Source organism: Thermus hydrothermalis, assembly GCF_022760925.1.
In the GTDB taxonomy this organism is placed as follows: domain Bacteria; phylum Deinococcota; class Deinococci; order Deinococcales; family Thermaceae; genus Thermus; species Thermus hydrothermalis.
In genome coordinates this window covers 1-41,282 of the sequence record NZ_JAKTNT010000020.1, presented here as the reverse complement: position 1 = coordinate 41,282, position 41,282 = coordinate 1, and the positions used below count along the sequence as shown (strand labels likewise).

The following is a 41,282-nucleotide window of genomic DNA, read 5'->3' as shown; positions in this document are numbered from 1 at the left end:
TTAGGCACGCCGCCAGCGTTCACCCTGAGCCAGGATCAAACTCTCCACAAAAAAACGCCACTAGGGCGTTGGATGCATTTGGCTTACGCCTGTTCCCGCGCTTTCAAGATCCCCCGCCGGTTCCACCGGCGCAAGCTCTACGTTAACAAGAAGCCCCTTCTCTGTCAAGGGGTTGCTCCCCTGAGCTCTCATCACTTTCCCCACCCCTGCACCCATTGCCGGGTAAAGACCCCCAAGCACCCGCACCGCCACGCCCCGCAGGGAAGGAGGAGCCTCCGCCAGAAGGAGGCGAGCCAAGCGAAAAAGGCTCTGCCCCTCAGGATGCGCCACCACCCTCTGCCCCGCAAAGCAGCCCCCAAAAGGACCAAAACCACCATCCCCAGAAACAAAAGCCAAAGCCATCCCCTAAGGCTCCCCTCCGTCCTCAGCCCGTGCCGGTCCAACCCAAAACCCCGCCCCTTCAGGTCCCGAAAAGCCTCCTCTATCCCCATCCGCAACCGGTACCCCCCAGGCTCCCATCCCTCAGGCGCCCAAAAGGCCGGATACCCGGGCTCCCGCTTCCCCTGGGCCAGGAAGAGCCCCACCTCCACCCCCCTCCCGTCGTGCCCAAAGGGACGAATCCGCTTGCCCTCGGCTCTAGGCACCTCCGGGTAGCGCTCCCCCTCCCCCGTCTCCACCTCCCGGTGGCGCAGGGGCCGGATGAGGAAACCCATGCCCCACTCCTGGAGCCGCCGCATCAGGGAAACCCGGTCAAAGCCCCGGTCCAGGAGGAAGAGGGGGACATACCCCAGGGCCTGGACCCCTAACTCGGTTCGGGCAAGGAAAGGGGGAATAGGCTTCCTTGGGCGAGGTGGGGAGCGGAGAGGAAGAGGGCCAGGTTGGTGCGCGCGGGTTTTCTGAGGGGCCGGAAGACCGTGGGGGCCCAGGTGGTGGTCTAAAGGAGGGGGGCATTCGCATACCTTACCCAACCCCCTCTTTAGTTTTCCCTTGGTCAAGCCCCTACAGGACTAAGTGATGGAAGCTCAGGATCGCCAGGGTGGGGGCCTGCTTAGATTGAGACCACAGCACGTATACCCCCTATGGGGCCACGAAAAAACCTGCACAGGTGCCCCGAAGCAATGCTTTGGAGTCCCTCCCTTGGCCCAGGTGTCGGTAATGCTCACCCAAGCATTTCCTGCACCATGAGGCCAAGATTGTGAGCCAGGACAAAGGAGCACACCGCCATGACGAAGCCCTCCTGGGTCAGGGCACGAATCCGCCTGGGAAAGGAGGCGTGGAGGGCGCTCCCCACCGCTTCCACCACCCGCCGCCCCACCATGGCCAGGTAGGCACATCGCACCCACTCTTCCCCCTTCGGATCCCCATGGGAATTATCCCCTGGAACTTCCCTGCAGGGGTCCTCATGGAGACGGCGCTCGTACCCCCGGTCCAGGTAGAGCCCAACCCCCTCGGGAAGGTCCAGGGGAAAGGGTTAAGTCATGAAGGCTTTCCGGGGTCAGGTTCACCTCGTGGATGGACTTCCCGTGGTCCACCAGGAGGTAGAGCTTCAGGCCGTGGAAGGGGATCCGCTCCCTGGGGATGAAGCCCCGGTGGTCAGGTCTCGGGCGAGGCCCAGGGCTTGGTTCTGCTTGCCTCCCCGTTCCATGGCGGCCAGGGTGAGGTGGCGGATGGAGGCGTCTTGGCTTGGGGGCATCGTCTAGAGTGCAGGAGGCCGTTTTGGTGCACGAAAGCATATCCGCCGCTATGGTTTCCAATCCGGGGATAGGTGGTAACTTAGATTTATGCTAACATGAAGGCGGGGGTTGGGACCTGGGCGTCTCTTTTTACGGGGAGTTATAGTGCCTCCCGGGTTCCCAATCCGTCCCCCTAAGATCCTACCGCCTTCGGACAAAGAAGGCTCTAGAGAAGCCTGCTTACAAAGCAAATCGGTGTTTCGCACCACCTGGCACATAGGGTCTTCTGCCCAACCAAAGCACCCCCCGGCCACGCTACCGGGGGGTGAAGCTTTGCGTCCTGGACTTGGTGGAGCGGAGGGGATTTGAACCCCTGACCTCCCGCTTGCAAGGCGGGTGCTCTCCCTCTGAGCTACCGCCCCGCGCCCTAGGGAGTATAGCCCAAAGGGGGGGCTTACGCAAAGGGGAAAGGCCCCCTATAATCGGAGAGGTGTGCCGGACCAGCCCGCCAGGCAGGGGAAGGTCCTGCGGGAACGAGGCCGGCGCACGGGAAACGCCAAGCCCAACCTTCCCCGAACGGGAGGAATATGCCTGTAAACATCAGCGTGAAGGAACTCTTGGAAGCCGGGGTGCACTTCGGCCACGAGCGCAAGCGTTGGAACCCCAAGTTCGCCCGCTACATCTATGCGGAGCGCAACGGCATCCACATCATTGACCTGCAAAAGACCATGGTGGAGCTGGAGCGCACCTTCCGCTTCCTCGAGGACCTGGCCATGCGGGGCGGCACGGTGCTCTTCGTGGGCACCAAGAAGCAGGCCCAGGACATCGTGCGCATGGAGGCGGACCGGGCGGGGATGCCCTACGTGAACCAGCGCTGGCTGGGCGGGATGCTCACCAACTTCAGGACCATCGCCCAGCGGGTGAACCGCCTGGAAGAGCTGGAAGCCCTCTTCGCCTCCGAGGCCATTCAGGACCGCCCCAAGAAGGAGCAGGTGCGCCTCAAGCACGAACTGGAACGCCTCCAGAAGTACCTCTCGGGCTTCCGCCGGCTCAAGCGCCTGCCCGACGCCATCTTCGTGGTGGACCCCACCAAGGAAGCCATCGCCGTGCGGGAGGCCAGGAAGCTCTTCATCCCCGTCATCGCCCTAGCGGACACGGACTCCGACCCCGACCTGGTGGACTACATCATCCCCGGCAACGACGACGCCATCCGCTCCATCCAGCTCATCCTCTCCCGGGCGGCGGACCTGATCATTGAGGCCCGGGGCGGGGTGGTGGAGCCCTCCCCCTCCTACGCCCTGGTGGAGGAGGCGGAGCGCCAGGCCCAGATGGCCACCGAGGACTTCGGCGGCGAGGACGAGGTGGAAGCATGAGCCAGATGGAACTCATCAAGAAGCTACGCGAGGCCACGGGGGCCGGGATGATGGACGTGAAGAAGGCCCTCGAGGACGCCGGCTGGAACGAGGAAAAGGCGGTGCAGCTCCTCCGGGAACGGGGGGCTATGAAGGCCGCCAAGAAGGCGGAACGGGAGGCCCGCGAGGGGATCATCGGCCACTACATCCACCACAACCAGCGGGTGGGGGTGTTGGTGGAGCTCAACTGCGAAACCGACTTCGTGGCCCGCAACGAGCTCTTCCAGGCCTTGGCCAAGGATTTGGCCATGCACATCGCCATGATGAACCCCCGCTACATCTCCGCCGCGGAGATCCCCGCCGAGGAGCTGGAGAAGGAGCGGCAGATCTACATCCAAGCCGCCCTGAACGAGGGCAAGCCCCAGCAGATCGCCGAGAAGATCGCCGAAGGCCGCCTGAAAAAGTACCTGGAGGAAGTGGTCCTCCTGGAGCAGCCCTTCGTCAAGGACGAAAAGGTCAAGGTGAAGGAGCTCATCCAAGAGGCCATCGCCAAGACCGGGGAGAACATCGTGGTGCGGCGCTTCTGCCGCCTGGAACTGGGGGCGTAAGCCATGCGGCCAAACCGGGGCCCCGCCTAGAAGGGCCCCGGTTTTTCCTAAAGCCATGAAGTACAAGCGCGTCCTCCTCAAGCTTTCCGGCGAGTTCTTAACCTCCAACGGCTTCGGTATAGAACCCGAGGCCACCAAGGCCTTAGCCCGGGAGATCAAGGCCGCCTACGAAACCGGGGTGCAGCTCGCCATCGTGATTGGGGCGGGAAACCTCTGGCGCGGGGCGCGCCAGGGGGTGGGGATGGACCGGGCCACCGCCGACTACATCGGCATGCTGGCCACCATCATGAACGCCTTGGCCCTCCAGGACGCCCTGGAGGCCTTGGGCATCCCCACCCGGGTCCAGACCGCCCTCACCATCACCCAGGTGGCGGAGCCCTATATCCGCCGCCGCGCCCTAAGGCACCTGGAGAAAGAGCGCATCGTCATCTTCGGGGGCGGCACGGGGAACCCCTTCTTCTCCACCGACACCGCTGCCGCCCTAAGGGCCTTGGAGGTGGGGGCCGAGGTGGTCCTCATGGCCAAAAACAAGGTGGACGGGGTCTACTCCGATGACCCCCGCAAGAACCCGAACGCCGTGCGCTTTGACGAGCTCACCTACCTAGAGGTCCTAAACCGCGGCCTCCAGGTGATGGACACCACCGCCATCACCCTGTGCATGGAGGCGGGGCTTCCCATCGTGGTTTTTGACATCTTCAAGCCAGGCGCCCTGGTGGGTATTATCCAAGGGGAAAAGGTGGGCACCCTCATCCACGCCTAGAAAGGAGGCGCCATGACCCTGAAGGAGCTGTACGCAGAAACCCGAAGCCACATGCAAAAGAGCCTCGAGGCCCTGGAGCACAACCTGGCGGGCCTGCGCTCGGGGCGGGCCAACCCCGCCCTGCTCCTCCACCTCAAGGTGGAGTACTACGGCACCCACGTTCCCCTCAACCAGATCGCCACCGTCAGCGCCCCAGATGCCCGGACCCTGGTGGTCCAGTCCTGGGACCAGAACGCCCTAAAGGCCATTGAGAAGGCCATCCGCGACTCCGACCTGGGCCTGAACCCCGCCAACAAGGGGGATGCCCTCTACATCAACATCCCTCCCCTCACGGAGGAAAGGCGCAAGGAGCTGGTCAAGGCGGCCCGCCACTACGCCGAGGAGGGCCGGATAGCCATCCGCAACATCCGCCGGGAGGCCCTGGAGAAGCTCAAGAAGCTGGCCAAGGACCTCCACCTCTCCGAGGACGACACCAAGCGGGCCGAGGCGGAGATCCAGAAGATCACGGACGAGTTCATCGCCAAGGCGGACGAGCTTTTGGAAAAGAAGGAGCAGGAGATCCTGGGCTAGGCCCAGGGCAAGGGGCGGCGTGCGGGCGCTAAAGGCGGCGGAACCGCCCTCCCTTGCCGGGGGTGGGGGATGACGGGACGGGAGGACCTTCCCACCCGGGTGGTTTCCGCCCTGGTGGGGGCGGCGCTCCTCCTTTTCGTCCTCTGGGCCGGGGTGGTCCTGATCCTGCCCACCCTGGTCCTGGTCCTCCTTTTGGGGGCGCTGGAGCTCAAGGAGATGCTGGCCCGGCGGGGCATCCGCCTCAACCTCCCCCTTCTCCTCGTGGGGGGCGTGGGGGTCTACCTCTTTTCCCTGCCCACCCTCTACTGGCACTTCCCCCAGGTGCCCTGGCGGGAGGTAGCCCTGGGGCTTTTCCTCATGGCGAGCTTCAGCTACGAGCTCCTCAAGGGGGCGGACATCCCCCGCTTCGCCTTTACCCTCTTCGCCTTCCTCTACCTGCCTTGGAGCCTGGGCTACGTCCTCCTCCTGCGGGAAACCCCCGACGGCACGCTGGGGCTTTGGACCCTAAGCCTGCCCATCGTGGCCAGCTTCGCCACGGACATCGGGGCCTACTTCGCAGGCCGGGCCTTTGGCCGCCGGAAGCTCGCCCCCGAGATCAGCCCCGGGAAGACCCTCGAGGGCTCCCTAGGGGGCATATTGGTGAGCTTTCTGGCCCTGGTGGCCTACACCGGATGGGTGCGGGAGGTCTTCCCCTTCGGCCTTTTGGAGCTTTGGCTCTTTAGCCTCCTCCTCTCCCTGGCGGCGCAACTCGGCGACCTGGCGGAGTCCATGCTCAAGCGCTTCGCCGGGGTGAAGGACTCCGGGCGCTTCCTGCCGGGGCACGGGGGGCTTTTGGACCGCATAGATAGCCTCCTTTTCACCTTCCCCCTCACCTACTTTCTGGTGGTGCTCTTCACATGAAACGGGTAGTCATCCTGGGTTCCACGGGCTCCATCGGGCGGCAGGCCCTGGAGGTCTGCCGCTGGCGGGGCTATAGGGTGGTGGGCCTCGCCGCCGGGAAAAACCTGGAAACGCTCTCCCAACAGATCGCCGAGTGGAAGCCCCTCCTGGTGGCGGCGGACGAAAGCCTCCACCCCGAGCTTAGGGCGCACTTCCCCGGCCTAAAGCTCGCCACCCCCGAGGAGGTGGCCGCCCTGGAGGCGGAGGTGGCGGTGGCGGCCATCCCGGGCCTGGCGGGTCTTGCCCCCACCCGGGTGGCGGCCCAAACGGGCAAGCGCATCGCCCTCGCCAACAAGGAGGCCATGGTGGCGGCGGGCCCCCTCCTTTGGCAGGAGGTGGAGGCCGCTCGGGCGGAGATCCTCCCCGTGGATTCCGAGCACTCGGTCCTTTTCCAAGCCCTCCTCGGGGAAAGGCGGGAGGATGTGGCCGAACTCATCCTCACCGCAAGCGGGGGGCCTTTCCTAAGGGCCCCCGAGGATCTCTCCCAGGTGACCCCGGAGATGGCCCTGAACCACCCCCGCTGGCGGATGGGGCCCAAGGTCACCGTGGACTCCGCCACCCTCTTTAACAAGGGCCTCGAGGTCCTCGAGGCCAAGGAGCTCTTCCGCTTTCCCCTGGAGAAGATCAAGGTCCTCGTCCACCCCCAGGCCTACGTCCACGGCTTGGTGCGCTTCGTGGACGGGAACCTCAAAGCGGCCCTGGGCCCCACGGACATGCGGCTTTTCATCCAGTACGCCCTCACCTACCCCGAGCGGGCGGAAACCCCCTTAAAGGACCTCCCCCTCCCCGGGGTCCTGGAGTTCTTGGAGCCTGACCTGAACCGCTTCCCCGCCCTGAAGGTGGCCTACGAGGCGGGCAAGCGGGGCGGGGTCGCCCAGGTGGCGGTTTCCGCCGCCGACGAAGTGGCGGTGGAGGCCTTCTTGGCGGGCCGCATCCCCTTCACCCGCATCCCGGAGATCCTCGCCCGGGTCCTGGAAGCCACCCCCTCCCTTCCCCTAACATGGGAGAACCTCTTCGCCGTGGACGCTTGGGCCCGGGAAGAGGCCAAGAGGTGGGCATGAGCCTTCTTTGGTTTCTCCTCATCATCGGCGTGAGCGTCTTCGTGCACGAGCTTGGGCACTACCTGGCGGCCAAGCTCCAGGGGGTGCGGGTCAAGGCCTTCAGCGTGGGCTTCGGGCCCATCCTCCTGAGGCGGCAAGCCTTCGGCACCGAGTGGCGGCTTTCCGCCATCCCCTTGGGCGGCTACGCCGACATTGAAGGCCTCCTCCCCGAGGAGCGAGGCCGAGGCTACGACGCCCTCCCCTTCCTCGGGAAACTCCTCGTCCTGGTGGCCGGGGTGGCGATGAACGTGCTCTTGGCCTGGGGGCTTCTCGGCTACCTCTTTAGCGCCCAAGGGGTGCCCGAGGCCACGGGCCGGGCGGTGGTCCTGGAGGTGGTGCCGGGGAGTCTGGCGGAAAGGGCGGGGCTAAAGCCCCAAGACGTCCTCCTCGCCGTGGACGGCATCCCCTTCCAAAAGCCCCAGGACATTGAGAAGGTTAAGACGCCAGGCCCCCACACCCTCACCGTGCTCCGCCACGGGGAAGAGGTCCAACTCTCCCTCACCTGGGAGCCGGGGATGGAGCGGCTTGGGCTCGTCTACCAGCCGGAGGTGGCCTACCGCCGGGTGGGCTTTGGGGAGGGGCTTCTCCTGGCGGCAAGCCGCACCCTGGCCTTCGGCCCGGAGATGGTGCGGGCCCTGGTGGGGGGGCTTTTCGGGGTGCTTTCGGGCAACCCCAATAGCGGGGTCATGGGGCCGGTGGGCATCGTGGCGGAAACGGGACGGGCGGCCCAGGAGGGGCTTTTCCGCCTGGTGGAACTCATGGCGGCCATCAACCTCTCCCTGGCCCTCTTCAACCTCCTCCCCATCCCCGCCCTGGACGGGGGGCGGATCCTCCTCCTCTTCCTCGGCCGCCTCTTCCGCATCCGCCCCGAACAGGAGGCGGTGGTCCACTACCTGGGCTTCCTCTTCCTCATCCTCCTCGTTCTCTTGGTCACCTTCCAGGACCTGAGGCGGCTTCTGGGGGGCTGATGGCGGCCACGGTCCTCATCCCCGCCTATAACGAGGAGGCCACCATCGCCCAGGTGGTGCGGGTGGCCCAGGAAGCGGGCTTTCCCGTGGTGGTGGCGGACGATGGCTCTAAGGACGGCACGGCCCAAAGGGCCGAGGAGGCGGGGGCGGAGGTGGTGCGCCTCCCCGAGAACCGGGGCAAGGGCGGGGCCATCGCCGAGGGGCTTAAGCGGGTAATGACCCCCCACGTGATCCTCCTGGACGCCGACCTCCTCGGGCTCAAGCCCGAACACCTCCACGCCCTTCTGGACCCCGTGCGCAGGGGAGAGGCGGAGATGGCCGTGGGGGTCTTCCAGGGGGGGCGGCTTTCCACGGACCTGGCCATGCGCCTCACCCCCTTCCTCTCGGGGCAGCGGGCCCTGGCCACCCCAGCCCTCCGGGAGGTGCCGGGCCTGGAAAGGGCCCGCTACGACCTAGAACTCCTCCTCACCCGCCACGCCAAGGCCCGGGGCTGGCGGGTGCGCTACCTGCCCTTGCCGGGGGTGAGCCAGGTGATGAAGGAGGAGAAGCGGGGCCTTCTCCCGGGGTTTCTCCACCGGATGCGCATGTACCGGGAGATCCTCCGCTACTACCTCAGGGCGCACCTGGGGTGAAGCGGAGGAGCTCCACCCAGGCCTCCCCCGCCCGGTAGGCCACCACCCCCAGGCCCGGGACCAGGTAAAGCTCCTTGAGGTCGGTGCCCCCCTTTTCCGTGGTGTAGGCCACCCGCACCCGGTAGGCGTTGAAGGCACCCCCTTGGACCTTCACCCCCTCCACGCCCTCCACCCGGGCGGAAAGGGCCACCCGCTGCCCCCGGAAGCGGGCGTTTCCCCCCCAGGCCACCCCGGGGGAAAGCCGGGCCGGGTAGAGCAGGAGGGGGGGGTCAAAGGGGAAGTACCCCTCGGGGAAGCCCACCCCCAGGAGGTAAACCCCTTCGGGGGCAAGGCGGAGCCGGTCTTCCCGGAAGACCCGCCCCTCCCTCAGGTAGCGCAGGCGGAAGCCCTCCGGGTATGGGAGGAGTTCTTGGAGCGTGCCGTCGGAGTAGGCGTAGCGGCCTCCCCCCGGGGGGAAGGCTTGGGCCAAGGCCAGGAGGAAAAGGGGGAGAAGGGCCAAGAGGCGCACCTACTCCGCCTCCCCGAGCTCGTGCCCCCGCCGGGTGGCCGCCTCCACCGCCTCAAAGAAGGCGGCGCGGAGGGCGCGGGCCTCGAGGGCGTGCAGGCCGTGGATGGTGGTGCCCCCGGGGCTCGCCACCTCGTCCTTTAGCTGGGCGGGATGGCGGGTCTTGAGGAGCTCCCCCGTGGCCGCCAAGGCCTCCGCCGCCAGGCGCAGGGCCAGGGCCCTGGGCATCCCCATCTTCACCCCGGCGTCCGCCAAGGCCTCCGCCACCACCGCCAGGTAGGCGGGGGCGGAAGCGGACATGGCGGTGAAGGGGTCAAAGAGGTGCTCCGGGATCTCGTACACGTCCCCCACGGTGGCAAAAAGGGCCCGGGCGAAGTCTAGGTCCTTCGCCTCCCGGGCCTCGCGCAACGCCGTGAGGGCGGTGGAGCTTTCCCCGATCACCGCCGCCAGGTTGGGCATGGCCCGCACCACCCGCCTCGAGTCCAGCCTACGGGCGAGGACCGCCGTGGACACCCCCGCCATGATGGAGATATACCCCACCTGGGGGAAGGCGATCTCCGGGGCCAGGTGGGGGAAGTCCCTGGGCTGCACCGCCAGGAGGACCCGCTCCGCCTGCGCCAGGTCCTTGAGGCTCAGGGGTTTGATGCCAAAGGCGCGCGCCAACTCCTCCGTGCGCTCCGGGGTGCGCCCCACCACCCCCACCTCCTCGGGGCGCAAAAACCCCCGTTCCAGGGCCCCTTTCAGGATGCTCCGGCCCATCTTCCCCAGGCCCAAGAAGGCAAGCCTCATGCCCTAGAGTCTACCTTCCGCAGGCGCAGGTAATAAAACCCGTCCAAGCCCCCCTCCGGGGCCACGTGTACCCCAAGGCCCTCCCGAAGCACCGGCAAGGGGCAGGAAAAGGGCTCGAGGCGGAACTCGGGGTGCCTGGCCAGAAACGCCCGCGCCACCCCTTCCCCCTCCTCCTCCGTCAAGGAGCAGACGGCGTAGACCAGCACCCCTCCCGCCTCCGTGGCCGAGGCGGCAGTTTCCAAAAGCTTTAGCTGAAGCTCGGCCATGCGGCCTGGGTCCTCCGGGGCGAGGCGGTAGCGGCGCTCGGGGTGGCTGCGGAAGGTGCCCGTGCCGGTGCAGGGGGCATCCAGAAGCACCTTCTTCGCCCGCTCGGGGATAGGGAGGGTGAGGTCCTGGGTGCGGTAGGCCACCTTTAGGCCGAGCTTCTCCGCCGTGCGCTTGCCCGCCTCCTGCCGCTTGGGGTTGAGGTCGTAGGAAACCACCTCCGCCCCGCGGCTTGCCCAATAAAACGCCTTTAGCCCCGCCCCGCCGCAAAGGTCCAAGACCTTCTCCCCCCTTTGCGCCTCTAGGAGCTGGGCGGCGAAGAGCGAGGCGGGGTTTTGCGGCTGGAGGCCAAGGGCGGAGAAATCGGTCTTCGTGCCCTCCCAGACGTAGCTATCGGGGATAGGCCCGGGCCTTAGCCCCTCCACCTGGCGCAAGGCGGTGACGAAAAGGGGAGCGGGCTCGTTGAAGCCTTGGGCGAAGTCCAGGCTCCCGAAAAAGCCCCGCCACCTCTCGCAAAGCCAGTCGGGAAGGGAAAGGCGCACGCACTCCGGGGCCTCCCTGGGCGCCAAGCGGCGCAAGACGGCGTTCACGAGCCCGGCGAGCCGGGGGTAGCGCCCCTTCACCGCCTCCACCCAGGGGCTCACCCGGGCGTGGTCGGGCTTGCCCAAGAGCCACTCCAACGCCCCAAGGCGCAAGGCCCAGCGCACCAAGGGAGGGAGCTTCTCCGGATGCGGCAGGTGGGGGGCGAGGAGGTGGTCCAAAAGCCGAAGGCGCCTAAGGGCCCCGTAGACCAGGTGGGTAACGTAGGCCTTGTCCCTTTCCGGCCAGGCCACCCGGTCCAGGGCCCGGTCCAGAAGTTGCTGGGCCCCTCCCCCCCGCTCCACCTCGAGGAGAAGGGCGAGGGCCAGGGCCCTAGGGTTCGCGGCCCTCAAGACTCCAGGGGATGGGCCTTGATGCTGAACTTCAGGGCGGTCCGCTCCTCGTTCTCCAGCTCCAGCTTGACGAAGGCGGGCTTGACCACCAGGTCCAGGTTATCGGGGGCGATGTACCCCCGGGCGATGGCGATGGCCTTCACCGCCTGGTTCACCGCCTGGGGCCCGATGGCCTGCACCTCCACCTCGCCTTTGGTGCGCAAAAGCGCCGCAATGGCGCCGGCCACGGAGTTGGGGCGGGACTTGGAAGAGACGCGCAACGTTTCCACTTTGACCTCCTGAAAGCTCTTGGGCCACCCCGTTCGGCAAAAACATGGGCGGCTTCAGGACCATGCTAGAGCAAACCGCCCTCTTATGCAACTAGCTGGCCAAAACCCGATCCTCCAGACCCTTGAGTACGGACTGCGCATTTTCCTGCATCAGCTTGTGAATCAATCGGCGCAAGAGGGGACCAAAAATAGGGATGGTTAACTCGTAGGTTATGTTCAAAACAACCCTGGTACCCTCGCCCTCACGAATAAATTCCCATGTCCCCTCATAGCGGTCAAAATCACCTTCGGGTGACCAAAAGCGGTTGCGGAGATGGGCGTCATCCCATTCCTCCTCCTCAATCCAACGGACCTTCTTGCCCATCGCCACCCCTACCCACTCCGTCCGGGTCCGGTTTGCCTCTTGGTGAAGAAGGCGAAGGGTTTGTACGTCTTTCAGAAAAGGCTTTAAGCCCTCCAGATCCTTGGCTAAGGCGTATACCTTCTCAGGAGGAGCCAGGATAAAGCGCTCAACATGGACCTCAGGCATGGGCTCTTTTTACCCCCTTTGCTCCTCCTTGACAAGCCGGTAGGCCTCGAGGGCCACGGAAAGGGGGAAACCCCTTCCTTGCAAGAAGCGCACCGCCTTGGCCTGGTCGTGGCGGCGGGGGTAGCGGCGAAGCGCCTTTAAGGCTGCCTCTAGGACCTCTTCTTCCCCCATTCCCCCAAGCACCTCCGCCACCACCTCCTCCGCCACCCCCTGGGCCCGGAGCAGGTGGCGGAGCTTGGCGGGGCCAAACTTGCGCCGGGCGGCCACGAAGGTTTCCGCAAAGGCCCGGTCATCCAGGTAGCCTAACTCCTCCAGCCGGGCCAAGGCCGCCTCCACCTCCCCTTCGGGGAAGCGGGCGAGGAGCTTTTCTTGGAGGCGCCGCCGGCTCAGGCCCCGGCGGGCCAAGAGCCTGAGGGCATAGGCCAAGGCTTCCGACTCCCCCACCCCTTTAGGGTACGCTATGGCCCATGCGGGTCTATGCCATCGCCGACCCCCACCTTTCCCGCGTCCACCCCAAGCCCATGACCGTCTTCGGTCCCGCTTGGCAGGGGCACCCGGAGGCCTTTTTCCGGGGCTGGCGGGAGGTGGTGGGGGAAGGGGATCTGGTCCTCATCCCGGGGGACATCTCCTGGGCCATGCGCCTCGGCGAGGCCATTCCCGACCTCTTGGACCTCGCCGCTCTGCCGGGCAAAAAGGTGCTCCTCAAGGGCAACCATGACTACTGGTGGCCCTCCATCAGCCGCCTAAGGGCTGTCTTGCCTGAAGGGATGTACGCCCTGCAAAACGATGCCCTGGTCCTGGAGGGGGTGGCGGTGGCCGGGACCCGGGGCTGGCAGTACCCGCCTCCAAGCCCAGAGGACGAGAGGATCTTCGCCCGGGAGGTGGAAAGGCTTAGGCTCTCCCTCAAGGACCTCGAGGGCAAACCCTACCGGCACCTGGTGGTGGCCTTCCACTTTCCCCCTTTTGGTCCCGGGGGGGAGGCCACGCCGCTTCTGGAGCTCGCCGCCCAAGCCAAGCCGGACGCCATCGTCTACGGCCACCTTCATGGGGCGGACCCTAGCAAGCTTCCCTGGGCATACCAGGGGATTCCTCTCCACTTGGTTTCCGCCGACGCCTTAGCGTTCCGCCCCAAGAAGATCCTGGAAGTTTAGCCAAAGCCCATGAGACTTGTCTTTCACTTTATACTAAATACATGCGGAACTGGAAACCCCTAGGCAATGGCGTAGAAAGTCTTTTTTTGGTTACACCTCTTACCTGGTGGATAAACTTTGGCGTGTATATTTACCAATACAAGGGATTCCAAATTGACGCTGGCCCCCTTCGCACCTTGCGTTATAGAAGTCGTGCGGAAGCCCTTTTCATCACCCACACCCATGAGGACCATGCTGGGGGAGCAGCCCGCCTTTCCCTGCCTATTTTCACCGGGAAAGAAGCAGCATACCTTTTACAAAATCCCCCTGCCCTCTCCCTATACCGGCGTCTGGTATGGGGAACGGTGAAACCCGTACGCGCCCAAGCTGCGGAGCGGGTAGGTTCTTTTTTCATCCTCCCCACGCCAGGACATTCGCCCGACCATGTGGTCATATACGACGAAGAGGCAGGGTTGGTCTTTGGGGGCGATCTTTTTCTTTCGGTGAGGGCCAACGTTGCTCCCCCCGGCTTTGATGTAGAAGCCCTCATGCAAAGCCTGCGGAAGGTGATGGAGCTTAAACCACGGCGCTTCTTCTGCGCCCATGCCGGGGATGTGGCAAATCCACTCCAGGCCTTAGCAGCAAAATTGGAGTTTCTAGAAAAAACCCGCGAACAGGCCCTTAAGCTAAAACAGAAGGGTTTTCATGTCACCGAAATCCGCGACCGCCTCTTTGGTGGAGAGAGCCCTTGGGCCCTTTTGTCTGGGGGGACAATGAGCCGCCTACGCTTCGTGCGTGCTCTGCTGAAGGAAGATTAGTCCATGCGAAACCTCGGGCTACTGTTTGCCCTACAAGGTGGGCTTCTTCTCCTCGGAACTTCAGGCATGCTTTTACTGGGACTTCCCTTGAATACACCCCAACCGGAACAGGGCATATGGGTAGCCGTGGCTTTGCTACTTTCGCTATGGTATTTGGAAATACTTTTCCAAAAGGGCTTCCCCGCCTCCTTTTTGGAGGTAGAAAGACTCCACCGCGAACTGGGCGCAGCCCTGCGGCAGGCAGGACTAGGTCCACCTGCTCTTCTCCTGCTAGCCTTTCTTTCTGGGACAGCCGAGGAGATTTTTTTTCGGGGCCTCCTCCAAAGCCTCCTGATCTCTTGGCTGGGACCAGGAGGCCTTTTCCTCCAGGCCTTCCTCTTCGCCCTCCTCCACCCCGCCCCCAAGCGGGCCTTCGCCTACCCCCTGTACACGGGGGCGGCCGGGCTCCTCTTCGGCCTTAGCTACCTCCTCACGGGAAGCCTCCTCCCCGGCATCCTGGCCCACTTCCTCCACAACGCCCGGGGGTTTTACCAGCTTTGGCGGGAAGCCTAATCTGACAGCCTTTGAACCAAGCTAACATTTTGCCGGCTTTCGGGGCTTTTGCCTAGGGCACGCACCACAATTTCCCTCAGGAACGTGGTACAATGAGGTCAAGCTATGACAACTCCCGCCAAGCCCCTATGAAGGAGGGCGCACATGAACGAGCTGGAGCGCATCCGCCGCCGCCAGGACCTCGAGGCCTACCGGGCCCTAAGCTGGGAAGGCTCCTTCGCCGACTACCTGCGCCTCCTCAAGGAGGACCCGAGGCCTCTAAGGACCAGCTTCCAGCGGGTCCACGACATGATCCTGGCCCACGGGGTGGAGGAGTACACCCTCTTCCGGGAAAAGCTTCTCCACTACCGCTTCTTTGATGACCCCTTTGAAGGGGGCAAGGACGCCATCTTCGGCCTGGACAAGCCCCTCATGCGCCTGGTGGCCACCCTGAAGGCAGCGGCCCACCGCCTGGGCCCCGAGCGCCGCATCCTCCTCCTCCACGGCCCCGTGGGCTCGGCCAAAAGCACCATCGCCCGCCTTCTCAAGAAGGGCCTGGAGGCCTACAGCCGCACGGAGGAGGGCAGGCTTTTCACCTTCTACTGGAAGACCCCCGAAGGCCCCCTCCCCTGCCCCATGCACGAGGAGCCCCTCCACCTCCTGCCCGCGGACATCCGGCAGGAGTTCTTGGAGGAGCTCAGGGCGCTTCACCCCGAGTACCCATACCCCCTCGAGGTGGAGGGCGACCTCTGCCCGGTGTGCCGCTTCCAGATGCGGGAAGCCCTGGCCCGCTACCAAGGGGACCTGGCCGCCGTTTTGGAGCGCGAGGTGGTGGTGAAGCGGCTCGTCCTCTCGGAGAAGGACCGCGTGGGCATCGGCACCTTCCAGCCCAAGGACGAGAAGAACCAGGACGCCACGGAGCTCACCGGGGACATCAACTACCGCAAGGTGGCCATCTACGGCTCGGACTCCGACCCCCGGGCCTTCAACTTTGACGGGGAGCTCAACATCGCCAACCGGGGCCTGGTGGAGTTCATTGAGATCCTGAAGCTGGACGTGGCTTTCCTCTACGACCTCCTCACCGCTAGCCAAGAGCACAAGATCAAGTCCAAGAAGTTCGCGCAGACGGACATAGACGAGATTATCCTTGGGCACACAAACGAGCCTGAATATAGGAAACTTCAGGCCAACGAGTACATGGAAGCCCTGCGGGACCGGACCATCAAGATTGACATCCCCTACATCCTGCGGGTTTCCGACGAGGTGAAGATCTACCAGCGGGACTTCGCCAAGGTAAGGGGCAAGCACATCGCCCCCCACACCCTGGAGATGGCCGCCACCTGGGCCGTCCTGACCCGGCTGGAACCCCCGCGGCGGGCCGGGCTCACCCTGATGCAGAAACTTAAGCTCTACGACGGCAAGCTCCTTCCCGGCTGGACGGAGGAGGCGGTGCGGGAACTGATGCAGGAGGCTAAGCGGGAAGGCCTGGAAGGGATTAGCCCCCGCTACATCCAGGACAAGATCTCCAACGTCCTCGTCACCAGCGAGGAACCCTGCATCAACCCCTTCATGGTCATGAACGAGCTAGAGGAGGGGCTCAAGCACCACTCCCTGATCTCCGACGAGAAGACCAAGGAACGCTACAAGGCCCTCCTGCAGGAGGTCAAGGCGGAGTACGCCGAGATTGTGAAAAACGAGGTGCAACGGGCCATCGCCGCCGACGAGGAGGCCCTAAACCGCCTCTTCCACAACTACATTGACCACGTGAAGGCCTACGTGCTGGGGGAAAAGGTGAAAAACCCCTACACCGGGGCCCCCGAGCCCCCCAACGAAAGGCTCATGCGCTCGGTGGAGGAAAGGATTGAAATCCCCGAGTCCCGCAAGGACGATTTCCGCCGGGAGATCATGAACTACATCGGGGCCCTGGCCCTGGAAGGGCGGCAGTTCACCTACAAGGACAACGACCGCCTCCGCCGCGCCTTGGAGCTCAAGCTCTTTGAGGACCAGAAGGACACCATCCGGCTCTCCGCCCTGGTTTCCGGGGTGGTGGACCCGGAGACCCAGGCCAAGATTGACGTGGTAAAGGCCAGGCTCATCCGCGACCACGGCTACTGCGAGCACTGCGCCGCAGGCGTCCTCGAGTTCGCCGCCTCCCTCTTCGCCCGGAGCGAACGATGACCCCTGGGGAAGGCTTCCTGCCCATCGCCCGCGACCTGGAGCGCTTCAAGGAGATCGTCCGGGGCGAGGTGAAGAAGCGGGCCCGGGAGTTCCTGACCCGGGAGGAGCTCTTCGGCCAGGTGGAGGGGCGGCTCGTCTCCATCCCTCTGCCCCAGCTGGAGTTGCCCAAGATCGTCCACGGCGAGCCCGTAGGGGAAGGCCTGGGCCTTGGGGGCCCGGGGGAGGAGGCGTTGGGGCCCGGGGGGCACATCCCCGTGGCCGAGCTGGAGCTGGAGGAGTTTTTGGACCTCATGGGGGAGGCCCTGCGCCTGCCCCGCCTCCTGCCCAAGGGAGAGGGGGAGGTCACGGAGGAGGCCTTCCGCTACACCACCATCGCCCGTAAGGGCCCACGGGGGCTTCGCCACGTGCGCCGCACCCTGAAGGAAAGCCTCCGGCGGGCCCTCCTCACCGGGGAGTACCGCCCGGAAAACCCCCTTCTGGTGCCCGAGAAGGAGGACCTCCGCTACAAGGCCCCCAAGAACCAACCCAAGCCCCACGCCCAGGCGGTGGTCCTCTTCGCCTTGGACGTCTCGGGGAGCATGCGGGAGGAGGAGTTAAGGCTGGTGAAGACCCTCTCCTTCTGGATCACCCTCTGGATCAAGCGCCACTTCCCCCGCCTGGAAAGGCGCTACCTCCTCCACGATGCCGAGGCGTGGGAGGTTTCCGAGGAGGAGTTCTTCCGCGCCCGGGAGGGCGGGGGCACGCGGCTTTCCAGCGCCCTCCTCCTGGCGGAGGAGATCCTCAAGGCCTACCCCCCGGCCTTCTACAACCGCTACCTCTACCACTTCTCCGACGGGGAGAACTGGCAGGGGGATACCCCCATCGCCCTCGAGGCCCTAAAGCGCCTCCTCCCCTCCCTCGCCCTCTACGGCTACGCCCAGGTGGAGGGCCCCTACGGCCAGGGCCGCTTCCTCGAGGAGGTGCGGGAGGCCTTGGCGGGCCAGGAAGGCCTCGCCACCGCCGAGGTGCGGGGCCGGGAAGACCTCCCCCAAGCCCTCAGGCGCCTATTGGGAGGGTAGCGTGGAGAAGGAGCTTCGCTACTGGGCCGAGCGCCTCCGGGAAAGGGCGGAAGCCCTAGGGCTTTCCTTCCCTCCTGTCCTCTTTGAGGAGGTCACCCCCGAGGAGATGGCCATGCTGGCCGCCTACGGGGGCTTTCCCCGCCGCTACCCTCACTGGCGGTGGGGGAGCGAGTACCTCCGCTACCGGGAAACCTACCGCTACGGCCTTGGGCGGATTTACGAGCTCGTGGTGAACACCCATCCCGTGCAGGCCTACCTCCTGAAGGGAAACACCCTCCTCGCCCAGAAGCTGGTCATGGCCCACGTCTACGCCCACGCCGACTTCTTCCACCACAACCTGGCCTTCAAGCCCATCCCCAAGGACATGCTGGACGAGATGGCCCACCACGCCGCCTACGTGGAAAGGGCCATGGAACGGCACGGGGCCAGGGCGGTGGAGGAGTTCTTGGACCTGGCCCTCTCCCTGGAGAACCTGATAGACCCCCACACCCCCTACATCCAAAGGCCGGAAGGGACCGAGGAGGAAAAGCCCCAAGAGCGGCTTAGGGTGCGCCCCTACCTGGACCCTTTCGTCAACCCGCCCCCCGGGTTCCCCAAGGAGGCGGAGGAAGGCGCGAACCCCAAGCCCCTCCCCTCAAGGCCCACCCGGGACATCCTGGGCTTCCTGGCCCAGCACGCCCCCCTGGCCCCGTGGCAGAAGAGCATCCTGGAAATCATCCGGGAAGAAAGCCTCTACTACGCCCCCCAGGCCGCCACGAAAATCCTCAACGAGGGCTGGGCCACCTACTGGCACACCCAGATCCTCCTCCCCCTCCTCACCCCCGAGGAGGCCTTGGAGTTCGCTGAGCTTCAGGCGGGCCTCCTCGCCCCCCACGGGCTCAACCCCTACCGCCTGGGCTACCACCTCCTCCAGGAGGTGGAGGAGCGCTGGGACAAGGGGCGGTTTGGCCCGGAGTACGAGGCCCTGCCCCTAGGGGAAAAGCTCCGCTACGAGAGGCCCACCGGGGAAGGGAGAAAGAAGCTCTTCCAGGTGCGCACCATCTACACCGACCTCCCCTTCCTGGAAGAGTTCCTCACCCCCGAGTTCGCCCTGCGCCAGGGCCTTTTGGAACCCCAGGACCTGGAAGGGTTCCTCCAGGCCAAAAAGGCCCTCCTCTTCCGCCTCACCAACGCCGGCTACCCCATCGTGGAGCTATGGGACGCCAACTACCAGAACCGGGGCGAGCTCCTTTTGGTCCACGCCTACGAAGGGGTGGAGCTGGACCTGAAAAAGACGCAGGCGGTGCTAGAGAACCTGCACCGCCTCTGGGGCCGGCCCGTGCACCTCAAGACCGTGGTGGGGGGAAAGGAACGGCTCCTCTCCGCCGGGGCCTAGCGCAGGACCCGCAGGTAACCCAAAAGCACCGCCTCGGAAAGCTCCCCCAGGTGCCGGGCCACGAGCCGCCCCTCCCGGTCAAAGAAGAAGGTGGTGGGTAGGCCCTGCACCCCCAGGGCCTGGGAGAGCCGGGTTTCCGGGTCCAGCAAGACCCAGTCCGCCGTCAGGCCCTCTTCCTCCAAAAACGAGCGCACCACCGCCGGGCCCTCCCCTTGGCTCACGAAGGCGAAGCGCACCTCCGGGTTTTCCTGGGCCAGGCGCATCATCATGGGAAGCTCGCGGCGGCAAGGGGGGCACCAGGTGGCCCAGGCGTTCAGGACCAGGGGTTTTCCCCGAAAGTCCTGGAGGTTCACCGGGGTGCCCCCCAAGGTGGTGAGGGGAAGGGAAGGGAGCGTGGCCTCCTGCCTTGTCCCTCCCCGGGTGAGGAAAAGGCCCACCACGAGGCCTGCCGCCAAGGCGGGCACGAGGGCGTAGCGCCAAAGGTGCTTGGGCAAGACCATGAGCGTGTACCCTCCCGAACCCAGGATACCCCAAAGGGGGTCAAACCCCCCTTGCCAGACGTAGAGGACGGAAAGGGGGTCGCGGGCGTAAACCGAAACGTTCTCCAGGACAAACCCAAGCCGCGCCCCCAAAAGCCCTACCAGGATGGCGTTGTACGCCCAAGGGGCAAGCCGCTTGTCCACCCCGCGGGCCAGGACCTCCGCCGCCACCACCCCCGCCAAGAGGGCCAGGGCCACCTGGACCCGGGCCCAGGGGATGGCGAAAGGGCCAAGCTGCAGGGCGTCCATCAGCGGACCAGGGGGTAGCCGGCGCGCTCTATGGCCAACACGCCCCCCTCCACGTTGTAGAGGTTGGTGTAGCCCTTCCCCTTCAGGTACGCCGCCGCCTGGCGGCTCCGGTTGCCGCTACGGCAGTAGAGGTAGACGGGCTTGTCCTTGGGAAGGGTGTCCGCCCAGCGGACCACCTCCTCCACGGGGAGGTTGATGGCCCCGGGCACGTGCCCCTGGGCGAACTCCTGGGGCGTGCGCACGTCCACCACATAGGCCCCCGAGCCCAAGGCCCGGTAAAGCTCCTCCGGGCCCACGTTCTGGTAGCTCCCCTTGGGCCCGCAGGCGAAGAGGAGAAGGGGAAGAAGGGCAAGAAGGGCGCGGCGGGTCATCTTAGGCCTGGACCCCCACGGCCTTGCGGATGGCCTGGAGGAACTGGGAAAGGGGCTGGGCCCCGAGCACCCGCTCCTTGCCCTCGTTGATGATGGTGTCGGGCACCCCGTGGATGTGGTAGCGGCCCGAGAGCTCGGGGAACTCGTTGGCCTCAATCATCTCGCCCCAGACCTTGGGGGAGGCGTAGGCCATGCGGTGGGCGGTGCGCACCGCCTGCGGGCAGTAGGGGCAGGTGGGGGTGACGAAGACCTGGAGCTTCACCTCCTCGGGAAGGTTATTCAGCTCCTGGACCACGTTCTCCGGAAGGCCGTGCCCGTCGCGCCCCAGCATCTCCAGGTCCTCGAGGAGGCTTGCGAACTCGTAGCCCGCCGGGATACCCCGGTAGCGCAGGTTGATGGCCTCCGAGCCCTTTTCCCGGAGGATCAAAGTGGGGGCCGCCTCCACCTTGTACGCCTCGGCCTTCTCCCGCCCCTCGGGGGTGGCGAGGTCGTAGACCACCAGGTGGAGCTTGTCGGAAAGAGCGGAAAGCTCCTCCAGAAGCTGCTTGGTTTCCTTGCAGTAGAGGCAGGGCTCCTTGCCCGGGGCGATGAGGGTAGAGGAGTCGGTGAAAAGCACCATCTCCACGTCCCGGGTAAGGTTGGAAAGCCGCTCGCGCACGATCTCTTGTTCCTTTGGTCCCAGCAATGGCATCGCTTCCTCCTTCGTTTGGATACCCCCGTAGGGGTACGTCCTTTGACGAATATAGCAGATGATGGGCCACCTTCATAGGGAGGGAGCTTACGTTGCTCGGGCTTGACACCTATTACCCCCATAGGGTATTTTCGGGACATGGGGACAAAGGTCCCGGCAAGGAGGTAAACCCATGGTCTTCCGGCAAATCTACGAGGAAGGTTTGGCCCAGATGAGCTACCTCATCGGGTGTGCCGCCACCGGGGAAGCCCTGGTGGTGGACCCCAAGCGGGACGTGGACACCTATCTGGAGCTTGCCCAGAGCCTGGGCCTGCGCATCACCGCCATCGCCGAAACCCACATCCACGCCGACTACCTCTCCGGGGCCCGGGAGCTCGCCAAGGCCACCGGGGCCACCTTGTACCTCTCCGATGAGGGGGACGAGAACTGGAAGTACCGGGGCCTGGAGGGCTTCGCCCATGTCCTCCTCAAGGACGGGGACACGTTCAAGGTGGGCAACATCCGGGTCCAGGCGGTGCATACCCCCGGCCACACCCCCGAGCACCTCTCCTTCCTGGTGGCGGACGGGGCGGTGACGGACGAGCCCCTCCTCTTCCTCACCGGGGACTTCGTCTTCGTGGGGGATGTGGGCCGGCCCGACCTCTTGGAGGAAGCGGCCGGGTTCAAGGGCACGGCGGAACCCGGGGCCCGGCGCATGTACCAAAGCCTTAAGGAGAAGTTTCTCACCCTCCCCGACCACGTGCAGGTCTGGCCCGGCCACGGGGCAGGGTCGGCGTGCGGCAAGGCCTTAGGGGCCCTCCCCGCCACCACCGTGGGCTACGAGCGCCGCCACGCCTGGTGGGCGGAGTACCTGGAACGAGGCGATGAGGAGGGCTTCGTAAGGGCCCTCCTCCAGGGGCAACCGGAGGCCCCCACCTACTTCAAGGAGATGAAGCGGCTGAACCGGGATGGGATGCCCATCCTGGGCGGCGTGCCCCACCCGGGCCGCCTCACCCAGGCCCAGTTCCTCCGCTGGCTTGGGGAAGGGGCCATCCTGGTGGACACCCGGGACAAGTTCGCCTTCGCCGGGGGGCACCTCAAAGGGGCCATTAACATCCCCGCCGGGAAGAACTTCGCCACCTGGGCGGGCTGGCTTCTCCCTTACGACCGGCCCCTCATCCTCCTCGCCCACCCCTCCGAGGTGGAGGCCCTCACCCGGGCCCTCATCCGCATCGGGCTGGACGAGGTGGTGGGGTATATCCCGGCCCTCCAGGGCTACGCCGAGGGCGAGCTGGAAACCGTGCCCCAGGTGACCGCCAAGGAGGCCAAGGCCCTTTGGGAGCGGGGGGAGGCGGTGGTCTTGGACGTGCGGGGACGGGACGAGTACCTGGCGGGGCACATCCCGGGGGCCCTTAACATCCATGCGGGCCGCATCCTGGCCCACCTGGACAAGCTTCCCAAGGACAAGCCCCTCATCGTCCACTGCGTGGGCGGGGACCGCTCTAGCACCGCCATCTCCGCCCTCCTCGCCCACGGCTTCCAAAACGCCCTGAACCTCACCGGGGGGATTAGGGCCTGGCAGGAGGCGGGCTTCCCCGTGGTGAAGGGCGAAGAGCTGGTTCCCGCCTAAGGAGGTAGACCGTGTACGAAACCCAAGTGAAGGACCTGTCCCCCGAGGAGGCCAAACGGCTTTACGAGGAAGGCGTGCCCTTCTTTGACGTGCGCGAGGTGGAGGAGTACGCCCAGGCAAGGATCCCCGGGGCCCGCCTCCTTCCCCTCTCCGAGTTCATGGCCCGCTTCCAGGAGATCCCCAAGGACCGCCCCGTGGTCCTCTACTGCCGCACGGGCAACCGCTCCTGGCAGGCGGCGGCCTGGCTTACCGCCCAGGGATACCAGGTCTACAACCTCGAGGGAGGCATCGTGCGCTGGTACCGCGCCGGGCTTCCCGTGGACACCGCCCCCGTGGAGGCGGGCTACGCCGCCACCCCCTACCGGGAGGTGGGGCCCCTCGAGGCCAAGGACCTCCTGGGAAGCGCCCTCGTGGTGGACGTGCGGGAGGCCTGGGAGTACCGGGAAGGGCACGTGCCGGGGGCCCTCAACATCCCCCTTTCCACCCTGCCCGAACGCCTCGCAGAACTCCCCAAGAACCGGCCCATCCTCCTCGTCTGCAACTCGGGGAACCGCTCCGGGGTGGCGGCGGACTTCCTGGTGGGGCAAGGCTTTGACGGCGAAAAGGTCTACAACCTGGAAGGGGGCACCTACGCCTGGGCCGCCTCCGGCCTTCCCTTAGAGCGATGACCCTCGCCCTCCTCGGCGCCCTCCTCATCGGCCTTTCCTTGGGGCTTTTGGGCTCGGGGGGCTCCATCCTCACGGTGCCCGTCCTGGTCTACCTCCTGGGGGAGCCCCCTAAGCAGGCCATCGCCGAAAGCCTCCTCATCGTGGGAGGGATCGCCCTCCTGGGGGCCCTTCCTTACGCCCTCCGGGGGCTCGTGGACTTTCGGAACGTCCTCCTCTTTGGCCTTCCGGGCATGGCGGGCACCTACCTGGGCGCCTTCCTCTCCCAGTACGTTTCCGGCCAGGTGCAACTCCTGGCCTTCGCCCTGGTGATGCTCCTCGCCGCCTACTTCATGGCCCGCCCCGTCCCCTTGGCCCAAGGGGGAAGGCGCAAGGCCTGGAAGATCGTCCTGGATGGCCTCGCCGTGGGGGCCCTCACGGGGTTCGTGGGGGTAGGGGGCGGGTTCCTCATCGTGCCGGCTTTGGTCCTCCTCGGGGGGCTTCCCATGCACCTGGCGGTGGGCACGAGCCTTCTCATCATCGCCCTCAAGTCCTTCGCCGGGTTTTACAAGTACCTCCACCTCCTCCCCGCCTATGGCCTTAGCGTGAACTACGCCGTGGCGGGGCTTTTCGTGGGGGTGGGCTTCTTGGGAAGCCTCCTTGGGGGCAGGCTCGCCCTCAAGGTGCCCCACGAAACCCTCAAGCGGGGCTTCGCCCTCTTCCTGGTGGCCATGGGGGTCTACATCGTGGCCCAAAGCCTCTAGGGGTATGCTGAGGGGGTGCCGTTCCGCACCCTCTTGGCCGTGCAGGCGGAGGTCCTCCCGGAAGCCTACCGCACGGAGGAGGCCTTCCGGGAGCGGGTCCATGGCCTCCTGAGCCCCCTAAAGGGCACCCCCACCCCCCGCCTTGCCGCCTTCCCCGAACTCTTCGGCCTCCCCCTCCTCCTCCACCTGGAGGGGGAGTTCCATTTACGGGAACTCCTGCAAAACCCCCTATCCCCCTGGCGGCGGGCGCGGCGGGCCTACGGGGTCTTCCACCGGGTGATGGCGGAGGCGGCGAAGGCCTATGGCACCTACCTCCTTGCGGGAAGCCTCCTTTGCCCCCCTTTTGAGGAAGAGCTCGCCCGGGGGCGCTTTTCCCGAAGCCCTTTTTTCCAGAACCTGGCCCTCTTCTATAACCCCGAAGGCCGCCTCCTGGCCCAGGTGCCCAAGATGGAGCTCACCCCGCCCGAGCGCTGGCTTAGGCGGGGCGGCTTCGGCCCCCACCTGGTGGAAACCCAAGCCGGCCGGGTGGGGATCCTCATCTGCCTGGATGGCTTCTTTGAAAGGCACCTGGCCCGGCTAGACGCCCTGGGGGCCGAGGTCCTTTTGCAACCCTCCGCCAACCCCGCCCCCTGGGAAAGGCCCTGGCCCTGGGACCCTTCCCGGCGGGAGGGGGAGGTGTGGCTGACCTCGGCTCGGGAAAGGCTAGTGGGGCGGGAGCACCTGAAGGTGCTCCTAAACCCCATGTTGAACGGGAGGATCCTGGGGCTCGCCTTTGAGGGGCAAAGCGGCATCTACGGCCCCGGGGAGGCCTTGGCCCTGGCCCGAGGGCCTCTGGGGGACGAGGCCCTCCTCCACTTCCCCTAAAGCCTTTCCGGGAAAAGCCGGATGGGGTAGCGGCGGGTGAGGGCCTTGGCGAGCTTTTCCCAGGCCCGGTCCTTTACGCTATTGGCGAGCTCCTCCGCCACCTCCTCCAAAGGGAAACGCCCGGCGGGCTTCACCTCCTCCAGGAGGATGATGTGGAAGCCGAACTGGGTCCCCACCGGGCCGGACACCTCCCCTGGCTTCAGGCGCAAAAGGGCGTTCTCAAAGGCGGGGATGTAGGTGCCTTCCGGGGCGCACCCCAAAGCCCCCCCTTCCTCCTTGGAGCCCGGGTCCTGGGAAAGGGCCTGGGCTACCTGGGGGAAGGGCTCCCCCTTCGCCAAGCGGCCCAGGGCTTCCCGGGCCTCTTCCAGGGTGGGAAGGAGGATGTGCCGGGCGCAGTACAGGGTCCCGTGGCGGTACTCCGGGGAGAGGAGCCAAAGGGCCTTCAGGGCGGCGGGGGAAACCTCAAGCTTCCCCCGGTAGTGGCCTTCCAGGGCCTCGAGGGCCAAGGCCTCCGCCAGGAGGAGGCGGTACGTGGCAAGGTCGGGAAGCCCCGCCCCCTTCAGGGCCTCCGCCAAGGCGTTTTCATCGGGAAAGGCCTCCATGAGGGCCTGCACCTGGGCCTCCACCGCCTCGGGCCTGGGCCAGAAGCCCTGGGCCTTGGCCACCTGCAACAGGGCCCGCTCCTCCGCCAGGGCCTCCAGGTACTGGGGCCGATACTGGGCGAGGAGGGCCCGGGTTTCCTCCGTGTCGGGCAGGCCCAGTTGCCTCAAGGCGCTCTTGGCGAAAAGGCCAAAGCGGAGCTCAAACTGGCTCTTGGTGAGGGCTTCTCCACCCACCTGGGCCACCAGGGGGTCCTCCTGGGCCAGGGTCAAGGGGCTAAAGGCGAAGGCTAGGGCGAAAAGAAAAGCGCGCATGCCCCATGCTAGCATGGGGGGCGTGAACGACCTCGTCCTCAAGGCGGCCCGGGGGGAGGCCACCCCCAGGCCCCCCGTCTGGTTCATGCGCCAGGCGGGCCGCTACCAAAGGTCCTACCGGGCCCTAAGGGAACGCTACACCCTGCCCGAGATGGTGCGCCAGCCCGAGCTCGCCGCCCAGGTGACCTTAAGCCCGGTGGAGGAGCTTGGGGTGGACGCTGCCATCCTCTTCGCCGACATCACCACCCCCCTTTACGGCATGGGGGTGGACCTGGACCTGGTGGAGGGCAAGGGCCCGGTGATCCACCGCCCCATCCGGGATGCCCAGGGGGTGGAGGCCCTGCTGCCCTTAGAGCCCGAAAGCGCCGTGCCCTACGTCCTGGAAACCATCCGCATCCTGAAGCGGGCCCTTAAGGTGCCCCTTATCGGCTTCGCCGGAGCGCCCTTTACCCTGGCGAGCTACCTCATAGAGGGGGGGCCAAGCCGCCACTTCCTAAAGGTGAAGGCCTTCATGTACGGGGAGGAGGCCCTCTGGCACCGCCTCATGGAGAAGCTCACCCTGGCCATGGCCCGCTACCTCAGGGCCCAGGCGGAGGCGGGGGCGGACCTCCTCCAGGTCTTTGACTCCTGGGTGGGGGCCTTGAGCCCGGCGGACTACCGCCGCTACGTGAAGCCCCACATGGCGAGGCTCTTCCAGGCCCTAAGGCCTTTGGGGGTGCCCGTGATCCACTTCGGGGTGGGGACCATGGGGCTCCTAGAGGAGATGCGGGAAGCGGGGGGGGACGTCCTGGGCCTGGACCACCACACCCCCCTCCCCTGGGCCCGGGCGGTCCTGGGGGAAACCCCGGTCCAGGGCAACCTGGACCCCGCCCTCCTCTTCGCCCCCAAGGAGGTCCTGAAGCGGGAGGTCCTCCGCATCCTGGAGGAGAACGCCGGGCGGCCCGGCCACATCTTCAACCTGGGGCACGGCATCCTGCCCAAGACTCCAGAGGAGAACGTGCGCTACGTGGTAGAACTCGTGAAGGAGGTGGCGGCGTGAACGTGCTCCTGATGGCCTACGGCACCCCCTATGCCCCCGAGGAGATTGAGCCCTACTACACGGATATCCGCCGGGGCAAAAGGCCTTCCGAAGAGCTCCTAAGGGAGCTCACGGAACGCTACGAGCGGATCGGCAAAAGCCCCCTGAACGAGATCACCCTGGTCCAGGCCCTGAGGCTCCAGGCCCTTTTGAACCTCGAGGCCCCTCCCCTTCCCAAGCGCCTCCTGGGCCCCTTCCCGCCCCGCGCCCCCCAGGGGCCGGCCCGGGTCTACGTGGGCACGAAGCACTGGCACCCCACCATCGGCGAGGCGGTGGCCGCCATGCACGAGGACGGGGTCCGGCGGGCGGTGGCCATCGTGGCGGCTCCCCACTACTCCCTAAGGAGCGTGGCGGAGTACAAGGAGAAGGTGGAGGCCGCCCTAAAAGCCCTTCCCGAACCCATCCACTTCGTCTGGGTGGAAAGCTACGAGGCCCACCCTGGCCTTATCGCCGCCTACGCCAGGCGGCTGGAGGAGGCCATCTGGCGGCTTAAGGACCCTAAGCGGGCGGCCTATGTCTTCACCGCCCACTCCATCCCCCTTTCGGCGGTGGAGCGGGGGGACCCTTACCCGCGCCAGGTGGAGAAGACGGCGGAGCTCATCGCCAAAAGGCTCTCCCTCCCCCGCTTCCAGGTGGCCTACCAGTCGGCGGGGCGCACCCCCGAGCCCTGGCTTGGGCCCGACATCAACGAGCTTTTGCGGCAACTCAGGGAAGAGGGCTACACCGAGGTGGTGGTGCAGGCGGTGGGCTTCCCCGCCGACCACCTGGAGGTCTTCTACGACCTGGACCTCGAGGCCCAGGCCACGGCCGAAGCGGTGGGCCTCAGGCTCCTCCGGGCCCGGAGCCTCAACGCCGATCTAGACTACATCCAGGTCCTCAAGGACCTGGTGGAGGCGGCGTGGCTCAGGTAGCCATCGTGGGCGGGGGCTGGGCCGGGCTCGCCGCCGCCCTCGCCCTGAAGGAAGCAGGGGCCGACTTTCTCCTCCTGGAGGCCACCCCCCGGCTTGGGGGCAAGGTCTTCACCCACCGGGGGGAAGGGTTTTTGGTGGAAGGGGGGCCCGACGCCAGCGTGCGCTACAAGAGGGAGGTTCTGGCCCTGGCCGAAGCCCTGGGCCTCTCGCCCATAGGCACCCTTCCCGCCAAGCCCTCCGCCTACATCCTGCGCAAGGGAAAACCCCATCCCCTCCCCGAGGGGCTACTCCAGGTGGTGCCGGGGGACCTGAAGGCCCTCGCCCAAACGCCCCTCCTCTCCCTTTCCGGCAAGCTTCGCGCCCTCTACGACCTCTTCCTCCCCAGGGGAGGCAAGGAGGACGAAAGCCTAAAGGAGTTCGTGGAAAGGCGCCTCGGCCCGGAGGTCTTCCAGGCCCTGGTGGCCCCCTTGGCCGGAGGGATCTACGGGGGCGAGCCCGAGGAGCTTTCCATGCGGGCCGCCTTCCCCGCCCTCTTGGAGCTAGAGCGGAAGCACCGAAGCCTCCTCCTCGGGGCCATGCGCTCCCGGAAGGGGCGGGGAAGCCGGGAGGGGGGGAGCCTCTTTTTCTCCTTCGCCGAGGGGCTTTCCGCCCTCACCCGGCGGATGGCGGAAAGGGTGGCGGAGCATACCCTCCTCGCCACCCCGGTCCTCGCCCTGGAGCCTTCAGGAGGCCGCTTCCGCCTCCACACCCCCAGGGGGGCCCTCGAGGCCGAAGCGGTGATCCTCGCCACGCCCGCCCCCACGGCGGCAAGCCTCCTAAGGCCCTTCCTCCCCGGGGCCACGGCCCTTTTGAAGGGCATCCCCCACACCCCGGCGGCCACGGTGAGCCTGGCCTTTAAGGAGGAGCTCCCCGTGGAGGGGCACGGCCTCCTCATCGCCAAAGGGGAAGGCTACCAGGTGCGGGGCTTCACCTGGACCCACCGCAAGTGGCCGGGAAGGGCCCCCGAGGGGTGGAGCCTGGTGCGGGCCTACTTCTCCGGGGAAGCGGCGAGGCTTGCGGAAGGGGAGCTCGCCCGCCTCGCCCTGGCGGAGCTCCGCCGGTACCTGGGCAAGGAGGTGCGCCCGGAAAGGACCTTCGTCTTCCGCTTCCCCGAGGGCATGCCCGCCTACCGGGTGGGGCACCAGGAGCGGATAGCGCGCCTAGAGATGGCCCTCCTCCAGGCCCCGGGGCTTTTCCTGGCCGGGAACTACCTCTTTGGCGTGGGCCTACCCGAGGTGGTGCGCTCGGGGGAAAAGGCGGCCGAAAGGGCCCTCGCCCACCTCTCCCTAACCCCCCCTGGCGAAAAGGAAGCCTCCCGGTTAGGATAACGCCAATATGCTCCTCCCCTATCCCGCCATCGCCCTGGGGGCGCTTCTCCTTGGGCTCTTGGTCGGGGCCTTGGGGTATGGCGACCCCTATGTCCTCCCCTGGTTCATGATCTTCACCGCCACCCTGGCGAGCGCTCGGGGGCTTGGGGTGGGCCTGGGGGCCGCCTTCCTCTCCACCCTTCTCCTTCTTCTTTTTCCCGGCTTTGACCTGGTGGCGGCGGCCCTTCTCCTCCTTTCGGCCCTCCTCGCCCACCAGGTGGGCCAAAGCCTCCGCCTGGCCCACCGCCGGGCCAAGCACCTAGCCCGGGCGCAGAAGCTCCTGGCGGAGGCCCTCGAGGCCCTCCCCCAAGCCGAGAACCGGGAAACCCTCCTCCGCACCCTACCCAAAAGGCTCGCCGCCTTTGGGGAGGGGGGGCATGCCGGGGTCTGGGTCCCGATGCGGGAGGGCTTCCGCCTTTTGGCCAGCGAACCTCCCCTAGCCCTGGACACCATCCCCGCCACCGGGGTGGTGGGGCGGGCCTTCAGGGAAGGAAAGCCGGTACACGTGCCCGATGTGCGCCAAGAACCCACCTACATCGGCGCCCCGGGCCACCAGGCCCTGGCCGAGCTGGCCCTTCCCCTTCTGGAGCGGGGGGAGGTGGTGGCGGTCCTCAACTTGGAGCGGAACCGCCCCTTCACCCCGGAAGAGCTAGAGGGCCTTACCCGCTTCGCCCAAGCGGTAAGCCTCCAGCTTTCCCGCCTGGCGGACCTGGAAGAGCGGCGGCTCCTCGCCGAACTCGCCCAGAGGATGCAAAGCGCCGCCACCCCGAAGGAGGCCGCCCAAAAGGCCCTAGACCTCCTCCTCCAGGTCCTTGGGTTGGAAAGCGGAACCCTTTGGGAAGCCAGGGGGAGCCGCCTGGTGGCCCTGGCCTACCAGGGGGTGGAGGAGCCTAGCCTCCTTCGGGTCATAGAAGAGGGGCTGCCCTACGGGGTGGGCCTGGCCTGGCAGGTCTACGAAACCCATAGCCCCGTCTTCACCGCCCGCTACGCCGAGGAAAGCCGGACCGTCCCCGCCCTCCGGAACCTGAACTGGCGCACCTTCGCCGCCTTGCCCATCCCCTCCCCCGGTAGCCCCCGGGCCCGACGGGTCTTGGTGGTGGGCCAGAAGGAGGAAAGGCTCTGGCGGAAGGCGGAGGAGGAGCTCCTCCTCTCCGCCTGCCGGGCCATTGGCCTCGGCTTGGAGGGCCTCACGGAAAAGCGCCGGCACCAGGCGGTAAACCGGCTTTTCCTAGACCTATTGGAAAGGCCCCTAGAAGCGCTTTACCAAGCGATCCTGGAGGAGGCCATCCGCCAGGTACCCGGCGCAGAAGCGGGAAGCCTTTTGGTGTTGGAGGGCGGGGAGTACCGCTTCCAGGCGGCGGTGGGTTATGACCTGGAGGGCCTAAAGGCGGTGCGCTTTACCCCTGAGGGCATGCTCCTCTGGTACGGCCGGGGGGAGGAAGCGACCCGCCGGGGAGAGCCCCGGATCATGAGCGTAGAGGACCGCCTCATTTCCGAGATCAGCCACCAGACCGCCCCTCCCGAGGTCATAGACACCGCTGGCCGGGCCAAGGAGATCCAGGCCAACCTCTGCCTCCCCGTGCCCTACAAAGGCGAGGTGCTCGCCTACCTGAACCTGGACAACCACCACGACCCCCGGGCCTTCGGGGAGGACTCCCTCCAGGTGGCCCGCTTCTTCGCCGCCCCCCTGGCCACCCTCCTCCACGAGCACCGGACCCGGCACCTCCTAGAGGAAGCCGCCCTCACCGACCCCCTCACGGGCCTCCAAAACCGCCGGGCCTTTGACCGCTACTTCCTGGAAGAGCTCAAACGGGCGGAGCGCTACGGCTACCCCCTTTCCCTGGCCATCCTGGACCTCAAGGGCTTTAAACCCGTGAACGACCGCCTGGGCCACGCCGTGGGCGACCTCGCCCTCATCAAGGTGGCGGAGGTCCTAAAAAGGGAGCGCCGCAACGGGGACCGCGTCTTCCGCTGGGGCGGGGACGAGTTCGCCGTCCTCTTTCCCCACACCCCCAAGAAGGGGGCCATCGCCGCCGCCTACCGGTATGCCCGGGCTATTGAGCACCTTTGCTTTGGCGAGATCTGCCTGGGGGTGAACATCGGGGTGGCCACCTACCCTGAGGACGGTACCTCCGCCGACGAGCTCCTTTCCGTGGCCGACACCCGCATGTACCAGGCCAAGGCCCAGGGCCTGGCGGTGGTGGCTTAGAGTGGGGTTGAAACGGATCCCAAAAGGCGTAAAATAGGCCTGGTCCGGCCATGAGCCCCTCTGCGGGCAGCCTAAGCCAACTCCTCCTCCCCCTCCTTCGGGAAGGGCTAAGGGGGCTTCCCGAGGCTCTAAAGGGGGTAGCGGAAGCCCTGGCAGCGCACCGGGCCTACCTCTTCCGCTTGGAGGAACGGCAGGGGGTCTGGTACACCAGCCAGCTCGCGGAGTGGGCCCAAGAAGGCGTAGAACCCCAGATTCAGAACCCGGCTCTGCAAAACCTGCCCATGGTGGAATCCGGCTATGGGCGCTGGCTAGACCGCTTTTTGGCGGACCAAAGCGTGGCCGGCCCCGTGGCCACCTTCCCCGAGGAGGAAAGGCCCCTCCTCGAGGCCCAAGCCATCCGAAGCCTCCTGGTGGTGCCCATCTTCGTGGAGGGAAGGCTTTGGGGGTTTTTAGGGGTGGACGACTGCGCCCGGGAAAGGACCTTCACCGAGGAAGACGAGGCTACCCTCCGGGCCCTAGCCGGGGTTTTGGCCCAGACCCTGGAGCTTTGGGAGCGCACCCGTTGGCTCCACCTCTTGGTGGAGGCATCCCCCTTTTACCTGGCGCGGTTTTCCCCAGAAGGAAGGTCGCTTTACGCCAACCCGGCCCTAAAGGGCGCCTTTCCCCAAGGGCTTTCCCTGCCCCTAGAGGAAGCCTTGGCCCACCCCGGCCGCCCCTTCACCCACCTCTCCCGGGCAGGGCGGGCGGTGGAGTGGACCCTTTTGGCGGTACCGGGGCCGGGCGGGGAGGCGCTGGAAGTGCTGGCCCTGGGGGTAGACGTGACGGAACGGGAGGAGGCAGAAGCCCGGGAAGCCCGGTGGAACGCCTTTCAGCGGAACCTCCTACGGATCTACGAAACCCTCATGGCGGAGGGCCTTTCCGACTCCATCTTCGGCCTCATTCTGGAGGCTGCCTTGGACACCATCCCCAGCGCCCAGGCGGGGAGCATCACCACCCTCATGGAAGACGGCTGTTACCACTTCGTGGCCGCCCGGGGCTACGACCTCGAGGCCCTCCGCCAGATATGCCTCCGCCCCGAAGAACCCCTCTCCCTCACCGGCCACCGGGAAGCCCAGGTCTTCACCTGGCAGGACCTTATGCGCTTCAACGCCCGCCTAGACCCTAAGAGGCGGCAGGTGATGGAGGAGGCGGGCCGGGTGCGGGAGATCAAGGCCATCCTCTCCGTGCCCGTCTTCCTGGCGGGGGAGCGCAAGGCCTTCTTGTACCTGGATAACTTTGAGCGGGAAGACGCCTTTACCCCTTTGGACCTGGAGCTCGCCCAGGCCTTCGCCAGCCAGCTTGGGCTTCTCCTAAGGCGCCTGGAGCTGGAGGGGGCCCTGCAACACCTGGCCTACCACGACCCCCTCACGGGCCTTCCCAACCGCCTCTTCTTCCTGGAAAAGCTGGCCCAAGCCCTCCGGGAGGAGCCCGAGGCCCTGGCCCTCCTCTACTTGGACCTGGACGGCCTGAAGCTGGTGAACGACCTAGACGGCCACGCCGCCGGGGACGAGGTTCTCCGGGTGGTGGCCGCCCGCTTGCGGGCCACCCTGCGCCCCCGGGACCTGGTGGCCCGGCAGGGCGGGGACGAGTTTCTGGTCCTCCTCACCCACCTCAAAAGCCCGGAGGAGGCGGTGAGCGTGGCAGAGAGGCTTTTGGAGGTGGTGCGCCTGCCCATCCCCTTGCGGGAGCGGATCTACCACCTCACCACCTCCATCGGCCTCGCCATGGGGGAACGGGGCCTCGGCCCCGGGGAGCTTTTGCAACGGGCAGACCTGGCTCTTTACCGGGCTAAGGGGGAAGGCAAGGACCGCTTGGCCTTTTACGAGGCCCACCTCCAGGAGGCCCTGCGGCGGGAGATGCACCTTCTGGAAGCCCTAAGACACGACCTGGAGCGGGAAAAGGGGCTTTGGCTCGCCTACCAGCCCATCGTGGACTTGGAAACGGGAAGGCCCGTGGCCCTCGAGGCCCTCCTTCGCTGGCCCCTCGCCTCGCCCGGGGAGTTCATCTCCTTGGCCGAGCGCCACCGCCTGGTGTCCGCCTTAGGGCAGTTCGTCCTGCGGCGGGCCTGCCAGGAGCAAGGCCGCCACGGCCTCCCCGTGCACGTGAACGTGAGCCCCCAGGAGCTTTTGGACCCCCACTACCCCGCCCAGGTGGCCCAGATCCTGGAGGACACGGGCTGCTCCCCGGAGAACCTGGTTCTGGAGGTCACGGAGTCCACCCTCATCCCCGACGAGCGGGGCCGGGAGGCCACGGGGAGCCTCCAGGTCCTAAGGCGGCTTGGGGTAAGGGTCTTCCTGGACGACTTCGGAAGCGGCCACTCCAGCCTGGAGCGCCTGGCCCAGCTCCCCGTGGACGGGCTCAAGCTGGGCCAGGCCTTCACCCAGGCCCTGGGAAGCCCCCCCGACCCCCAAAGCCCCGCCGCCCGGCTGGTGGCCGCCGTCTTGGCCCTGGCCAAGACCCTAGGGCTCCAGGCCGTGGCCGAAGGCGTGGAGGACGAGGAGGTGCTGGCCTACCTGAAGGCCCTGGGCTTCCGCCTGGGCCAGGGGTATCTCCTGGGAAAGCCCTCGCCTTTATACTCATAGGAAGGGTGAAGCTTAGCGACCCTTGGAAAATCGCCTTCGCTTACCTGCTCTTCTCCCTAGCCTGGATCTTGGGAAGCGACCGGCTCCTCCTTGCCCTCACCCCTTCCCCGGAAACGCTTACCCTTTGGCAAAGCGCCAAGGAGGTGGTTTTCGCCTTCCTCTCGGGAGGGCTCATCTTCCTTCTGGCCCGGGCCCTCGAGGGCAAGTGGCGAAGGGCCGTCCGGTCTTTGCAGGACTGGGAGCGCCGTTTCCGCGCCCTGGTGGAGCATAGCCGCGAGCTCATCTACCTCCTGGATGCCCAAGGGCGTATCCGCTACGTATCCCCCAACGTAGACCAGGTCCTAAACCACGACCCCCTGGGCTACACCCGCCAGGACCGCCTCGCCCTGGACTTCGTCCACCCGGAGGACCGCCCCTATGCCGAGGCAGCCTTGGAGGACCTCCTCCGCCACCCGGGGGAGGTGCGGGAGTACCGGCTCCGCGTCCTGGACGGCCGGGGCAGGACACGGGCGGTGCGGGTCTGGGGGAAAAACCTCTTGGAAGACCCCGCCATTGAGGGCATCGTCCTCAACATCCAGGACGAAACCGAGCTGGAGGAGGAACGGGCTAGGCTTAAAGGCATCTTGGAAGCCCTTCCCGGGCTAGTGTACCAGGCCCGGGTGGCGGAAGGCCAAGACCCCGCCTATGCCCCCCTCCTCTACGCCGCCCCCCGCCAGGCGGAAGCCCTCCTGGGCTACCCCGCCCAGAGGCTTTTGGAAGACCCCGCCTTCTACTTCACCCAGGTCCACCCCGAGGACCAGGCCCGCCTGATGGACGCCGTGCGCCAAGCGGTGGCCGAGCCCGGGGTGGTGCAGGTCTGCACCTACCGCTTCTGGCACGGGAAAAAGCAGGCTTGGGTCTGGCTTCGGGATACCCTGGTCTTTGACCCCATCACCCGCCTCCTCACCGGCTACACCTACGACGTGAGCCAGGAGGTGGCCCAGGAGGAGCGCTTCCGCCTCCTCTTCCAGTCCCACCCCCTGCCCATGTGGGTCTACGACCAGGAAACCTACCGCTTCCTGGAGGTGAACGAGGCGGCGGTGCGGAAGTACGGCTACACCCGGGAGGAGTTCCTCTCCATGACCATCCTGCACATCCGCCCCGAAAGGGAGCGCCCCCGGCTTCTAGAAGACCTCAAGCGACCCAGGGAAGCCTACCAGGTTTCCGGCCCCTGGACCCACCGCCTCAAGGACGGGCGGGAGATCCAGGTGGAAATCCACTCCCACACCCTGGAGTACGCTGGCCGCCCGGCGGTCCTAGTGGTGGCCCTGGACATCACGGAAAAGCTAAGAGCCGAGGCCACCCAGAGGCTTCTGCAGAAGGCCCTCGAGGCCGCCCACGAGGCCGTGGTCCTCACGGACAAGGACGGGCGCATCCTCTGGGTCAACCCCGCCTTCACCCACCTCACCGGCTACGCCGCGGAGGAGGCCGTGGGGCAAAACCCCCGCATCCTCAAGTCGGGCCTGCATCCCCGGGAGTTCTACGCAGAGCTGTGGGCCACCATCCTGGCGGGCCAGGTGTGGGCAGGGGAGCTCATCAACCGCCGCAAGGACGGCACGCTCTACACCGAACACATGACCATCATCCCGGTCCTGGAGGAAGGCCAGGTAACCCAGTTCATCGCCTTCAAGCGGGACGTCACCGAGGAGAAGGCCAAGGAACAAGCCCTCCGCGAGTCCGAGGCCCTTTTCCGCACCCTGGCGGAAACCGCCCCCGCCCTTATCCTCCTCTGGCAACAGGAAGACCTCGAGGACCCGGGAAGTGCCCGCCTCACCTTCGCCAACCCCATGGCCACGGAGATCACCGGCTATACCCTAGAGGAGCTCGCCTCCCGGCCCATCTGGGAGTTCGTCCACCACGCCGACCGGGAGATGGTGCGAAGCCGGGGCCTGGCCCGCCTAAGGGGGGAAACCCCCCCTGCACGCTACGCCTTCCGCATCCTGACCAAAGGGGGCGAGGTGCGCTGGCTGGACTACTCCGCCGCCCGGGTGGAGATTCGGGGCAGGCCCGCCATCCTGGGCGTGGGCCTGGACATCACCGAGGCCAAGGAGAAGGCGCTGGCCCTGGAGGCTTTCGCTCAGGTAAGCCTCGCCCTGCGCCGGAGCGAGGACCTCAAGGAGATGATGGAAAGCGCCCTGGACGCCGCCTTGGCCGTCCTGGAGGCCCCCGTGGGGAGCATCCTCCTCTACGACCGGGACACAGGCCGCCTGGAGGAGGCGGCAAGCCGGGGCTGGCTTAAGGCCATCCCCACGCCGCCCACCCTTGCGGGGGAGGGCCTGGTGGCCCGGGCCTTCCGGGGAGAGGTGGTGGTGAGCCAGGACCTGAAGAACGACCCCCGGGTGCGGCCAGGGGCCAGGGCCCTGGTGCCGGAGGGCTTTAGCGGGGTGGTGGTGCCCATCCTGGCGGGCACGGAACCCGTGGGCGCCCTAACCCTCGCCTGGCCCCACCCCCGCACCCCCACCCCGGCGGAGGTGGAGCGGGCCCAGCTCGTGGCCGAGGCCATGGGCAACGCCGTGCGCCGCGCCTCCTTAAGGCAAAAGCTCACGCGCAGGGTGGCCCAGCTGGAAGCGCTAAGGACCGTGGATCAGGTCATTTTGGCCTCCATGGACATCGCCCCCAGTCTTGAGGTAATCCTGGACAAAATTTTCCTCCTGCCCGTGGATTCCGCCGCCTTCTTTCTCTATAACCCCCAAGAGAAGGCCCTTCTACTGGCCGCCCATCGCGGATTCCACAGCCCCAGAGCGCTCCTGCCCAAACGCCTCCTGGTGGGGCAGGGGCACGTGGGACAAGCGGCCCTTTCGGGAAGCAAGGTGGCGGTAGAAGACCTAGCGAAAGAACCAGGGAGCCACCCGGACTTCACAAGGCAGGAAGGCCTGGTAGCGGAAAGGGCTTATCCCCTACTCGCCCGCGGCAAGCTCCTGGGCGTCCTTGCCGTCTTTACCCGAAGGCCCTGGGACCTTTCCCCAGAGGATGAGGAGTTTTTGGAAACCTTGGCGGGACAAAGCGCCTTGGCCTTAGACAACCTCTTCACCTTGCAAGAACTAAAGCGGAGCCAGCAGGAGCTGGAAGCCGCCTACGACCTCACCCTCTGGGGCTGGGCCAAGGCGGTGGAGCTCCGCGACCAAGAAACCGCCGGCCACACGGAGCGGGTCACGGAGCTCACCCTGCGCCTGGCCAAAGCCTTGGGGGTGCCCGAGGAGGACCTGGACGCCCTGAGGCGGGGAGCCATCCTGCACGATGTGGGCAAGATCGCCATCCCCGACGCCATTCTCCTGAAACCAGGCCCCCTCACGGAGGAGGAGTGGCAGGTGATGCGGAAACACCCGGTCTACGCCTACGAGTGGCTTTCCGGCATCCCCTTCCTCAAAAAGGCCCTGGAGATCCCCTACGCCCACCACGAGCGCTGGGACGGCTCGGGGTATCCCCGGGGGCTAAGGGGCCTGGAGATCCCCCTTGCCGCCCGCATCTTCGCCGTGGTGGACGTGTACGACGCCCTGACCTCCGACCGCCCTTACCGCAAGGCCTGGCCCCGGGAAAAGGCCCTGGCCTATTTGCAGGAACAAGCGGGCAGGCAGTTTGACCCCGAGGTGGTGGAGGCCTTCCTCCGGCTTATGGCGGGTGAAGACCCGGAGTCCACCCCCTAGTCCCAGCCCAAAAGCCGCCTGGCCTCGGGGGAAAGCCTGGCCGGGGTCCAGGGCGGGTCAAAGGTGAGGTCCACCCTCACCTCCTCCACCCCGGGCAGGAAGGACAATGCCCGCCGCACCGCCTCCCCCAGGCTGTCGTGCAAGGGGCAGCCGGGGGTGGTGAGGGTCATGCGCACCCAGGCCCGGGGAGGCGCTACCTTGAGCTCGTAGATAAGCCCCAGATTGACCACGTCCAGGCCCAGCTCGGGATCGTAGACCGTTTTAAGCAGGTCCCATGCCTGTTCTTCCAGCGTCATCGCCGCATCACCTCCCAAAGGGCGAAGGCGTGTACCGCCACCCCCAGGGCCAAGGCCCACCCCGCCAAGGGGAAAAAGGGGAAGGCCAAGGCCCCAAGCCCCCAAAGCCCGCCCGCCAGGTACCCAAGCCCCTCGGCGAGCATGTCCTTGAGGAAGGGCACCCGCTCCTTCCCCGCCTTGGGAGCGTAGCGGTGGGTCCAGACCAAAAAGGGAAGGATTTTGTAGAGCATCCCGCTCACCACGAGCCCTACAAACCCGAGGGCGAACCACCAAGCGGCCCAGACCGGCCTTGCGGGAAGAGCCCATAGGGCTAGCCCCAGGAACAAGAGCCCCCCCAGGTAGTGCCGCACCCCGATGTCCAGCCTGCGCTTCGCCCGGTGGCGCAGGATGCGGTAGGTGTCGTAAAGGGCGAGGCCATAGGCGAGGAGGAGGAGCCCATACCCCAGCCCCTCCCCCAGGGCCAGCCCCCCAAGCCCCAGGTTGGCCACCCAGAGGAGAAGCCCCAAGACCCCCTCGTCCACCCCGTGGGTGAGGGTAAACATGGAAAGGAGCCTGTACCCCACCCCCAGGATGGAAAGGAGGAAGACCCCACCGAGCCCAGCCAGGAGGTGCCAGGCCAAGCGCTCGGGGTCGTAGAAGCCAAAGCGCAGGGAAAGGGCCTGGACCAGGCCCAAGAGGGGGGTTAGGACCAGGTAGAAGACCACCCAGGCGAGGGCGGTGGCCACCCGGTTCCAGCGGGGGGCAAGGCGGAAGGTCCGGTAAGCGTGGTAGGCAAAGAGGAGGAGGGCACAGAGGGCCAACCCCCCGCCCAAGGGGACGAGGAGCGGCCACCGGGCAAAGCCCAGGGCCAAGAAGGCCACCCCCAAGGCCCAAAGGGCCATCACCGGGTAGCCGAGGCCGGGGCGGTAGAGGGGAGCTTCCAGCACCACCGGCAGAAGCTGGTGCATGGCCCCAAGGAGCACCCCCACCCCAAAGCCCAGGAGGTACAGGTGGGCCCCCGCCAGGCCCACGGGGTGCCGGGGCACAAGGAAGGCCTCCGGGTGGAGGACCCAAAGCCAGGCCGCCCAAAGGAGAAAGGCTTCCCCCAGGAAGATGAACCCGGCGGGAACGGCCAAGGGGATGACCCGGGTGTGGACGGTCGCCACCATGCCCTAATCCTCAGGGGGCCCACGTCGGCCTCGCCATAACCCAGGTCATGGCTAGCGCCCAGGAGGCAGGAGGGTTAGGGTATCCCCCTCGGCCAAGGGGGTGGCGAGGCCCTGGAGGTAGCGGACATCCCGGCCGTTTAGGAGCACGGCGAAGCGGGGACGAAGGCGCCAAAGGGTCTTGGGCTCCAGCCAAAGGCCCACCGCCTCCTCGGCGAAGAGGGGCTCCAGGGAGACGTCCCTCAGGGCGGGGAAGGCGGCATACACCTTGCAGAGGGCCTCCTCCACGTTCGCCGCCCGCAGGCAAAGGGGCTTGGGCAAGGCGGGATAGGCCAGGCCCAAGGCCTGGAAGCGAACGGAAACCTCCCCTTCCCGAAGCGCCAGGGCGGCGTCAAAGCCTTTGCGCATCACCTCCTCCTGGGCGGAGAGGTACACGAGCCAAGGACGCACGTCCCCCACCCTTTCCGCCACGTACCGCCCCACCTGGGCGAAGGAAAGGCCCACGTACTCCGGGGGGATGTAGGCCCCCTTGGGCCCTAACCCCCCGTGCCAAAGCCCAGCCCGGTAGACCTCCCGGGCGAACTCCGCCGAGGTGTCCACCCCCAGGGTGCGGGCGAACCAAGCGGCGAAGAAGGCCCGCCTAAGGTAAAGCTCCTCCTCAGGCACCCGCCCTTCCCAGCCCAGGGCCCGGGCCGTGCCGGGGTGGCGGCTTAGGCGCTCGTACACCTCGGCCACGAAACGGGAAGCCCCCTCCAGAAGCCGCTCCGCATCCAGGCGCATGGCCCGCTTGGCCTCCTCGCTAAGCCCCCCAAAGGCCAAGAGGTCCTGGAAGACCTCCTCGGGCAAAGGGGGTAGCTCTAGGGCAAGGGCTTCCACCCCGACCTCCACCGGTTTCACGCCCTCCTCCTTTCCCGCTCCTCGCGCATTTTCCTCAGCATATCCGCCGTCACCACCCGCTTGCCCATGGCGTGGGCAAAGACCAAGGTGGCGAGGAGTTGCAAAGCCCCGGCAAGCCCAAGCCAAGGGCCTAGCCCCTGGTGGCCCATAAGGTAAAGGGGCTCCAGCACAAGCCGGAGGAGGAGCCCGGCGTTGAGGAGGAAAAAGGTGAGGGCCTCGAGGGCCTCCTGCCTTAGCCCCCCTGGCCTGGGCATCATCCAGTAGGCCACGCCCATGACCATCTGCAGGAAAAAGCCCACAAGCCCTGCGTGCACGTGGCTTGGGCGAAAGGGGCCCACCAGGGAAGGGAAAAGGTAAAAGAGGCTCCCCAGGAGGGCGGTGTACACCAGGTACACGAGGGCCGCCCGCACGAAGAGGTAGTGCCAAAAACCCATCACCCCCCCTTGCGGATGAGGAGCTTCACCTGGCCCGGACCCAGGTCCTTCAGAGCGTAGGCGTGCCCCTCCTCCTCCAGACGGGCGAGCAGGTGGACGGGGCGGCGCACGTGGTGGACCAATAGCTTCTCCCCTGCCCTCAAGGACGCCAGCGCCTCCAGAACCCGCACCATGGGCAAAGGAGGCTCGAGGTTCTCCTCAACCACCACCTCCGCCTGGTAGTCTTCCCAATCCTCCTCGGAGAGGGAACGCAACGGGGGGGCTTGCTGACTCTCCCCCACGCTTTCCCGGTAGAAGTGGGCCCGGAAGTGGTTCTCCCCTAGCTTTTCGCACCAGGCGGCGAAGCCCTGCTTACCCAACACCCGGTAAAGGGGCACGGGCTCAAAGAGGACCTCCAGCACGAGCCTTTTCCCGGGCCCCACCTCCTTGGCGGCCGCCAGGATGTGGGCAAAAGGCTCCCCACCCCCCTCCAGGATGGGGCGCACGTCCAGGTGGAAGCCCACGGGGGCATCCAGCCAGGGAGGGGGCGGGGTAGAAAGCAGGCTTTCCTCCAAGGAGGCAGGCGGTGGAGCCTCCGAGGCCACCCCCAAGGCCCGGTTGAGCCGCGCCACCAGCTCCTCCGGGGCAAGCCCGGCCATCCTGGCCGCCTGGGCCACGGTGACCAGGTTGGGCATGGTCCGGCGCAGGAGGGGGTTTTTCAGCTTCTGGAAGGCAGGGCTCGCCTCCAAGAAGACCTCTAGAAGCTCGGGCCAGCGCTTCAGGACCTCCGCCACCTTCATCTCCGGCCGGACCATACCGCCTCCTACCGCCGGGTGATCCGCACCCGCCACACCTCCGGCCCGGCCTCGAGGTACTCCCAGGCGAACGCCCCGGGCCGCTCCGCCTGGAACTGGTAGTAAAGGGGCCTGGGGTCGTGGTCGTTGACTCAAAACTTGCACCTCCCGCATACCCCGCATAAACCTTCACTCCCTCCCCCG

General features: G+C 66.6%; 41 protein-coding genes, 1 tRNA gene and 2 pseudogenes. 24 read left to right on the top strand and 20 right to left on the bottom strand.

Annotated features, from left to right (window positions below; genetic code table 11):
* Positions 1-191: 191 nt before the first annotated feature.
* The 4 genes and pseudogenes from L0C60_RS11285 to L0C60_RS11270 form a co-directional block, all read right to left on the bottom strand.
* Positions 192-968, bottom strand: a complete 777-nt coding sequence (locus tag L0C60_RS11285; protein WP_423247975.1) for a transposase — start codon at positions 966-968, stop codon at positions 192-194.
* A gap of 191 nt (positions 969-1,159) precedes the next feature.
* Positions 1,160-1,619 (bottom strand): annotated as a pseudogene (locus L0C60_RS12975) (transposase); the annotation flags it as partial.
* On the bottom strand, positions 1,547-1,693 hold the full coding sequence (locus L0C60_RS11275) for a hypothetical protein (protein ID WP_243092777.1): 147 nt from the start codon (positions 1,691-1,693) through the stop codon (positions 1,547-1,549). The pseudogene L0C60_RS12975 and the gene L0C60_RS11275, both read right to left, overlap by 73 nt.
* A 327-nt stretch (positions 1,694-2,020) precedes the next feature.
* Positions 2,021-2,095, bottom strand: a tRNA-Ala gene (locus tag L0C60_RS11270).
* Between the two features lie 165 nt (positions 2,096-2,260).
* Between L0C60_RS11270 and rpsB the strand changes: the two genes are divergently transcribed.
* The 8 genes from rpsB (at position 2,261) to L0C60_RS11230 (ending at position 8,602) form a co-directional block, all read left to right on the top strand.
* The gene (gene rpsB, locus L0C60_RS11265) at positions 2,261-3,046 is read left to right on the top strand and encodes a 30S ribosomal protein S2 (protein WP_234505946.1); all 786 of its coding nucleotides are present in this window, start codon (positions 2,261-2,263) and stop codon (positions 3,044-3,046) included.
* Positions 3,043-3,633, top strand: coding sequence for a translation elongation factor Ts (gene tsf, locus L0C60_RS11260; RefSeq protein ID WP_234505943.1), 591 nt, complete (start codon positions 3,043-3,045; stop codon positions 3,631-3,633). The genes rpsB and tsf overlap by 4 nt, the downstream gene beginning before the upstream one ends.
* Positions 3,634-3,688: 55 nt before the next feature.
* Positions 3,689-4,393, top strand: coding sequence for a UMP kinase (gene pyrH, locus L0C60_RS11255; protein ID WP_071676420.1), 705 nt, complete (start codon positions 3,689-3,691; stop codon positions 4,391-4,393).
* Positions 4,394-4,405: 12 nt separating this feature from the next.
* Positions 4,406-4,963: a ribosome recycling factor gene (gene frr, locus L0C60_RS11250; RefSeq protein WP_234505940.1), complete on the top strand. Its 558-nt coding sequence runs from the start codon at positions 4,406-4,408 to the stop codon at positions 4,961-4,963.
* Positions 4,964-5,032: 69 nt separating this feature from the next.
* The gene (locus L0C60_RS11245; RefSeq protein ID WP_234505937.1) at positions 5,033-5,863 is read left to right on the top strand and encodes a phosphatidate cytidylyltransferase; all 831 of its coding nucleotides are present in this window, start codon (positions 5,033-5,035) and stop codon (positions 5,861-5,863) included.
* Positions 5,860-6,963, top strand: coding sequence for a 1-deoxy-D-xylulose-5-phosphate reductoisomerase (dxr, locus tag L0C60_RS11240; protein ID WP_243092776.1), 1,104 nt, complete (start codon positions 5,860-5,862; stop codon positions 6,961-6,963). The genes L0C60_RS11245 and dxr overlap by 4 nt, the downstream gene beginning before the upstream one ends.
* The gene (locus L0C60_RS11235; RefSeq protein WP_234505932.1) at positions 6,960-7,970 is read left to right on the top strand and encodes a M50 family metallopeptidase; all 1,011 of its coding nucleotides are present in this window, start codon (positions 6,960-6,962) and stop codon (positions 7,968-7,970) included. The genes dxr and L0C60_RS11235 overlap by 4 nt, the downstream gene beginning before the upstream one ends.
* Complete coding sequence (locus tag L0C60_RS11230) at positions 7,970-8,602, top strand: glycosyltransferase family 2 protein (protein ID WP_234505929.1); 633 nt, start codon at positions 7,970-7,972, stop codon at positions 8,600-8,602. The genes L0C60_RS11235 and L0C60_RS11230 overlap by 1 nt, the downstream gene beginning before the upstream one ends.
* Here the strand turns inward: L0C60_RS11230 and L0C60_RS11225 are convergent.
* The 6 genes from L0C60_RS11225 to L0C60_RS11200 all read right to left on the bottom strand — a co-directional run bounded on the left by L0C60_RS11225 (position 8,583) and on the right by L0C60_RS11200 (position 12,334).
* On the bottom strand, positions 8,583-9,110 hold the full coding sequence (locus L0C60_RS11225) for a hypothetical protein (protein WP_234505928.1): 528 nt from the start codon (positions 9,108-9,110) through the stop codon (positions 8,583-8,585). The genes L0C60_RS11230 and L0C60_RS11225 overlap by 20 nt on opposite strands.
* Entirely contained in the window at positions 9,111-9,896 is a 786-nt protein-coding gene (proC, locus tag L0C60_RS11220; protein ID WP_234505925.1) for a pyrroline-5-carboxylate reductase, read from the bottom strand.
* Entirely contained in the window at positions 9,893-11,092 is a 1,200-nt protein-coding gene (locus L0C60_RS11215; RefSeq protein ID WP_234505922.1) for an RsmB/NOP family class I SAM-dependent RNA methyltransferase, read from the bottom strand. The genes proC and L0C60_RS11215 overlap by 4 nt, the downstream gene beginning before the upstream one ends.
* A complete protein-coding gene (locus tag L0C60_RS11210; protein ID WP_003044778.1) occupies positions 11,089-11,361 on the bottom strand; it encodes a stage V sporulation protein S in 273 nt (90 codons plus the stop codon). The genes L0C60_RS11215 and L0C60_RS11210 overlap by 4 nt, the downstream gene beginning before the upstream one ends.
* A 91-nt stretch (positions 11,362-11,452) precedes the next feature.
* Entirely contained in the window at positions 11,453-11,890 is a 438-nt protein-coding gene (locus L0C60_RS11205) for a type II toxin-antitoxin system RatA family toxin (protein ID WP_234505919.1), read from the bottom strand.
* A 9-nt stretch (positions 11,891-11,899) separates the two neighbouring features.
* The gene (locus L0C60_RS11200; protein ID WP_234505917.1) at positions 11,900-12,334 is read right to left on the bottom strand and encodes a regulatory protein RecX; all 435 of its coding nucleotides are present in this window, start codon (positions 12,332-12,334) and stop codon (positions 11,900-11,902) included.
* A 23-nt stretch (positions 12,335-12,357) separates the two neighbouring features.
* Between L0C60_RS11200 and L0C60_RS11195 the strand changes: the two genes are divergently transcribed.
* The 6 genes from L0C60_RS11195 to L0C60_RS11170 all read left to right on the top strand — a co-directional run bounded on the left by L0C60_RS11195 (position 12,358) and on the right by L0C60_RS11170 (position 18,980).
* The gene (locus L0C60_RS11195; RefSeq protein ID WP_234505914.1) at positions 12,358-13,041 is read left to right on the top strand and encodes a metallophosphoesterase; all 684 of its coding nucleotides are present in this window, start codon (positions 12,358-12,360) and stop codon (positions 13,039-13,041) included.
* Positions 13,042-13,082: 41 nt separating this feature from the next.
* The gene (locus L0C60_RS11190) at positions 13,083-13,838 is read left to right on the top strand and encodes an MBL fold metallo-hydrolase (protein ID WP_234505911.1); all 756 of its coding nucleotides are present in this window, start codon (positions 13,083-13,085) and stop codon (positions 13,836-13,838) included.
* 3 nt (positions 13,839-13,841) lie between these two features.
* Positions 13,842-14,390 carry a CPBP family intramembrane glutamic endopeptidase gene (locus tag L0C60_RS11185; protein WP_234505909.1) on the top strand — a complete coding sequence of 183 codons (549 nt, stop codon included), beginning with the start codon at positions 13,842-13,844 and terminating at the stop codon, positions 14,388-14,390.
* 144 nt (positions 14,391-14,534) lie between these two features.
* Positions 14,535-16,547, top strand: coding sequence for a PrkA family serine protein kinase (locus L0C60_RS11180; RefSeq protein ID WP_234505908.1), 2,013 nt, complete (start codon positions 14,535-14,537; stop codon positions 16,545-16,547).
* Positions 16,544-17,605 carry a DUF444 family protein gene (locus L0C60_RS11175; RefSeq protein WP_234505905.1) on the top strand — a complete coding sequence of 354 codons (1,062 nt, stop codon included), beginning with the start codon at positions 16,544-16,546 and terminating at the stop codon, positions 17,603-17,605. The genes L0C60_RS11180 and L0C60_RS11175 overlap by 4 nt, the downstream gene beginning before the upstream one ends.
* 1 nt (position 17,606) lies before the next feature.
* Positions 17,607-18,980: a SpoVR family protein gene (locus L0C60_RS11170; RefSeq protein WP_234505902.1), complete on the top strand. Its 1,374-nt coding sequence runs from the start codon at positions 17,607-17,609 to the stop codon at positions 18,978-18,980.
* Here L0C60_RS11170 and L0C60_RS11165 read toward each other — a convergent pair.
* The 3 genes from L0C60_RS11165 to pdo are packed head-to-tail and all read right to left on the bottom strand — an operon-like array spanning position 18,977 to position 20,830.
* Positions 18,977-19,768 carry a TlpA disulfide reductase family protein gene (locus tag L0C60_RS11165; RefSeq protein WP_234505899.1) on the bottom strand — a complete coding sequence of 264 codons (792 nt, stop codon included), beginning with the start codon at positions 19,766-19,768 and terminating at the stop codon, positions 18,977-18,979. The genes L0C60_RS11170 and L0C60_RS11165 overlap by 4 nt on opposite strands.
* The gene (locus tag L0C60_RS11160; RefSeq protein WP_234505894.1) at positions 19,768-20,139 is read right to left on the bottom strand and encodes a rhodanese-like domain-containing protein; all 372 of its coding nucleotides are present in this window, start codon (positions 20,137-20,139) and stop codon (positions 19,768-19,770) included. Before L0C60_RS11160 ends, L0C60_RS11165 begins: the two co-directional genes overlap by 1 nt.
* Position 20,140: 1 nt before the next feature.
* Positions 20,141-20,830 (bottom strand): protein disulfide oxidoreductase, encoded by a 690-nt coding sequence (gene pdo, locus L0C60_RS11155; RefSeq protein WP_234505891.1) that lies wholly within the window; start codon positions 20,828-20,830, stop codon positions 20,141-20,143.
* A 172-nt stretch (positions 20,831-21,002) separates the two neighbouring features.
* Between pdo and L0C60_RS11150 the strand changes: the two genes are divergently transcribed.
* Genes L0C60_RS11150 through L0C60_RS11135 form a run of 4 tightly spaced genes read left to right on the top strand, consistent with a single transcriptional unit; the run spans position 21,003 to position 24,711 of the window.
* On the top strand, positions 21,003-22,439 hold the full coding sequence (locus L0C60_RS11150) for an MBL fold metallo-hydrolase (RefSeq protein WP_234505888.1): 1,437 nt from the start codon (positions 21,003-21,005) through the stop codon (positions 22,437-22,439).
* Between the two features lie 11 nt (positions 22,440-22,450).
* Positions 22,451-23,107: a rhodanese-like domain-containing protein gene (locus tag L0C60_RS11145; RefSeq protein WP_234505884.1), complete on the top strand. Its 657-nt coding sequence runs from the start codon at positions 22,451-22,453 to the stop codon at positions 23,105-23,107.
* Positions 23,104-23,847, top strand: a complete 744-nt coding sequence (locus L0C60_RS11140) for a sulfite exporter TauE/SafE family protein (protein WP_234505881.1) — start codon at positions 23,104-23,106, stop codon at positions 23,845-23,847. The genes L0C60_RS11145 and L0C60_RS11140 overlap by 4 nt, the downstream gene beginning before the upstream one ends.
* A gap of 15 nt (positions 23,848-23,862) precedes the next feature.
* Positions 23,863-24,711, top strand: coding sequence for a carbon-nitrogen hydrolase family protein (locus L0C60_RS11135; protein ID WP_234505878.1), 849 nt, complete (start codon positions 23,863-23,865; stop codon positions 24,709-24,711).
* Here L0C60_RS11135 and L0C60_RS11130 read toward each other — a convergent pair.
* Positions 24,708-25,625, bottom strand: a complete 918-nt coding sequence (locus L0C60_RS11130) for a peptidylprolyl isomerase (RefSeq protein ID WP_234505875.1) — start codon at positions 25,623-25,625, stop codon at positions 24,708-24,710. The two genes, L0C60_RS11135 and L0C60_RS11130, sit on opposite strands and share 4 nt — an antisense overlap.
* 13 nt (positions 25,626-25,638) lie before the next feature.
* Here L0C60_RS11130 and hemE point away from each other — a divergent pair, with 13 nt between their 5' ends.
* The 6 genes from hemE to L0C60_RS11100 are packed head-to-tail and all read left to right on the top strand — an operon-like array spanning position 25,639 to position 37,533.
* Complete coding sequence (gene hemE, locus L0C60_RS11125) at positions 25,639-26,664, top strand: uroporphyrinogen decarboxylase (RefSeq protein WP_234506146.1); 1,026 nt, start codon at positions 25,639-25,641, stop codon at positions 26,662-26,664.
* A complete protein-coding gene (gene hemH, locus L0C60_RS11120) occupies positions 26,661-27,614 on the top strand; it encodes a ferrochelatase (protein ID WP_234505870.1) in 954 nt (317 codons plus the stop codon). Before hemE ends, hemH begins: the two co-directional genes overlap by 4 nt.
* Positions 27,602-28,981 carry a protoporphyrinogen oxidase gene (hemG, locus tag L0C60_RS11115; RefSeq protein ID WP_234505867.1) on the top strand — a complete coding sequence of 460 codons (1,380 nt, stop codon included), beginning with the start codon at positions 27,602-27,604 and terminating at the stop codon, positions 28,979-28,981. The genes hemH and hemG overlap by 13 nt, the downstream gene beginning before the upstream one ends.
* Before the next feature lie 7 nt (positions 28,982-28,988).
* Positions 28,989-31,229, top strand: coding sequence for a diguanylate cyclase (locus L0C60_RS11110; RefSeq protein ID WP_234505864.1), 2,241 nt, complete (start codon positions 28,989-28,991; stop codon positions 31,227-31,229).
* A 50-nt stretch (positions 31,230-31,279) separates the two neighbouring features.
* Entirely contained in the window at positions 31,280-33,850 is a 2,571-nt protein-coding gene (locus tag L0C60_RS11105) for a bifunctional diguanylate cyclase/phosphodiesterase (RefSeq protein ID WP_234505861.1), read from the top strand.
* Between the two features lie 5 nt (positions 33,851-33,855).
* Positions 33,856-37,533 carry a PAS domain S-box protein gene (locus L0C60_RS11100; protein WP_243092775.1) on the top strand — a complete coding sequence of 1,226 codons (3,678 nt, stop codon included), beginning with the start codon at positions 33,856-33,858 and terminating at the stop codon, positions 37,531-37,533.
* Here L0C60_RS11100 and L0C60_RS11095 read toward each other — a convergent pair.
* The 6 genes and pseudogenes from L0C60_RS11095 to L0C60_RS12830 all read right to left on the bottom strand — a co-directional run.
* Positions 37,530-37,829: a metal-sulfur cluster assembly factor gene (locus L0C60_RS11095; RefSeq protein WP_234505857.1), complete on the bottom strand. Its 300-nt coding sequence runs from the start codon at positions 37,827-37,829 to the stop codon at positions 37,530-37,532. The two genes, L0C60_RS11100 and L0C60_RS11095, sit on opposite strands and share 4 nt — an antisense overlap.
* Positions 37,826-38,977 (bottom strand): hypothetical protein, encoded by a 1,152-nt coding sequence (locus tag L0C60_RS11090; RefSeq protein WP_243092774.1) that lies wholly within the window; start codon positions 38,975-38,977, stop codon positions 37,826-37,828. Before L0C60_RS11090 ends, L0C60_RS11095 begins: the two co-directional genes overlap by 4 nt.
* Before the next feature lie 51 nt (positions 38,978-39,028).
* Complete coding sequence (locus L0C60_RS11085; protein WP_418952983.1) at positions 39,029-39,871, bottom strand: protoglobin domain-containing protein; 843 nt, start codon at positions 39,869-39,871, stop codon at positions 39,029-39,031.
* The gene (locus L0C60_RS11080; protein ID WP_243092773.1) at positions 39,868-40,305 is read right to left on the bottom strand and encodes a hypothetical protein; all 438 of its coding nucleotides are present in this window, start codon (positions 40,303-40,305) and stop codon (positions 39,868-39,870) included. The genes L0C60_RS11085 and L0C60_RS11080 overlap by 4 nt, the downstream gene beginning before the upstream one ends.
* Entirely contained in the window at positions 40,305-41,099 is a 795-nt protein-coding gene (locus tag L0C60_RS11075) for a DUF2249 domain-containing protein (protein WP_234505848.1), read from the bottom strand. The genes L0C60_RS11080 and L0C60_RS11075 overlap by 1 nt, the downstream gene beginning before the upstream one ends.
* 8 nt (positions 41,100-41,107) lie before the next feature.
* Positions 41,108-41,230: pseudogene (locus L0C60_RS12830) on the bottom strand (DUF2249 domain-containing protein); the annotation flags it as partial.
* Positions 41,231-41,282: the final 52 nt, after the last annotated feature.

Bases quoted from the DNA above. Each gene is read 5' to 3' on its own strand.
- L0C60_RS11275 (WP_243092777.1), bottom strand. From the start codon at position 1,693: ATGCCCCCAAGCCAAGACGCCTCCATCCGCCACCTCACCCTGGCCGCC.
- rpsB (WP_234505946.1), top strand. From the start codon at position 2,261: ATGCCTGTAAACATCAGCGTGAAGGAACTCTTGGAAGCCGGGGTGCAC.
- tsf (WP_234505943.1), top strand. From the start codon at position 3,043: ATGAGCCAGATGGAACTCATCAAGAAGCTACGCGAGGCCACGGGGGCC.
- pyrH (WP_071676420.1), top strand. From the start codon at position 3,689: ATGAAGTACAAGCGCGTCCTCCTCAAGCTTTCCGGCGAGTTCTTAACC.
- frr (WP_234505940.1), top strand. From the start codon at position 4,406: ATGACCCTGAAGGAGCTGTACGCAGAAACCCGAAGCCACATGCAAAAG.
- L0C60_RS11245 (WP_234505937.1), top strand. From the start codon at position 5,033: ATGACGGGACGGGAGGACCTTCCCACCCGGGTGGTTTCCGCCCTGGTG.
- dxr (WP_243092776.1), top strand. From the start codon at position 5,860: ATGAAACGGGTAGTCATCCTGGGTTCCACGGGCTCCATCGGGCGGCAG.
- L0C60_RS11235 (WP_234505932.1), top strand. From the start codon at position 6,960: ATGAGCCTTCTTTGGTTTCTCCTCATCATCGGCGTGAGCGTCTTCGTG.
- L0C60_RS11230 (WP_234505929.1), top strand. From the start codon at position 7,970: ATGGCGGCCACGGTCCTCATCCCCGCCTATAACGAGGAGGCCACCATC.
- proC (WP_234505925.1), bottom strand. From the start codon at position 9,896: ATGAGGCTTGCCTTCTTGGGCCTGGGGAAGATGGGCCGGAGCATCCTG.
- L0C60_RS11205 (WP_234505919.1), bottom strand. From the start codon at position 11,890: ATGCCTGAGGTCCATGTTGAGCGCTTTATCCTGGCTCCTCCTGAGAAG.
- L0C60_RS11195 (WP_234505914.1), top strand. From the start codon at position 12,358: ATGCGGGTCTATGCCATCGCCGACCCCCACCTTTCCCGCGTCCACCCC.
- L0C60_RS11190 (WP_234505911.1), top strand. From the start codon at position 13,083: ATGCGGAACTGGAAACCCCTAGGCAATGGCGTAGAAAGTCTTTTTTTG.
- L0C60_RS11185 (WP_234505909.1), top strand. From the start codon at position 13,842: ATGCGAAACCTCGGGCTACTGTTTGCCCTACAAGGTGGGCTTCTTCTC.
- L0C60_RS11180 (WP_234505908.1), top strand. From the start codon at position 14,535: ATGAACGAGCTGGAGCGCATCCGCCGCCGCCAGGACCTCGAGGCCTAC.
- L0C60_RS11175 (WP_234505905.1), top strand. From the start codon at position 16,544: ATGACCCCTGGGGAAGGCTTCCTGCCCATCGCCCGCGACCTGGAGCGC.
- L0C60_RS11165 (WP_234505899.1), bottom strand. From the start codon at position 19,768: ATGGACGCCCTGCAGCTTGGCCCTTTCGCCATCCCCTGGGCCCGGGTC.
- L0C60_RS11160 (WP_234505894.1), bottom strand. From the start codon at position 20,139: ATGACCCGCCGCGCCCTTCTTGCCCTTCTTCCCCTTCTCCTCTTCGCC.
- pdo (WP_234505891.1), bottom strand. From the start codon at position 20,830: ATGCCATTGCTGGGACCAAAGGAACAAGAGATCGTGCGCGAGCGGCTT.
- L0C60_RS11150 (WP_234505888.1), top strand. From the start codon at position 21,003: ATGGTCTTCCGGCAAATCTACGAGGAAGGTTTGGCCCAGATGAGCTAC.
- L0C60_RS11140 (WP_234505881.1), top strand. From the start codon at position 23,104: ATGACCCTCGCCCTCCTCGGCGCCCTCCTCATCGGCCTTTCCTTGGGG.
- L0C60_RS11130 (WP_234505875.1), bottom strand. From the start codon at position 25,625: ATGCGCGCTTTTCTTTTCGCCCTAGCCTTCGCCTTTAGCCCCTTGACC.
- hemE (WP_234506146.1), top strand. From the start codon at position 25,639: ATGGGGGGCGTGAACGACCTCGTCCTCAAGGCGGCCCGGGGGGAGGCC.
- L0C60_RS11110 (WP_234505864.1), top strand. From the start codon at position 28,989: ATGCTCCTCCCCTATCCCGCCATCGCCCTGGGGGCGCTTCTCCTTGGG.
- L0C60_RS11105 (WP_234505861.1), top strand. From the start codon at position 31,280: ATGAGCCCCTCTGCGGGCAGCCTAAGCCAACTCCTCCTCCCCCTCCTT.
- L0C60_RS11095 (WP_234505857.1), bottom strand. From the start codon at position 37,829: ATGACGCTGGAAGAACAGGCATGGGACCTGCTTAAAACGGTCTACGAT.
- L0C60_RS11090 (WP_243092774.1), bottom strand. From the start codon at position 38,977: ATGGTGGCGACCGTCCACACCCGGGTCATCCCCTTGGCCGTTCCCGCC.
- L0C60_RS11080 (WP_243092773.1), bottom strand. From the start codon at position 40,305: ATGGGTTTTTGGCACTACCTCTTCGTGCGGGCGGCCCTCGTGTACCTG.
- L0C60_RS11075 (WP_234505848.1), bottom strand. From the start codon at position 41,099: ATGGTCCGGCCGGAGATGAAGGTGGCGGAGGTCCTGAAGCGCTGGCCC.